The following is a 57,671-nucleotide window of genomic DNA, read 5'->3' as shown; positions in this document are numbered from 1 at the left end:
AATATAGTTAATTGTTCATTATTACTAAATTTTTTACCATTTTTCCTAATAAGAGTTACTAGTAATCCTGAACCATCACTACCTATGTCCATTTCCGCTCTTGAAATTATACCTTTATCTAACTTAGTAATAAATGTTTCTGCTGTTTTTTCTGATTTTAATTTTATAGCATTGCATGGGCAAACTAGTGTACAAGCACCACACCCCTCACAAGCAAACAAATCTATCTTACAATTTTCTATAGCTTCAAATTTACATACTGTCTCACATTTACCACACTTAGTACAAAGCGATTCATCTATTACAGCTTTTTTACCACCTACAAAATCACTTTTTTCAATATCTTGTCCTTTGTAAAACATATAAAGATTAGGTGCATCTACATCACAATCTATTCTTGTTACATCTTTAGCAAGTTCAGCAAGTGCTGTTGCAATTGTAGTTTTACCCGTTCCACCTTTACCACTTAAAATCACTAACTCCAAGAGATCACCTCCTTTACTTCCTTTGAAAGCTTATCAAATAGTGCTTTATGATGTGGATCATCATATAATATTTCTCCCTTAGAATAAAGTATTGCTGTATTTTTATTATAAGGAATAGTTCCTAATAAATTTATTTTTTCTTCCCTACAATATCTTTTAATTATATTATCTTTTTCATCATCTTTATTTATAACTATACCAAAAGGTATATTATACATTTTTACTACTCCTACAGCCATTTTCAAATCATGAAGTCCAAATTCTGAAGGTTCTGTAACAAGTATTGCTGCACTCGCAAATTTCAGTGCATTTACTACACTACAAGAAGTGCCTGGTGGACAATCAATTAAATTAACTCCTCCTGATATGTTTTTAAGCAATTGTCTAATAACAGGGACTGCCATAGGTTCATATACATTTAAAATCCCTCTACTACAATCTATATCTCTTACTTTCCCGATTTCAATTTTACCTGTTTGTCTTTTATCATAAGTTATAGCATTATAATTACATGCAAGTTCACAAGCTCCACATCCATGACATAGTTTAGGAAAAAGTAAAATTTCATCTTTGACTTTTGCAAGAGCGTTAAATTGGCATGCATTTACACAAGCCCCACAAGAAGTACAACTAGCTTTATTTATAATCGGGTACTCTACCATAACCTTTTCTGTTTTATCTACTTCAGGTTTTAAAAATAAGAAGCCATTTGGTTCTTCAACATCGCAATCTATATAATTAGCCTTTAATGCAAGAGCAAGATTAGTTGAAACTGTAGTTTTACCTGTTCCTCCTTTTCCACTAAGAACTGCTATATTTATTTCCATTTTACTTACCTCCACCATGATATGCAGGACCAGACATTTGTATTTCTTCTAGTTCGCCTTTGTTGTATTTCTCAAGTACTGCGCTTATAACAATACTTCCACACTTATATGCTTTAATTTCTGCTTTTTCAATAAGTTCAAAAGCATTAGGACCAAGATTTCCTGTAATAATAACATCTATATTTTCATCAATTATTTGGTTTGATGCAAGAATCCCTGCTCCACCACTGGCATTTTGACCCTTATTTTCTATAACTTTAACTTCACCACTTTGCGTATCATGAATTTGAAAATATTCACATCTTCCAAACCTAGTATTTAATAAATCTTCATTTGTTTTCCCTGTTGATGAAATCACTATTCTCATTATTTTACCTCCAATATTTTTATTACATTAATTAATACAATTTAAAATCATCTTATTCTTAACATATCCATACTTATATCTACTTATAAATGACTTAGCTATAAAATAAGCTTATGTATATTGGCATTTGCCACTTTCACTATTTATTTTACTCTTATTATCAGTTATTGTCAAATGCTAATTACATTTATATTTATGTTTAAGCTTCAATTACTCAAATAAAACAATAGACTGTACAATTATCTATATGAAATAATTGTACAGTCTGTTGAATAATAAAGCATATAGATTATAATTCTTTGTCATCTTGCGTAGTATTCAATTGATTATTTATTGTATTAAGTCTATTTTCAATAATAGCTTTTTCTTGCGCAAGTAAATCACTTTGACTTACAGCACTCATTGTATTATTAAAACTATTACCTCCAAAACCTCCTCTGCAACCAATTCCCATACCTAAACCTCTATTTACTCCTAAACCTCCATTTAATCCTAAACCATTATTAACATTACAAAATCCCATTCCTCTTCCTGTTCTTGATCCCATTCCCATTGGACCTGTACCATTTCTTCCAGCCATTAAAAACATCTCCTCTTTTTTATTTTGGGTATATGCCCTTTACAACTTTTATTATACTCTGTTTTGGGCATATGTCAATACCCCTATTATTGTTTAGATTTTTTGTTCTGAGTCTTATAAGTTCAAATCATTAGCTTATTTTTCTTAACTGTAGGATGACCTTTTTCTTCGCGAAATATAGGATTGTGTAAAATGTTTCTTGGAAATTAGTGTGTAAAAAAACAACAGGTTTAGGCTCTTTGTTTCATGCCTCCGCTTAATTGATTAGGATATAAATTTGTACTATCTGATAATTCAACAGCCTTTAACCAATATTCTAATAACCACTACTCACTACATTAACGTTTGACAATAATAGAAAACGAGTATAATATATAATTAGCAAATGCCAATAATAAAAAAACAAACATAATGTTAACCATATAATATACAATGAATTGGAGGAAATATAAATGAATAAAGAACTTGTAATAGAAGCAAGAAATAAAGCTGGAAATTATTTTAAAGAAGGAAACAATTGTGCAGAGGCAATATTTTTAACATTTAGGGAATATCTTGCACCAGATATGGATCCAGCAATGGTTAAGTTAGTAACAGGGTTTGGAAATGGTGTAGGACAAGCAGGGTGTATTTGTGGCGCGTTGTCTAGTTCAATTGTTGCACTAAATATGTTAAAAGGAAGAACTTCAAAGGAAGGTGACAAAAAAGCTGCATACGACTGTGCACAAGAATTTCATGATTGTTTTGTAGAAAAATTTGGAGCATCTTGTTGTCGCATACTAAATACAGCCCCTTTTGGAAGCAAAGACCATTTAACAACCTGTTTGAAAATTACAGGCAATACAGGAAAATTATTAATGGAATATTTACAAGAAAAAGATCTGTACAAATAATTAAACTACTATGTAAATAACTAAAGCACTGAGGACTACACGAATCTCAGTGCTTCTTTTAATTAACCTAATACAAATATACTATATCGGCACTCAAATATTCTATTTCAGCTTTCACGTGTGTAACAATTTAGAAGCTCTTGATCCACAAACTGGTAAACTAATTGCCATATAAGTAGCCAAATTAATAATACTCCTGCCTTGATTCCAAATTTACTTATTTTGCTTTTTACCCTCATAGTAAAAATCTTCATCAGGTAATTCTCCCCCTACAGATTTTGGATTTGCTTTAAATATCACCTCTAAAAACCCGCTAGTCATTGACTTCATTTCACCGCCATCAATATACGTGATACTAGATTTAGGAATAGCGATCTTTGCTGGTGCTGCTTTCATTATATCAAATTTTGCAATTAATGTAGCACTTTCATCAACATTATTATTAACATATTCCGTTGACGCATCGTACTCTCTTAAAAATGAATCTACAACCTCTTTATTCTTGTCTAAGAATTCTGTTCGAACAATAATGCTTCCCATTACTAGAGCACTTGGATTTTCACCAGATACGTTTTTCCATTCCTTTGTCATATCTAATGCAATCTTAACATTTTTATTTTGCATTAAAACAGATGTTACAAATGGTTGTGGAAGTAATGCGATTTCTATCTCGCCAGCTGCCATTAAAGTCGCAACTTCAGAATGCTCAGCTCTGTATTCCACTTCTACATCCTTTCCAACTATTAGTCCGTTTTGTTCCAACACATAATTTAAAACATACTCTGGAGTTGTTCCTTGACCAGTTGCATATATTTTTTTCCCTCTAAGATCGGAAACCTTTGTAATTTCTACTCCATTAGTTACTATATATAAAACTCCTAAAGTATTGTTAGCTATAATTTTTACCTTTCCTTCAGTCTTTTTGTAAAGTGTTGCTGCTAAATTCGTAGGAACTGCAGCAATATCTACTTGACCTGTAGTAATCATCCCAACTACTTCATCGGGTGCACCTGACAAGTTAAATGTATAATCATTAGTACTTTTACCTAATTCGTCATCTTCCATAAGTTTTACCATTCCCATACCTGTAGGGCCCTTTAAAGCTACTACATTTGCTTTGCCCCCAACTATTTCCTTTTCACATCCTGTAAACCCTATAAATCCAATAAATCCAATAAATAATACAAGTACCAACGCCATAACTTTCTTCATAATAATCCCCCCTTCTATAACTCGTTTATATTATTTAGAGCATTTATATTTGCAGTAAATATATAAACAAAAGCACAGGATGTATTGAATACAACTTGTGCTGTTTAAAATTTAAATATATTTACTTAATGTCTTGCAGGACCAGACATTTTTAATTGTTCTAGTTCACCATTATTATACTTTGAAATTGCTGAACTTATAACTATGTTTCCGCATTTATATGCTTTAATTTCTGCTTTTTCAATAATTTCAAAAGCATTAGGTCCAAGGTTGCCTGTAATTATAACATCTATATTTTCATCAACTAATTGATTAGATGCAACAATTCCTGCTCCACCACTAGCTGTTTTACCTTTATTTTCTATAACCTTAATGTCCCCATTTTCTGTATCATGAATTTGGAAAAACTCACATCTTCCAAACACTATATCTAATAAATCTTCACTAGTTTTTCCTGCTGATGAAATCGCTATTCTCATTATTGCTCCTCCAAATCTTTTACTATACTTGTTACTACTGGCTTAAAAATAAGCTCAAGACTTTCATTTATATCTTCATGTCCACACTCTGATAAATGACTTATACTATTTAACATAGGAAGCTCTGCTAAAAGTTTTAAGTCCATTCCCTCTAAAAATTTATTAGTATTCTCACCATCAAAAAGTTTTATTGCTTTACCACAATCAGGACAAGTTATATAACTCATATTTTCAATAACCCCTAAAACATCAATATTCATCTTTCTTGCCATATTCACAGCTTTCGATACTATCATAGAAACAAGGTCCTGTGGTATAGATACCATTACTATACCATTTATTGGCATAGTTTGCATAACTGTTAACGCAATATCACTTGTTCCTGGAGGCATATCAATTACTAAGTAATCAAGATCTTCCCAAAGGACATCTGTCCAAAACTGCTTAACTACATTCGAAAGCATAGGACCTCTCCAAATTGCAGGATCATCTTCTTTTTCCGTCAAAAAATTTAATGACATAACTTTTATACCATCATAAGTTTCAACAGGTAATATTCCTTGTTCATTGTTAGTAGCTCTTTTACCTTTTAACCCAAGAAGTCTCGGAACACTTGGACCTGTTATATCAGCGTCTAATACTCCTACGCTATATCCAAGTTTCTTTAATTGTTTTGCAATAAGAACAGAAATTGAAGATTTACCAACTCCACCTTTACCACTCATAACTCCAATAATTTTCTTCACATTATTTAGAGGATTATTTTCAATCATACAAGTTTCCTTATCCTTTGAACACCCATCACTTGATGGACATGTATTACATTCTGCCACAAAATCATCTCCTATATATATTACCATTTGCAATTCTCATCTTTTATATTACTCTTTTAAATTCTCTTGATCTTTACATTTTATTTCTTCTTTGCATTTACTACATAATCCTACAAATATAATATTGGAATCATATATTTCTAATTCCTTTTCTTTTTCCATTTTTTTATTTAGCTTTAAATAGTCAAGATTCAAACTTTGACTATCTAAATCAATTATCCTATTACACTTACAACATTTGAAATGAATATGCAAAGGTTTTCCACTAAATATTTCCATTTCATAATAACTTATACCATCAATGTTTATTTCTTTTATTATTCCTAGCTCGTTAAATACCTTTAAAGCTCTATAGACCGTAGCAAGGCCTATATTTTTATATTTTATTTTTTCATATATCTCTTTTGCATTTAAATGAGTTTTATAATTTAAAATAGTTCTAAGTATTAATTGCTTTTGAGACGTAAATTCATGACCATTATTTTTTAAAAGTTTCTTAAAATGATTTAAATCTTCATCCATAAAATCATCCTTTTTCATTTACATTATACTTACTGTATATGCTCATGGCAAACAGTACCAGTTGATTTTAATTGACCACTTACATATTTTTGTACTGCGTCATCACTAAATCCCTCTGCACCAACCACTACTTCAATACCATTTTCATTAAATAAATTTTGTGCTGTTTCTCCCATTCCTCCTGCAATAATAATATTAACATTTAATTCTTTTAAAAATACTGGAAGATATCCTGGTTTATGTCCCGGATTTGCAGTAAAACTCTTATCTATTGTTTTACCTTCCACTACTTCATATATTGTAAAACCCTCACAATACCCAAAATGTCCACTTACTTTCTTTTCTTCACTTGCAACTGCTATTCTCATTAATAATTCCTCCTTATATTTTAATATAATAAATTTACTAAATCATCTTAGATATATATTGGCATTTGCTATTTACAATTATTATATTACTCCTTTTATTAGTTAATGTCAAATGCCAATTATAATGTAAAAATAGTAAAGGTTAAAATGATTTTTAATCTATTTTATCCTTTACTATAAAAATATATTCATACATAATATGAATCACACCACTATATGAAACTATACTATTTTTTTATATCCAATAGCCTTAGCTGGACATTTATTTATTGTTGCTTTTATACTTTCAACTTGTTCTAATTTTGATATATTTTTAATAACCCTTGCTTTTTTATTTTTCATAATAAATGTATCGGGTGATATTTTTGTACATAGCCCACAACCAATACAATATTGCTCATTTACAGTAAGCTCACTTTCTTCTTCATTGGTTAAACCGTCATCCATTGGTATATCCTCTTTTTTTACTAACCTCGAAGTAATATAGGCCATTATAAAAATTGAGATTGTAGTTAAAACCCATCTAGTGGCCATGAATTTTGGCCCTAAAAATTTAGCCTCATTGGCAAGCATTGGTATTTTAATTACTGCCCAGGTACTAAGTATAACTACAATACTTGAAACACTTGCTCCTTTTTTCAAAAGCATTTTACAAACTGGAAATGCAGCATATATAGGACCTGCTGAAAAACTTCCAAGTAAGAAAGAAAATACAGCCCCTTTAAATCCTGAACCTTCACCCAAGGCCTTTTCTATTGATTTCTTAGGAACCCAGGCTTCAATAAGAGAAGTTAGTATTAATATAACTGGCATAATTATAAGCATTTCCTTTATATAATATAAACTATTATTTAAAGACTGAACCGCTTTGCTCGGCATCAGAATTCCTAACATTATATAAGTTGTAACTATTAAAGTTAAGAACAAATTATTTTTAAGCTTTTTTATAATTAAGCTCACATTAACACCCCCATTAATAGAGCAATTATAATTGCAAATATAAAGCTCAAAGAATTCCTTATTATAGTAAACCTTAAACCAAATTCTCTTTTTTCAAGAGGGAAGGTAACTATACCCACCATAGTTAGCGTTGTTAAGAATGCAACCACTGGGACTATGTTAGCTCCAGCACTTACAAGAGAACCCACTAGCGGGAAAGCAACAAAAGCAGGTATTAGCGTTATACTTCCTACAAAAGCTGATACAATTGTAGATATTAAAGCGTTAGATTGACCCATATATTGCTTTATTGTATCTGGGGGAATAAACGTTAATATTAAACCAATAAGAAAAAGTATACCGACTATTTCACCCATCATGTTTCCCATAAGGCCTTTTGACATCTTAATAGAATTTAACGTTCTCATTTTGTCTTTAATTATTGACCAAATAAACCACGATCCAGTAATAACCCAAAGTATAATAGTAAACATATCCATGCTAGTTACCTACATAATTCTTAGAATTAGGTGCTTTTGCAACGTTTTTTTGACTAGATTTATTAAATTTATAATTTTTTTCTATCATTATAATTTCCCCTTTCAAAATATCTCTACCTGTATTATAATTTAATTTATAATATAAATCAGTTACCATGGTTACTAATTTTAAAAAAGGAGTTAATTAGTTTATGCTAACCTATATACCTTTAATTAAAAACATTGATTTATTTAAAGATCTTCCTTTTGAAGATCTAAACCATTTGTTCACCAAAGATTTATATGAAATCAAAAACTATAAAAAAAATTCTGTGATATATTTTCAAAACGAAAAATGCACACGCTTTGACATAATTTTAAAAGGAGCTATCTTAGTTCAAGAAATTGATTTAAAGGGCAATGTATTAACTATTACTGATTTTAATATTGGTGATGTATTTGGTGGAAATTTACTTTTTTCACATAAAAATTTCTATCCAATGACCATTATTTCGAAAACTGAAACCATAGTACTTCATATAAAAAAAGATTTAATCTTAAAACTTTGTCAAATAAATGTAGTTTTTCTAAATAATTTCCTCCAATCAATATCAGACAAAACTTTAATATTAACAACTAAAATCAAATCACTATCTATGAAAACTATAAGACAATGTATTATTGATTTTTTAGTATATGAAAGTTTCTCGCAAAGTAGCAATACAGTTAAATTAGAACACACAAAAAAAGAACTAGCTGAAAAATTTGGAATTCAAAGACCTTCTCTTTCTCGTGAATTAAATAAGATGAGAAAAGATGGATTAATAGAATATGATGCTCATTCTATTACAATAATTAATATAGAGTAAAAAACCTACATTGATTTGTATATTTGAGCTAGTGTTTTGCAGCTTCGCAGCAGATGATTCAACCATTATGCAGCATATACTAAAGGCTTTATCTAACTAGTTAGATAAAGCCTTTAGTATATACTGTATTAGTAAATATTTTTTCACTTTATTAACAAGAGTTTTTCTCTAAACAAACTTTGCTTATAAATCATCCTTTGATATTTTGTCTACATACAAAATAGGAATAACTGCATACATAGCTGCTGCCTTTACTAACTCACTCTTAAAGGTTCGTTCATTTGGGGAATGTACTTCTTCTTCATGCCCTGGCCCAAATCCAATACAAGGTATTTCATATCTACCCATTATCGAGACTCCATTTGTAGAAAATGTCCATTTGTCAACAATAGGTTCCTGGTTAAATAAGGATTTATACGAGTCAACTAATGTTTCACAAACTGGATGATCTGCATCTAAAACCCAAGTTGGAAAATAAGCAGCTGTTGGATAAACAACTCCCTTATAAGAAGGTTTCTCATAATCATACATAGAAACCTTAGCACCCGCAGCTTTAACGCATCTAAGGTTTCTTATTTGCTCTAAGGCGTCAAAGTAAGTTTCTCCATTAGTAAGTCTTCTATCTATAGATATAGTACAGCTATCAGGCACCGTGCATCTTGATGTAGAAGTGAAAAATATCTCGGACACTGCAAGCGTTCCTTTTCCAAGAAAATCATCATAACGTAAAGTTTCATTAAGTTCTTTTAACTCACCGAGTATAGGCGCCATTTTATAAATAGCATTTTCTCCTCGCTCTGGCTCAGATCCATGACAGCTTAGTCCATGGGTAACTACTCTTATCTCCATTCTTCCTCTATGTCCCCTATATATATTGCATGAGGTCGGTTCTGTAATCACAACAAATTCTGGCTCTATTTTGTCTTCATTTATCATATACTGCCAACAAAGCCCATCACAATCTTCCTCTTGCACTGTGCCTGAAATCAGTAAAGTATAATCACCTAACATATCCAGTTCTTTAATAATTTTTCCACCATAAATCATCGAAGCCATACCACCCTTTTGATCACTACCACCACGCCCTATGATAACTTCCATATCTTCATATCCCTTATATGGGTCGTACTGCCACAAATCTTTATCTCCAATACCAACTGTATCTATATGTGCATCCATAGCAATAATATGTTTCCCATTTCCTATGGTACCAATTATGTTCCCCATTTTATCTATGTCTATCTTGTCAAAACCAACCTTTTGCATTTCCTCTCTTATTCTTTCAATAACTCTAGCCTCATTACAACTTTCACTAGGAATAGCAATTATATCGCGAAGAAACCTAGATATATCCCCTTTGTACTCTTCCGCTTTCTGTAGGACCTTTTGAAAATCTACATTCATAGAAAACCCTCCTTCTATTCATCCATATTTTTCATAAATATGCCTTAATCAAGACTAGTATCTTCAATATGTATTCCTAACTTTTAACCCTTTTGGAATTTTTAGAAAAAATGGCTCTTACTTTATCTTGATGTACTAAGTCCACGCATATCCCCGCCCCCCATATTAAATTTATCAATACACAAAAAATCAATGTAGAAAAAAGCATATATCCCTACAAATATATTGTATGAACTATATACTTTAAAAATTACTAATTATTGTTATTAAAAAAATTTAATAGAATACTCCTCCTTAGGATAAAATTAATAAACTCCCCTTAAATTAAGCAGATTGTAAAACAAAAATCTGTTTATTTAAGGGGAGCATTTTATTAATAAATTATTTTAATACTTCTATATTAACGCAACTATCCAGTTCTTCACCACAAAGCACTTTAATAATACTTTGCGCTGCTATTAATCCCATATTTGTTCTTGTCTCCATTATAGCTGACGCAATATGTGGAACAATTACAACGTTGTACATGTTTAAAAGCTCGGGCTCAATATTTGGCTCATGTTCAAATACATCAAGTCCGGCTCCCCATATCTCCCCTTGCTTTAAGGCTTTAACTAATGCTTTTTCGTCAATTACGGGTCCACTACAAGTATTAACAATAACTGAAGTATTTTTCATTATAGAAAATTCTCTATTACTAATATAGTGAGTAGTAGAAGGCAAAAGTGGCACATGTAGTGAAACAAAATCTGCCTCTTTTAACAATGTATCTTTATCAACATAAATTGCGCCTAATTCTTTTTCCATCTCATAATTTCTTATTATATCAGTATACAACACCTTCATATCAAATGCCTTAGCTTTTTTTGCAAAGTTAAACCCAATTGACCCAGCCCCTACAAGTCCCAGTGTTGTACCAGTAATTTTCTTGCCAAGGAACATCATAGGATCACAAGACTCAAAGGCACCATTCCTTGTAAACCTATCTGCCGCAATTATTCTTCTAGATACTACCATAAGAAGTGTCCATGCAAGATCTGCTGTAGCATCATCTAAGACCTCGGGAGTGTTTGTAATTATTACTCCCCTTTGAGTTGCAAAAGTAATATCAATATTATCGCAGGGCACGCCGTAGTTAGCAAATATCTTGCAACGTGCTCCCGCGGCCTCAAATACATCTTTATCAATATTGTCAGATAAAAGGCATAAAACTGCATCTTTTCCTTTTACCTTCTCTAAAAGTTCTTCCTTTAATAAAACTCTATCACGAGGATTTATTTCTACATCAAAATGTTTTTCTAAAAGTTTAATAGCCTCATTTGGGATTCTTCTTGTTACGTAGACTTTTTTCCTGTTCATGTGCCCACCTCCTACAATTCTAAATACGTATAACGTACTCTATTTAGTACATAAAAACTAATTAGTATTCTTTAAACTTGATTTCTCATTATAGATAAAAGCAAAAATAGCTACTCCTATAATCAGTACTGATCCCATAATGCTTAAAATATCTGGCACCTCTCCCCAAATCACAAATCCTATAAGTCCAGAAAATATTATACTAGTATAAATATAAATTGAAACTTCTGATGCCGGTGCATATCTATATGCATTAGTTAAAGCAAATTGCGCAATTCCAGCAAAAATCCCTATTCCTATTAAATATAAAAACTGAATCATATTAGGCTTTTGATAATTAAATATCATAAGTGGAAACATTACCACCACTGAAACTAAAGAAAAATAAAATACAATAGTCGAAGGTTTTTCTCTATCTCTTAAGAATCTAATTATAGTATAGGTGGCACCTGCACACATAGCAGATAAAAGTCCTGCAATTGATGGAACAACTGAAAAACTAAATTGCGGTTTAATAATTAGTAACGCACCAATAAATACAATAATTAATACTGGAATCTGTATTTTAGAAAGTTTCTCCTTTAAAAAGAATACAGCGAACAAAGTTACAAAAAATGGTGATATTTTGTTAAGCATATTTGCATCTGATAATACTAAATAATTTATGGCATAAAAACTTAAAATCACACCTAATAACCCTAATAATGATCTAGAAAGTAAGTACTTCTGATTTTCCCTTTTTCCAAAGAAACTCACGTTTTTGTTTTTTATCATAATAAATGCAATTCCCAAACTTGTTAGATTTCTATAAAACACTTTTTCAAATAATGGAATATCACCTGCAAGTTTTACCATTGCCCCCATAATAGCAAATGCTAAAGCAGATATTAATATAAGTATAATTGCTTTGGGTTTGTTATCCATTCTTCACAACCTCTCAAATATAAGTTCATTTTTAATTTTTCCTACTTGACAAATAAGATTCATTTTTCTAAAACAATAAGTAATTTTCCTTGCTTTATATACGGTAACTTTTAATTCTTTTGCTAGTTGTTTATTAGTAAACTTTAGTGGCAATTCATCTGGTAAAAACACAAGAAAATCCTTTTCTTCTTTAAACGTAACTTTCTGCGTTACCTCTATAAGTTTTCTATCCTTTATACTTATACCTTTCCTTCTCCAGCTTCCTTTACCATCCTTGCATCTTATCTCTTCTTCCTTAGTCATTAAAATCTCTAATATAAAATTTTCCTGCGACATTAAATCTGGAATCCTAATTAGTTCATCAAATAAGTCCATTAGTTTCCCTTTCTTAGGTGATTTTCTTCGACTAATTATTTCATTTGTGATATCTGTTGTCACTATATATTTCTCGATAGCTATAGGATGTACCAGCATTACCTTATTATACTTAACAAGATTTCTTAATTTATTCGCAATGGCACTAAAATTCTTTGTTTGTATTTCAATTAATGAATCTTCTCTTACTAAATCAATTACATATTTATCAACTTTCACTTCAAATCTGTCGCCAGGCTCTATATACCACTGCTTAATAGATGAGTGTAACGACTTCTCATTTTTTATATTTATTCCATTTTGCTCATAAATTAAAACTATATCTTCTGATTCTCCCATTTTCTCTCCTACCTCTTAATTTAAGCTTAAATATTTTTTACAATTCTACTAATATACTACTTATATTATAAAATAATTATAACAGAAATATTATATAATTAAAATTGCATATTGAAAAATCAGGGTAAATGCATAATATTTATGTATCAAAGCATAATATAAAATAATATACTACTAGCAGGTGATGAATTATGAAAATTGCAATATTATCCGATACTCATGCTAAAAAACATAGTGATAAACTCTTTAGATTAATAGATACTTTATTTAAAGAAGTTGATATGATAATCCATGCAGGTGATTATATTTCCCCAAGTGTAGTGTCAAAGTTAAGAGAGTTTAATAATTTTGTGGGTGTATGGGGAAATAATGATAAGGGATCCATCAGAAATATACTAAAGGAGAAAGAAATTTTATCCATAGAAGGCTATAAAATTGGTTTATATCACGGCCATGGCAATAGTAAAAACACTTTACAAACAGCCTATGATAAATTTATTGATGATAAGGTAGATATAATAATCTTTGGACACACTCATCAACCGCTTGTTTTAACTAAAAACAAAATCCTAATGATAAATCCAGGTTCACCATCATATAAAAGACGTGAACCTTGGTATTCTTATGTTATTTTAGAAATACAAGATAAGAAAATAAATGTTTTACTGAATTTTTTTAATTAACCTTTTAATTTCTAAAATAAATCAAAATTAGATTTTTTTCAGTTTATAAAAAAAGCCTACCATTTGTATTGGTAGGCTTTTTTATATTAATATTCTTCTACTTCCGTAACTTCATACCCTACTTCTTCAATAGCTTCTGTGATATCATCATCAGTTGTTTCATCATCAAAGTCAGCTACTGCACATTTTTCCTCTAAATCAACTTTTACTTTAGTAGCACCAAGATCAAGTAATGCTTCCTTCACATGACTAACGCAACTTGAGCAATTCATTCCATCAATGTACATTTTTTTCTTCATTTAAATCTCCCCTTCCAACTGGTAATTTATACTAGTATATACTTAAATATATACTATATAATAAATAAGTCAACTTAATTTTTTTATTTAATAAAATTTTTTTCTATATGTGTATTTAATAATTCCTCCACCTCCTATGGTATCCCCTATACTTACGGAAAAATTTATTCGTTTTCAATCATTTTTTTCTACTTTTGCTAGCTTTATTTAAAAATATCTATAATGATAAAAAATTAACTTAATATGCTAGTAGATTTTTCACTTACATTCTATTATAATGAACTTAGTTCATTTATTTTATTACTTACATTAAAATAAATAATAAAATTAAACGTATATCCATGTATTGTAACCGTTGTCTTCACTTACCCTTCCATTGAATAATTATATTAGTATTCATATGTTTGTAAAAGATTAATTTTTAACAATGTTAAGTTGTAAAATTTAATTTCAGTCCGTCGATAAGTAATTATTTATCCTAAAGGAGGTATATATTAGTGTGTTCTAATTGTTCAAATGACGAGAATTTTAAAATTTTAGAAAAGTATGTTAATGACCTTCCAAGTAAAGAAGGTGCTCTCATCGAAGTGCTTCACAAAGCACAAGGTTTATTTGGCTATTTGCCTCAAGAAGTACAAGCTTTTGTAGCAGAAAAATTAAATATCCCAGTTTCTAAAGTTTATGGTGTTGTTACTTTCTATTCTTACTTCACTATTAAACCAAGAGGCAAATATGTAGTAAATGTTTGCATGGGAACAGCTTGTTTTGTTCGTGGTTCTGGAGATGTACTTGAAAAATTCGAGAAAGTATTAAAGTTGAAAAATGGTGAAACTACTGTTGATGGTAAATTCACATTAGGCTCATTAAGGTGTGTTGGTGCTTGTGGTCTTGCACCAGTAGTAACTGTAAATGATAAAGTTTATGGACATGTTACAGTAGACCAAGTAGATAAAATACTAGCTGAGTACACTGTAAGTGAGTACACCAACGGTGAGTACACTGAAAGTGAGCATTCTGCACCAGAATATGTAGAGTAGGGAGGGGAAAATAAATTGATTAAAATTAATTCTTTTGATGAACTTAAAAGCATTCAAAATAAACACAATAAATTACTAAAACTTAGAAAAATAAACGAAGAACTTGAAAAAGCTTCCGAAGGCACAAGGTGTATAAGACATTTATCAGTTTGTGGTGGTACAGGCTGCATGTCAGCTGAAAGTAATGAAATATTATTAAATCTACAAAAAGAAATTGTAGCTGCAGGACTAGCTGATGAAGTAACTGCTGCTATAACTGGTTGTTTTGGCTTCTGTGAAAAGGGTCCAATAGTTAAGGTTTCTCCTGATAACGTATTTTATGTTACTGTTAAACCAACTGACGCTGCAGAAATAGTTAGCGAGCATTTATTAAAAGGAAAAATTATTGATAGACTTTTATTTGAAGAACCCAGTTCAAAAATAAAAATAAAAAAGCAGGAAAATATGCATTTCTATAAGAAGCAAGTAAGAATTGCACTTAGGAACTGTGGACTTATTAATCCTGAGGCCATAAATGAATATATAGCTGAAGATGGTTACTTAGCATTAGGTAAAGTAATTACCGAAATGTCTCAAGATGATATTATAAAATTAATGATTGATTCAGGTTTAAGAGGAAGGGGCGGCGGAGGCTTCCCAACAGGCAAAAAATGGGCTTTTGCAAAAATGTATGATGCAGACCAAAAATACATAATTTGCAATGCTGATGAAGGAGATCCAGGTGCTTTCATGGATCGTTCTATTCTTGAAGGTGACCCTCACAGTGTTTTAGAAGCTATGGCAATAGCTGGTTATAGTATTGGTGCTTCAATAGGTAATATTTATATTAGAGCAGAGTATCCTCTTGCTATTAGTAGATTAAGAACAGCTATAGGTCAAGCTCGCGAATGTGGCCTTCTTGGAGAAAATATTTTAGGAACTAATTTTAGCTTTGATATAGAAATTAAATACGGCGCCGGTGCTTTCGTATGTGGAGAAGAAACTGCGTTAATTCAGTCTATTGAAGGTTCACGTGGAGAACCAACTAATAAACCACCATTCCCAGCCCAAAGCGGATTATGGAATAAACCAACTTGTGTTAACAATGTTGAAACTCTTGCAAACATTCCAGCCATCATTAACAAAGGCGCTGCTTGGTTTAGCTCCATAGGGACTGCAACATCAAAAGGAACAAAAGTTTTCGCGCTTGCAGGTAAGATCAATAACGTTGGACTTGTAGAAGTTCCAATGGGAACCTCGCTTCGAGAAATCATATATGACATCGGTGGCGGAATTAAAAACGGACGTGAATTTAAATCTGTTCAAACAGGTGGTCCATCTGGTGGATGTATTACAGCAGAATTTTTAGATACACCAATTGATTATGAATCACTTGGTGCTATAGGATCTATGATGGGTTCTGGTGGTATGATTGTTATGGATGAAGATAACTGCATGGTTAATATAGCTAAATTCTACTTAGAGTTCATTGTAGAAGAATCTTGTGGTAAGTGTTCTCCTTGTAGAATTGGAAATAAACGTCTTCTTGAAATACTCGAAAAAATTACAAACGGAAAAGGAACAGAAGAAGACCTAGAGAAACTAAGTTCACTTGCAGAAACAATTAAGGATACTGCGTTATGTGGACTGGGACAAACTTCTTCAAATCCAGTATTAAGCACTCTAAAATACTTTAAAAGCGAATACGAAGCTCACGTATATGAAAAAACCTGCCCTGCAGGAGTATGTAAACATTTATTAAGATACAATATCACGGATAAATGTATCGGTTGTACAAAATGTGCAAAGATATGTCCTGTTAAATGTATCAGCGGTAAAGTTAAAACATTACATGTTATTGATCAAGATAAATGTATTAAGTGTGGTGCTTGTCAAACCGCGTGTCCTGTTAATGCAATTATCAAAAAATAAAATTTAAGAAAGAGGTGCACGCTGTGAGTTTAATTGCTCTTACTATAAATGATAAAAAAGTCTATGTAGACGAAGGCTCAACTATTCTAGATGCCGCTAAAAGATTAAATATAAAAATTCCTACATTATGTCACTTAAATATGCATGATGGAAAAACTACAAATCATCCAGGTTCTTGTCGTGTGTGTGTGGTTGAAGTTGAAGGTAGACGTAACTTAGCACCTTCATGCTGTACTCCTGCTACAAATGGAATGGTTGTAAAAACAAATTCAATCAGGGCTATTAAGGCGCGTAGAACTGTACTTGAATTAATTCTATCTGACCATCCACAAGACTGCCTATTATGCGAAAAAAATACTGCTTGTGAATTACAAAAATTAGCTGCAGAACTAGGTATTCGTGAAATTCACTATAAAGGTGAGATGTCCACTTACCCAATTGACCATTCAAGTAGTTCTATTGTTAGAAATTTAGATAAATGTATATTATGCAGACGTTGTGAAACAGTTTGTAATGAAATTCAAACTGTTGGCGCTATATCTGCTGTAGGCAGAGGCTTTGAAACTGTTGTGTCCACTGCTTTTTCCTTGCCGATAGGAGAAACCACTTGTACTTTCTGTGGAAAGTGTGTTTCAGTATGCCCTACTGGTGCATTAACAGAAGTTAATAATACTTCTAAAGTTTGGAATGCTTTAGGCCAAACAGAAAAAGTTGTTGTTGTTCAAACTGCTCCTGCAGTTAGAGCAGCCCTGGGCGAAGAATTTGGACTTGAACATGGCACTTCTGTTACTGGTAAAATGGTTGCTGCATTAAAAGCTTTAGGCTTTACTAAAGTATTTGATACTGATTTTGCAGCTGACTTAACAATAATGGAAGAAGCTAGCGAATTTGCTCATAGATTACAGCATGGTGGAAAACTTCCAATGCTTACAAGCTGTTGTCCTGCTTGGGTTAATTTCTTTGAACATCAATTTAGTGATTTATTAGATATTCCATCTACTTGTAAATCACCACAACAAATGTGGGGTGCTGTTGCTAAAACATATCTTGCCGGAAAAATGAATATAGAAGCAAAAGACATGATAGTTGTATCTGTAATGCCTTGTCTTGCAAAGAAATATGAAGCTACTAGACCTGAGATGTCTACAAATGGAGTACCTGATGTTGATATCGTAATAAGTACAAGAGAACTAGCTAAAATGATAAAAGAGGCTGGAATTAACTTTAATTCATTACCAGAAGAAGATTTCGATAATCCACTTGGGGAATCTACTGGTGCTGGAGTTTTATTCGGTACATCCGGCGGAGTTATGGAAGCTGCACTACGTACTGCTTATGAGTGGTTAACAAATGAAACACTTGAAAATGTAGATTTTGAAGTAGTAAGAGGTATGGAAGGCATAAAAGAAGCTTCTGTTAAAATTAACGACATCGATGTTAAAGTTGCTATAGCTAGTGGACTTGGAAATGCTCGTAAATTATTAGAAGCTATTCGTGCAGGCGAAGCTGACTATCACTTAATTGAAATCATGGCTTGTCCTGGTGGATGTATTAATGGTGGTGGACAACCATATTCAACTGGTTATGAAGATATATTAGAAAAGAGAATGTCTGTTTTATATAATGAAGATAAAAACAAAACTATAAGAAAATCTCATGATAATCCATACATTAAAAAAATATATGAAGAATTCCTTGGAGAGCCATATGGCGAAAAAGCTCATGAGCTTCTTCATACACATTACGTTTCACGTAATAACATTACGTAAAATGTTAATAAGAGTAAATAAAAAAACAGCAGATATTTCTGCTGTTTTTTTTATATATAATTAATATTAACGTGCTTTCCTAATTTTTTCATATATTCTACTAATTGATCCACAAGCTTTAGCTTAGCACTTAAATCTATTGGAAAATCAGGATTTTGATGCGCTGGATTTACAGCCTCCCCTACCCATAAATTAAAATGAGTGCAATCTTCTATTAGCATTTTTACAATTCTACTAGCTCCATCTTTACCTTCTAAATCACAGAAATTATCCTCATGCCCAAAACTCTCTTCATAATTACTCAACTTTTCTATAACCTTACTTAAAGTTAAGACTCCTTCAGTTATTAATTCTATTCCGTCCATAGTTGCTGTAGGCGGTAGATCTTTATCAAAAAAGTCTAATTCTACTTTAAGCTTGCGGCCTAGTTCTCTGCTTGCTATGTTAGAAGTGGTCCCACCGCATAGTATCTTTTTCCCAGGTCCACTCATGAATTCTTTAATAACACAACTATCATTTCGCTCATCCTTTGGTGGCCCAGTAAATAAATCAATAACTTCTGGTTTTCGAGCTTTTACACATACAACAGTAGTATCATCTCCTGGTTTTCCTCCATATAAATCCCAACATACCTGAATTAGGTCCTTTGTCATGTTTTTTGAACTTCGTCTACACTTTGTATTACGAATCAAGTAATTTTCTACATTATCCCAGCTCCAACCTAAATTTAATATATTCCCAATGCCTGCATGAATGCATCCATCACTCACTACTGTAAGCACATCATTATCTTGCATTTTAAATTCACTTTCAACTACTTTTTTCCCATTAATAATAGTTTCTTTTTTCACAATTTGAATACCCTTATTATTTCTTATTAAAAAGAAAGGTGGATTATCATATTCTGCTATATATGTCCTTCCATCATTATATATTTTAATAAGCGTAAAAGTACAATAGGCAATATTCCTAACCTTACACACTGGCAACGTATTTACAATAGTATCTACGGTCTCATAGATGTCTGCTCCTTCTTTAAGCATAGTACTTGCAATTTTGGATGTTAGAGAAGCTAGTATATTGGCTTTGACTCCACTTCCCAATCCATCTGCCATGACAATTATAGTGCTATCTTCAAGTCTTATTATTTCTACTCTATCACCGCAGAGTTCCTCATCTTTTTTTATCAAACTATTATATGCTACATCAATAAACAAATCCATTTTACTCACCATCTTCTCCTGCCACTATTTTTTTTAACTTAGTTAAAATAATTTTTGTTTCTGCAGTTGTTTCTCCAAGTAGACTTGCTATTTCTTGAGCAACTCTCATTTGCTTATCAATAACCTCTTGAGCAGCATCTAGAGTATTTTCTTTAACCTTCTTTAATTCTTTTTTATTTTTCTCTTCCGCCATAATATTAATCATACTTACAAGTACCATGTCTTGTTTAGAAAGATATACAATATTCGCTATAAACATTACTCCATACTTTAGATAATCAACTTTTTTCCCTATTATACTTATTCCAGTTTCTCTTACCTTTTTAAAATTCTCATCATCAATAATTACAGATATAGGTTTACCTATAATATTTTCAGCTTGTATTTTAAATATAGCCTTAGCCGCTGGATTTATCTCTCTTACATTCATTTCTCCATCAAGTAGAATTAGAATACTAGCAGTATTTTCCACAATTTCATTAGAAAGACTTTCTGCTTTAGTTCTCATATAATGAAGGCACATATTTGTTTCCGCCATACCTTCAAATATAGCTTGAGCCTTTATTCTGCATGTGTCATATCCGCACACACCACAATTTAGTTCATCTTTAAGTTCATGTTTCCCCATTGTTTTCATAATAGTTATGATTTCTTCTTCTGTAGCTATAACTCTTTTAATAGGTTTTTCAGTAAATCCCCTATAGAAACTCATATCCCCAGGGATCTCTATATATCTTGGATTATTATAATTTTTACGACTACTTATGTAATTTTTCACTTTATTTAATTTAGCATAGTAATTTTCACCATTTTTAACCATAACTGGTCCACCAATACAACTCCCCTTGCAGGCACTGACTTCAATAAAAATGTCTTTTAAATCACCATTCTTAACGCTATTAAACACTTCTATACACTCTTCCATACCACTTACAGTAATAACATTAAGCTTACTTTCTTTTAATCTATCCCGCATTGCCTCTATAATACCTCCCCCCATAGGGAATCCTTGACCTTTACTATAAGGAGATGTATTAAAGTCTTCTTCCTCAAGATCCTCCATTTTTATACCACATTCAAGAATCCAAGAATCCACCTCATCGAAAGTTAATACAGCATTAATTATATTTTCTTGTAAACAACTATCAAACTCAGATTTTTTTGAAAGACATGGGCCTATAAATACAACAAAACTGTCTTCACCAAATTTATTTTTTAGTAACTTACCATGAGCTATCATTGGAGATGCGCTAGGAATTAAATATTGTATAATTTCTTTATAATATTTTTCTGCTAAATAATTAGTTGATGGACATGCTGTAGTTATATAAACATCTTGCTTATTATCTCTTATGTAATCATTATATAATTCACATACTACTTCTGCCCCTACTGCAGTTTCTTCTATTATATTAAATCCTAACTTCTTTAAAGCAGCAACAACTCTACTTGCCTGCACATCAAAAAAACCAGCGAAAGAAGGTGCTAAACTTACTATGACTTTTCTTCCTGAATATATTGCCAATTTAACTATATCCACATCACTTTTTATCTCTCTAGCATTTTGCGGACATACCGTTAGACAATGTCCACATTCTATACATCTTTCTTCATCTATTGTAGCTTGCCCATTCTCGAATTTTATTGCCTTTACAGGACATGATCGAAGACACTTGTAACAATTTGTACAATTTGCTTTAGAAAAATTTATATTACTCATATTGCATACCTCTCATAATAGTTTCGTTAAAAAATGTTTGTACATTATTCTCATTTAATGAAAAAAAATCTTTATCATCCACAGTTACTGAAACTCCCTCAGTGCATCTACCAATACAAAATGCCCCTTTAAGTTCTACCATATCTGATACTTTATTTTTTGCAATTAACTTTTGTAATTCCTCTATCACTTTAGAAGATCCTTTTAAATGACAGGCACTGCCAACGCAAACACTAATTGTTATCATACTATCATCCCTTCAATTAAGTTTCACTTATATTCGTTTTATAATCTACTTCATGTTTTCTATTCATACTTAATTTTACACTAACTACTATAAAATTAATACAGAATTTTAATTTTTTTATTTAATAAAATTGTAACCTCACTGCTTTAATTAGTTTTTTCTGGGTACACTAACTACAACAAAAACTAAAGGTGAGTGATACTATGAATTTTAGAAAAACAAATGTTGTATTTATTTTTGCTTGTACTATTATTTGTTTTTTACTGACTATCAGTTCCCATATAAATATTAATCGCTTTTGTGCAGAGACATTTATACCTCTGACTATTTCGCTAAAAGATGCCCGTGAAATTAAGGCTCCTAAATTTGCTTATTTAACCTTTGATGATGGCCCTACACACGTAGTTACTGATTCCTTACTGGATACATTAAAAAAATGGAATATAAAGGCTACTTTTTTCGTTGTAGGAAAAGAAATAGAAGGTAGAGAAACTATTCTTAAGAGAATCTACACCGAAGGTCATAGCATAGGTCTTCATACCTACAGCCATAATTTCAAAAAAATATATAGAAGCCCGGAAAAATTTATTGACGAAATGAAAAAAACATCCGCTAAAGTTGAAGAAGTTACTGGTTTTGCACCTAAAGTTATCAGATTCCCAGGTGGTAGTTCCAAACGCTTAACCACCTTTACTTTAAATAATATTCATAAAAATAACTATAAGGTGTATGATTGGAATGTTGATATATGTGATGGTATTGACCCTAATTTAAGTGTCTCAGAACTTATTAAAAATTCACAAACCATTAAAGGAAACAAAAATGAGGCAATAATACTTATGCACTGTAATTCTAATAACAAAAATACTGTAAAGGCACTGCCAGGTATCATAAAATATTATCTTAATTTAGGTTATGAATTTAAACCTATTACTGAGAATACCCCTGAATATTATTATAAATTCAAAAATCAAAAAAACCTCACTACAAAGTGAGGTTTTACTTATAATTGCGTTTTAATTATTTTTATTATAATTATTGTTTTTTAAATCTTAATTTACTTATCATTAAATAAGATAATACAACCATTAGAAATATTGTAGGCCCTAAATTTGAAGCCTTATTAAACATGAATAAAGCATACACTGCTAAAAATGTTCCTGTAATGGTAATAGGAATTCCTGAAAAAACTCCATCAAAATCTGTAATATTATATTTTGCTAGTCTATATGCTCCTGCTACCGGGAAAACCAAAACCATTAAATAACCAATATATCCAAGTCCCGCAAAGTTATAAATATTAAATATCAATATGGAAGGTGCAACGCCGAAAGATACTAAATCACATAATAAATCTAGTTCTTTTCCTAAATCATTTTCTACATTCAAAAATCTAGCTATCTTGCCATCATATCTATCAAATATTCCTGCCAAAAGAATAAATATTGCTGCTAATTTATAATTTTCATCAAAACTCATAAGTATAGACATAATTCCACAAGACATATTGCTTAATGTAAAAATGTTTGGTACAGCATTTTTTATTTTAACCATCTATATCACTCCTATCCTAATAATTATACCATAACACTAGAGGTTATTCTTTGGTAATGTGCAACATTATTATTAAATCCACCTTAAATTTTTCTCATCCTAGTTTATATCTAACCTTTAAAGTTTATTCTTATTTAATTAATATTACAATAGTTAATAAATAATTACATAATTCTGTAGAAAATAAAAAAAACCAGCATTTGCTGGTTTTTTAAAATTATGTTCAACAATTATCTTTGAACGATAATTGCAGTTCCTTGACCGCCACCTATACATAATGTAGCAAGTCCTGTTTTAGAATCTCTTTTAATCATTTCATATATTAATGTGATAAGTATTCTACCACCTGAACATCCTACTGGATGGCCAAGAGCTAAAGCTCCACCATTAACATTTACTATTTCTGGATTAAGTCCTAAATCTCTAGCTACTGCTAATGATTGAGAAGCAAATGCTTCATTAGCTTCTATTAAGTCTAAATCAGCTACAGTAAGTCCTGCTTTTTCTAATGCTTTCTTAGATGATGGAACTGGTCCATATCCCATTATTTTTGGATCTACTCCTGCTGATGCATAAGATTTAATTGTAACTAGTGGTTTAAGTCCTAGTTGGTCTGCTTTAGCTCTTGACATTACTACGAACATAACTGCGCCATCATTTATTCCTGATGCATTAGCTGCAGTTACTGTACCACCTTTTTTAAATGCTGGTTTTAATTTACCTATTTTTTCTATAGTTGAACCAAATTTTGGGAATTCATCTGTATCAAATATTATTGGATCACCTTTTCTTTGTGGGATTTCCACTGGAACGATCTCATCTTTAAATTTGCCGCCTTTTATAGCTGCTTCAGCTTTTAGTTGACTTTTCAAAGCAAATTGATCTTGATCTTCTCTTGTTATGTTCCACTGTGCTGCAATATTTTCTGCTGTTACTCCCATATGATAGTCATTAAATGCATCCCATAAAGAATCTTTGATCATAGTATCAACTACTTTACCGTCTCCCATTCTTGCACCCCATCTATTGTTTGGAAGTGCATATGGAGCATTGCTCATGCTTTCAGTTCCACCTGCTAAAACTACTTCTGCATCTCCACACATTATAATCTGTGCAGCCATGCTTACAGCTCTAAGTCCTGAACCACAAACCTTATTTATTGTAAGTGCTGAAGATGAAATATCTAATCCTGCATTTAAAGCTATTTGCCTAGCAACATTTTGTCCAAGTCCAGCTTGAATTACGTTACCTATAATAGCTTCTTCTACTAATTCTGGTTTAACTCCTGATCTTTTTATAGCTTCCTTAGCTGCAACCGTTCCCATTTCTACTGCTGAAAGTTTTGATAATCCTCCACCAAAAGATCCTATTGCTGTTCTTGCTGCTCCTACTATTACTACTTCTCTCATGTTATAACCCTCCATTAATTTTATTTATAATGATATTTTACCACATAATAAGGATTTATCCTCTACATTAAAAAACTTTCCTATGTATATATATTATAAGCATATTTCGTGCCAACTATTCAAAATATTATAAAGCTAACTATACCAACCCCTTTAGATAGAGCGAAACTGTTTATGATTATATATGTAAACTTAGTTAACACTAATAGTTCTATACACTTTTTTAACGTAAGCTTGTTAATATTATATCTTATTTGTTAAAAAAATAACTAAAAGTGCTTTCAACACCTTCCAATACATTGGTATGACCAGTTGTTTAATTTTACCTATAATTTTCAATTAAAATACCAGAACTACTATTTATATTAAAAACCCTTGCGTAAACAAAGTTTACATGTTTACTATTGTGTACCGGTTGATTTCATTAGATTATACCGATTTAATTTCTTATATAATCCTGCTCTGCTAAGTCCCAATATTTTTGCAGTTTCTTTTTTATTTCCACCTGTTTTTTCAATGCATTCCATAATAAGGTCTTTTTCAACATTTTCAACAACATCTTTTAAATAATTATTTTCTAATGAATATTTTTTTATTACATTTTTTGTAATCTTTTCTGGTAAATGTTTTGGCATTATAAAAAGTTCTTCATCAAGCAAATTTATAGCTCTTTCTAATACATTTTCTAGTTGTCTTATGTTTCCCGGCCAACTATAAGACTTTAAATAATCAATAGCATCTCTCGAGATACCTTCTGAGTAAATACCATTTTTTTTACATATTTTTATCCGCAGACCATTAGAAAGTTCCTCAATATCTTCTATTCTCTCTCTTAATGCTGGCACTTTTAAATGCATAACATCCAACCTATAATACAGATCTTCTCTAAATTTTCCATCGTTTATTAACTTCTCAAGCGACTTATTTGTGGAAGCTATAACTCTTATATCAACTTTTATAGCGTCATTCCCACCAACCCTCACTAACTCTTTTTCTTGAATAATCCTTAAGAGTTTAACTTGCATATTCATAGGCATATCCCCAATTTCATCAAGCAAAATGGTGCCTCCATTTGCATGTTCAAATTTACCTATCTTGCCTGATCTTTTAGCTCCAGTAAATGCACCTTCTTCATAGCCAAACATTTCCGATTCAAAAAGCTCTGCAGGTATAGCTCCACAATTAATTTTTACAAATGGTTTTAAACATCGTCTACTTGCATTGTGAATTGAATGAGCAAAAAGTTCTTTACCAGTCCCACTTTCTCCAGTAATTAATACGTTTGATTCTATCTTAGCTACTCTTTTTGCAAAATCCATTACCTTACGGCTTTTATCGCTGGCGCCTAAAATATTTTTAAAAGTATATATTACTTTTTTATCTTTACCTGAATTATTTTCAAAAACATCATTTTGTGAATTTGTTATAAAATTACTTCCCATTTTCTCACTAAATATTTGTATGCCACCTATTACTTCACCATTTTGAATTATTGGTTTACGAGTTACAACAAATTTGCCTTCTTTTTTATTAAATTGTGTTTGGCAATTATTCATAACACTTAATAATTCACCATATGGGAATATATTTAAAATATACTTTCCTAAGCTACTTTCTGCATTTACCTTTAACATTTTTTCTGCAGCATTATTAATTATTTTTATGGTGCCTTCTTTATCTATAACAATAACACCTTCATTTATAGAGTTTATAACTTGATTATAATAATAAGAATTAATTGTACCCATAAGTCACCTTCCTTTGAGCTCTAATTCAATTATAAAGTTCATAGTTATTTTTATCAAGATATTTAATTAATGAGTTAATTCATTTTTGCTGTAAAATTGATGTTATTCATCATAATTTAATTACATATAAGATACTTAGCTTAAAAAGTCTACTTGTTTTCAATTTGGTTTTGATAAAAACAAACCATTTGGGCAACATAAATATTAGAGGAGTTGATAATATGAATAGTGAAGACATTAAAAATTTAAATTCCATTCTTGAAGGTGAATATATTGCTATTAAAAGTTTCGCTGCATTAATAATGCATGCCGATGATGTTAATGCTAAAAATGAACTCAAGAAAATACAAGAAACTCATAAGCAACATGCATCACAACTTTCTACTAAGATACAAGAACTTGGAGGCAATCCACACCGTGGCATAGGTATTGATGGAATGGTGTCTGAGACTATATCAAATATAAAACACATTGGCACCACAGATAACGTCAGCTACCTTAGAGAGGCACTAAAAGAAGAGCATATAGGAACTAAAGCAGTTAATGAAATGTTAACTAGTAATACAGATTTTAGTAGTGACCAACTCCTTAATGAAATAATAAGTCATCACCAAACTAATATTAATTCACTAAACAATCTTATAAATACCTATGGTAATGCCCAATAATATTCTAATTACAATTAAATCATCTCCTGCGGAGCTGAAATATTAATTTGTTGCTTTTGCATTTTCAGTAATTTAGGTTTGGTCTTTGGAATTTATCCTGTAGATAAAGCATCAAAATTGAATCCAATAGATGCATTAAGATACGAATAATATTCAACAAAAAAGCTCTGAATAATCAGAGCTTTTTAACAAATTCATGATTATATTTTATATTTGATAAAATGTAGGTATAAACAGTATGGCAGTTAAAATGATACATATTCCTGTAACACTGGTAGCTCCTAGAATATATTTAATACCTTTTTTATTGTATTCATCCTTTTTGATATACTTTATTCCGTTAACCCAAAAACATAATGCTATTATTGTTACTATAATCACCATTACAAACAATATTTTAATCATCTTAACCTCCAAAATTATGTATTAACTATTTATAACTATATTAATTTCTTATATTTCTATTTTAAATTATATCTCTCTACTTTCTCTAAACAAAGTATAAACAAAGTATAAACTTATTTTTATACTACACTTTAATATAAAATAAGAAGCTGTTATATTACTTAACCTAAGCAATATAACAACTTCTTCTACACTCTAAATAAGTATTTATTATTTAAATTTTAGATTTATTTCAACAATTTCCGAGCGGCTACCTATTCTAATTGGTGGCCCCCAAGTTCCATAACCTGAAGATACAATAAATTGAGAATTATTCTTTTTTAGATAACCATAGTCGATTTCAAAAATTCTATTAGTTATAATGTTTGCAGGAAATATCTGGCCTCTATGAGTGTGACCCGATAGTTGTAAATCAATACCTTGCTTTTCAGGTTCACTTAAATTACCTGGCTGATGATCCATAAGCAAAAATGGTTTAGATTTATCTAAGTCTTCTATTAAAGATGACAAATCCTTTCTTTTAATTTTTGCTGCCCGCTCTAGAGATGAATCTTCCCTCCCTATAACATAAAAGCTATTATCAATTAAAACTGAATTATCCCTTACCACAGTTATGCCTGCATTTTCAAAACTCCTAACCACATCATCTACTTTACTTCCCATACCATCATGATTACCAAGGCTTGCAAATACTCCATACTTGCTTTTAATTCTTTTAAAGTTATCGGCCATATTTTCTTTTACAAAAGGATCAATACTGCTATCAATTATATCTCCTGGTACTAAAACAATATCAGGTTTTAAATCATTGATTTCATCTACCATACCTGTAAGTCTATCATTATCCACCATAATCCCAAGATGAATGTCTGAGACCATAATAACCTTAAGGGCCTTTAGACTCCCAGAAGTTTTATTAACATTTAAATCATATTTTGTTACCTTGACCGTGCGAGCACTCCAAGTACCATATATCATTACCCCAATTATAAAAGTAGTTACTACTCCCATTACTATTAATGAAATATTAGCACTACCAAATAGACCTCTTGGAATAATTACAATTTTCCTGTTTAGAACTCTTATTAAATCTACGATTGGCAATATTATAATAAGATAAAACATTATTGCCATCCAATATGATCCTATAATATTTAATTTAGTTGATATTAAAGTTGGCATGAAAGAAGGTATCAGTGTAGTTACAATATATGAGGCTGCTATTATTGAAAAGATTACCCAATATACCTTAGAATTTAAAAAAGTAATATGGCTCAATAAGTTCTGCCAAATCCTTAGGCCAATATAATAATTTATGCTTCCATACAAGCAAATAAATAAAATAATAACCAGTATCATTAACCCATTCATCTTACTCATTATTTTTCTCCTTCTAACTCAAATTATAATCTTATCATTAAAATCTCAATATAAATTTTCTCACTAAATAATTCTATCCTAATTTTAACATATATTCAACAAAATTTATTATTTTGATTCTAAAAATTAAAAAAACAATATGCAAAAGTGGTATGTATATTCTACATACCACTTTTGCATATTGTCCACATTTACTCTTCTATGCATCTTCTCATTACAAATTCAAAGTGAATATCTTTTGAGGAATCTATAAGATACTCTGGATGTACTGGTGCTCCCCAGCTATCATCCCCGCCTACTCCCATTTGCTTTGCTGCAATGGTTACTACCGTATAATTTACTTTTGGTAGTTCATTGTGATGCAATGCATTTTGAAGTTCAAATGCTGTATATGGAGATACTCCCAGTTCAAAAGGCATGCTACTGGCATCAAACTCAATACCAAGTCCACTCTTGTCTTTTATCTTTGCCCAGCGAGTTCCAGTATGGTTTCCACTTTCCTGAGGCACAATGTATCCTGAAACATTTTGAGTTACAGATTTCTCAAAAATCCCCAGGGATGCTCCATGAAGTCTATCTATATAATTTTCTTCTGGTCCTAGGCCATACCACTTAAAAGTATCATAATCTGATGGTAACTTAAATGCCATCCCGAACATAGGAAGCTCTGGCAGGCCGTTAACTCCTTTATAATCACAACTTACTTTAATTTCACCATTCGAATATACAGTATATGCTACCTTTACTTCACCCTGATTTGTCGCACTCAACGCATATGTATATGCAACTGTAATGCTGCACTCATCTTCAATTACCTGGACATCGATGAAGCGTTGGAACATACTTGCGGTAAGCCATTGTCCACACCTAAACCCATGACTCGTCCCCTTGTCATTATCAGTCATAGCCCTCCAATAAATAGGCATAGGGGTACGGGTTATCATTTCTTTACCATCGTATCTAAGAGATACCATCCCGCCTTCTTGTTTTGAAAATAAGACACTGAAATTATCGTTTTTAACTCCAATGTTTATATCTCCATGAATAACTTGAGGTTTAAATAATTTTTCAAGGACCTTTTCTCCCTCTATCTCAAAGGCACACTGGTCATATGCTACCACATGCCCTGCATCTGCCCAAGTAGTGTTATTTTTAAGTTTAAATGACGTATTTAATGAATATTCTCCTAAGATACTTTCGCTCGGAAGTTTAAGGCTTACATATTTTTCTTCACCAGCTTTAACGTTAACTATTAGAGAATCTTTATAAATTTCTTTTCCATTAAAATCTAAGGAATACTCTAACACATAATCAGAAGTATCAACAAACACGTTTTCATTTTTAACATTAACTCCATTTTTATCTGTAATTAATTTTAAATTTTGATAAAGTTTCTTTACTTCTTGTGCTTTGGGAGATGGTTTTCTATCTGCATAAACTATTCCATTTCCACAGAAGTTGTAATCTGTTGGTCTATCATCAAAATCCCCTCCATAGGCCAAAACTTCCTCATTAAATCTATCTTTTTTAATTAAAAACTGGTCTATGTAGTCCCAAATAAATCCACCTTGATAAAGCTCATACTTACTTTCTAGCTCCACGTATTTGTGCATTGCTCCACATGAGTTTCCCATGGCATGCATGTATTCACAGCTTATATATGGTTTTTCTGGAGCATTGTTTAAATACTCTTCAATTTCAAAAACCTTAGCATACATTCTGCTTTCCATATCACTAGTTTCATTAAAGCTCCTATCTTGGAATACACCTTCATAATGAACTAATCTTGAAGGATCTTTTTGCCTAAAATACTCAGACATCTTGTATATATTTTCTCCACCAAAGGATTCATTTCCACAAGACCATATTAAAATGGATGGGTGATTCTTATCCCTTTCCACCATGGAAATTGCCCTATCAATTACTATGTCTAACCACTCTTTCTTACTACCAGGAATAACCCAATCCGGTTTAATTTTACCCAGCTTTTGCCAAGATCCATGGGTTTCTAAATTAGTTTCATCTATTAAATATATACCATATTCATCGCAAAGATCATACCAATAACTTTGATTTGGATAGTGAGATGTTCTCACCGCATTTATATTGTTTTGTTTTAAGAATTTTATATCCCACAACATATCCTCTCTAGTTATAGCTCTACCTGACCTAGCGTTAAATTCATGACGATTTATACCCTTAAAAACTATACGTTTACCATTTATATGCATAACCTTATTTATCATTTCAAAGCTTCTAAAACCAACCTTTTGTAAAATAACTTCTACCACTTTCCCATCAATACTTCGAATGGAAACTAGTAGTGTATAAAGATTAGGATCTTCAGCACTCCAAAGCTCTACATTATTAACATTTAACTCTAAAGACATGTTACTTTCTAAAGACGTTCCTATACTTTTATAAATGCCTATACCATTTTTATCAATGAGTTCTAAATCTATAGTAGAATTTATTTCTCCATTTACTTTTAAATCCAACCTTAAAACTGCATTTTTATAAGCCTTATCTAGATCTGTTTTCACAAATAAATCTTGGATATGAGTTTTTGGAATAGAATATAAATATACATCCCTGAATATTCCCGAAAAACGCCAAAAATCCTGATCTTCTAGCCAGCTTCCTGTGGACCTTTTATATACCTCCACTGCCAGCTTATTTTCCCCTTCTTTAATATAACTAGTTAAATCAAACTCTGCTGGAGTAAAACTATCCTCACTATATCCTATAAATTCTCCATTTAACCAAAGATAAAAAGCATTTTCCACACCTTGAAAGGAAATATATACAGGTCCTTCTTTAATATTCTCATTATTATTAAAATACTTTACATAACTTCCAACAGGATTATATTCCTCTGATATCTCTGGTGGTTTTATTTCACTATGCCCATCAAAGGGGTACATTGTATTTATATATTGAGGTTTATCATAACCTTGAAGCTGTATATGTGCAGGAACTTTTATATCCTTAAAACAATGGCAATCAAATTCAGATTTATAAAATTCTTTAACTCTAGAACTTGGATTTATTGCAAAACTAAACTTCCAATTTCCATTTAAACTTTGTCTAAAGCTCATTTTTCCCGTGGATGCCTCTTCTTTTGACCTATAATACATATGATCTGAGTGAGCTTTAATTCTGTTAACGGCAAAAATTGAAGTATCCGAAAGCCAATCTAAACTTGGAGTTTTATGATTCATATATTTATCCTCCTACATATTTGTTTATATTATTGTTCTTAACATTATACAATCATTCTAACCTTTAACAGAACCAAGCATTCCTGCAACAAAATGTTTTTGCATCAAAAAGAAAACTAGTGCAGTTGGAAGTGTCGCTATTACAATTCCAGCCATAATCATTCCATAATCCGGAGAATAAGATGATCCCATGGTAGAAATAATAAGTGGTACCGTTCTCTTTTCTGGACTTTGTAATGCAATAAGAGGCCACATGTAATTATTCCAACTAGCCATGAATGTAATAATTGCAGCTGCCGCATACGTAGATTTCATTGTAGGAACATATATCCTTGTAAATATTTGAATTTCATTTAACCCATCAATACGTCCCGCTTCCAATATGTCTTTTGGAAAAGATTTTGTATTTTGCCTAAAGAAGAATATTAAAAATGCAGTAGATAAAGTAGGAATTATTACCGCAGCTATGGTGTTAAGTCCAAAAAAACTAAAATTACTGAACATCTTAAATAATGGTATCATGAGAGCTGCAAATGGAATCATCATAGATAGTAACAATATATTAAATATTCTATCCCTCACTTTATTCCTATATATCTCAAACCCATATCCTGCAAAAGAGGCTATAATTAGCGATAAAATTGTTCCTATTATTGCAATTTTACCTGAGTTCCATAGAGACATTGAAAAGTTCAAATCAGAAGCAAAAAGATTTTTTATGTTTTGCACTAGATATGTACCTGGTATTAACGAACCCTTAGATACATCTACTGATTTATTTGTCATACTTATAAGCATCCAGATAAATGGAAAAATAGAAATTATAGATACTATACTTAAAAATATATATTTAAATGAGCTTCTTGCCTTATTCATTTATCATCACCTGCCACTTTAAATTGTATTAAGGATAAAACGATTATCATAATTACAATAGTATAAGATACCGCTGCCGCGTATCCAAAATTCGGAGTATATTTAAAACTTAAATTATATATATATTGTGATATTGTAGTTGATGCATTTCCTGGACCACCCTTAGTTATATTCATTACTTCATCGAATAGTTGTAGTGTTCCTGTGGTTGACATAACAGTAGTAAATAGAATTATTGGTTTTAGAAGTGGCACGGTAATACTAAAAAACTGTTTTACCTTTGTGGCTCCATCTATTTTTGCTGCTTCATAAATGCCTGGGTCGATGTTTTGTAACCCAGCTAGATAAAAAATCATGTTATAACCAGTCCACCGCCAAGTTATAGCTATTATAATAGTGATTTTAGCCCAGAATGGACTAGTAATCCATTGTATTGGAGAATCTAATAAATGTAAATTTAATAGTATTTTATTCATTAAACCGTCATTTGCAAATAAACTTTTAAATATTACTGAATAAGCTACCAATGAGGTTACACATGGCAGAAATATTGCAGTTCTAAAAAAAGCCTTAGCTTTTAGATTTTTATCATTTAAAAGTACAGATATAAACAATGCTAGTAAAATCATTATGGGAACCTGTACTACTAAATATATTAGAGTATTATAAACTGATTTTTGAAATATGTTATCAGTAAATAATCTAGAATAATTAGCAATACCAACAAATCTAAGATTACTTCCCATACCTGATTTTAATGAGGTAAAAAAAGCTTGTATCATAGGATAAAAAATAAAAGCGATTATTAAAACTATACTAGGTAATGTAAATAACCAACCTACCTTATCATAATTTTTGTTTAGCTTGCTTTTTTTTACTAGTTTCATAAGTTTAACCTCCTTTTTACAAGTTAATCCTTTGCTAATCTTTGATTAACAAAGGATTATTGAATTTAAATTCAGCTAGTTAATTGCAGCCGCTTCTGCTTGCTTTTGAGCATCTTTAAGTGCTGAATCTATATTTGCTCCATCTTTGACTATAGATTGAACTGTTCCAGTTAGTATATCTTCTATAGTATAAGTGTATAACCCATAATTTACTGAAGGTATTTCTGATGTCCATTTAGACAAATCCTGTAATATCTTTTGTCCACCATAAAATTCAACAGATTTTTGATAATTTTCTGTAGTTGAAGAAGCTTTTAAAGTACTTGTAAGGTTAATTTTATCTGCTAAAGTATTCATAAGGTCTTTATTTGTACCAAAAGTTTTAGCAAGGAAATCTGAAGCTAGTTCTGAATCTCCAACCTTATCTAAAACATACCAACTTGCTCCTCCAATGTTTGAAGCATTTACTGATTCTTTCACTGCACCGAGTTTTGGTATTGCTGCCACTGCCCATTTTCCACTTTGATCTGATGCTTTAATTATTGAGCTTGAAATCCAGCATCCTGTTGGAACAGAAGCAACGTCACCCTTTTGGAAGGCACCTACAAATTGATCCCAATCAGAAATTTGTTTTACTATTCCAGATTCCATAAGCTGTTTATATACTTTAATACTTTCTTTTAATGCCTCATTATTTTCTAAATTCACAGTAGTTCCGTCCTCTTTTACATACCACTGGCCAGCTGATTGCATCATTATTCTTAATATTCCTAAGTCATTAGGATCCATGGTAAGCATTGCTTTGCCTGTTTTTGCTTTTACTGCTTTACCAATTTCTATGAATTTTTCCCAAGTTATATTTTCCATGTCTGATTTTTCATATCCAGCTTGCTTTAATAAATCTGTTCTATAAAATAAAGCAGCTACACCACTATCAAAAGGAACTCCATAAAGCTTTCCATTTGAACTGTCTGATTTAAGCTTATATTCCATAAAATCTGAGCCCTTAATTTTGCTAGTCATATCTTTAAAAGAATCAGGATATGCAGTCAAAAAGTTCTGTACTCTATAATCCTCAATAAGAACTATATTAGGTAAACCCTCTGTTGTATTAGAACTTAAATTTGTATTTAACTTTTGAACTATATCATCTTGAGCCATTTCTACTACTTGAACATCTACTCCAGCATTATCTTTTTCGTAAATTGCTTTTGCTTCTTTAGCAGCAACTACATTAAAAGTTCCATCCCATGCCCATATTACAAGTTTTTTGCTGGTGGTATCAGTTGTAGTCTTTTCTTTACTATCTTTTGCACACCCTGATATACTAAGTGTCATAATAACAGATAAAGCAATTGCTACTAGTCTTTTGGTTTTCATAAATAAAATCCCCCTTAAATTTGGTTTTGATTTAATTAAACATTAAACGGTTTCATAAACTTCTATCTTAATTTTATATCAAATTACGAAAATCAAATAGTAATATATTTATATGAATTCGTCTTATTTTAGTAGAAGTTGTTTAAATAAGCTTATATAATTAGTACTTTTTTAAGATTCTACAACTATTTATATATATGCCTGCGTTTACATCCCTTTGATTTTAGTCATAATTGAAATAACATACACATTACTATATACTGTAATTGTATAGTAATGTGTAAAAAATAAATAATTACAAAGGATTTGATCTATTGAATGACCTATGTAAAATTTTAATAGTAGATGATGAATATTTATTAAGACAAGGTATTAAACACCTAGTAGATTGGAACAAGGAAGGCTTCGAAATCATAGGAGAAGTTTCTAATGGAAAAGAAGCAATAGACTTTATTGAAAAGCTTAACCCTCACATAATAATTTCAGATATAGTTATGCCTATTATGGATGGTGTAGATCTTACAAGAATAGTGAAAACAAAATATCCTGAAATACAAATAGTTATTTTAAGCGGTTATAGTGATTTTAATTATGTAAAAGACACCTTCAAATTAGGTGTAAAGGATTATGTTTTGAAACCAAAATTAGACCCTGAGGAAATGATTTTACTTTTAAAAAACGTAGCTAATAATATTCCTAATTTTATTATGTCTACTTCTAAAAATAGTAATACTTTAAACATTAACAATATCTTATCCAAATTAATTTCCGGTTTTTATTCGGATTTCAATGAAATAGCGGTGAAGGACACCTTCCCGCTTGACTCCTTTTTTCTTATAGGCGACAATATCAAAAAAATTAACAATATAAATTCTATGAGCCTTTTATCTATAAAATCCATTTTATCTAAAGCTGTAAAAAAACATTTAACAGACTTAATATGTTATGAAGTAGAAGCAGATAGTAATTTCTTCTTACTTTTAATAAATTTAAAAGCTGAAAACTACTCTAAGGTTTTAAATCAAATAAATCTTATGCTTTTAGAAGTTTCAAATGATATTCCTGAAATATTTTTTGTATTGAGTAACCTTTTTAATTCCTTATATGAATTAGAGGATATTTATATAAATAGTCTAAAACCTCTACTTGGATATAAATTTTACTTTAAAAATAGAAATATTATTACCTATGAAGATTTGCCTAAAAATAGTTTAATAGATAAATTTGATTTGAAATATTACTCAGGTCAAATATATTTACTTAACATAGACAACGCTTTAAATTACTTAAGGGATTACCTCTGCCAATCTATAAAGAATATAAACATTAATGAATTCGAATTAAAAACACTTTTTGAAAATGCCTTATATAATATTATAAATATTTTAGATGAACTTAACTTTAATATGGAAGAGATGAATGCTTCGAAATTAGAATATTTTCAAAATATAGATGAAACTAAATCTCCAGATGATTTATTATTTTTATTAGATATTATAACAAAAACAATAAAATCATTACTAAATAATCAACAGAGTAAACTAAATGATCATATGATAAATAAAATTATTGAATATATATCGAACCATTATTATGAACAATTATCACTTAAACAGGTAGCTGATAAATTTCATTTTAACTATTACTATTTATCCTCATATTTTAGTTCTCATATTGCAGAAGGTTTTAGCGAATATCTTAATAAAATTCGTATGCAAAAAGCTGTTGAGCTTTTGGCAAATGAACAGATTCCAGTATCAGAAATAAGTTTTATGGTGGGGTACTCAGATCATAGTTATTTTTGTAAGGTGTTTAAAAAATTCAAAAAGCTTACCCCCAGTAAATTCAGAAGGAATATTCTAGATGGTAAAAGAGGTTGACCTATGAATAAAATTATTAACAAATTTAAAAATAACAGTTTATTTTTCAAATTAACACTTATTATGTTAATTAGTACTATCAGCATTTCTATTATAACTGCATTTACAATAATGAATATTTCTAAAAAAGTATTCATTAATAATTTCAGTATCACAAATACTAAAATTTTAAATCAAATAGAATCTAATTCTGCTGACTTAAATGATAAGATTATAAGTCTTATGAATACTGTGAATAATAGTTGGGCCTTTCGTCGGTACCTTAGTGAATACGATACCAGCATAGTGCAGCAATCAAATATTATATATAACCTTAGGCAACATTTAAAAGTTATTGATGCTAATTTAGATTCTAAAAACATTGATTTTTTATTAATAGGCTCTAATAATTCCACATTTATAAGAAGTTCTGCTTTATTAACAACTTCTGCACAAGAAATCAAAAAAACGCAAATAACAAAAAATGCTCTTAAGAATCCAGATAAATTGTTATACCAATATAGTAACTCAGGATTTAATAGTTTGACTGAGCATAAAAATGTTATTATCGCTACAAAGGTATTACGAGATCAAAGAACAAAAAAACAATTCGGCATGTTGTACATAAATATAAATGAAAATACATTCTTCAAACTATATTCTAACTTTACAACAAACAGCAATGATGTTGCGATAATATCATCTGATGGTACTATTGTTTCTTCTAATAAAGAAAGTATAATTGGTACTAAAGACAATAACTTACTTAACATAGCAAAAAAAATAGACACAAACAATCTTAAATTTGAAAACACAAAATTAGATAATAAAGATTATACTGTTTTAGCAGAATATATGCCCATTTACGATTTCTATTTAGTAAACATTATAGACACCAAACTAGCTTTAGAAGACATGTATAATACAAATGAGATAGTTCTAAACTGCGTTATAATAATAGTTATTTCAGTTGTAATACTATTTATAATTACAAGAAAAACTATAAAACCTTTAAGAGTTTTAGTAAAAGAAATGTCCAAAGTAACACAAGGAGGCTTTAATAATCATATAAATTTAGCAGGATGCTCTGAAATAAAAAACTTAAGCAGTTCATTTAACTATATGTTAGATGACTTAAACAGTTATGTAGAAAAGTTACTGATGGCCCAAAAGGAGCAAAGGAAATCAGAATTATCCGCACTACAAATGCAAATTAATCCTCATTTTATCTATAACACCCTAGCATCCATTAAATTACTAGTTTTAAAAGGGGATAAAGAAAAAACGAATCAAACCATAAATTCTTTTATTTCACTATTACAGAATACCATTAGCGAAACTAGTGAAACCATTACCGTAAAACAAGAACTAGAGAATTTACAAAACTATGTCTTTATAAATGAGGCTAGATGTGGTGATAATATAAAGGTTAATTTTCAAGTACTTGAGCAGTGCGTACGTTACAGACTTCCAAAGCTAGTACTTCAACCATTTGTTGAAAATGCTCTTTTTCATGCATTTTCTGGAAACATAGAAGGTCGTATACACGTCTTTATATCAGTTAAAAACGATACCCTTCTCTGCGAGATAATAGATAACGGAACTGGAATGGAAGAATTCAAGCTTCAAACTTTATATGCCTCCACCACTTCTAAGCATAAACATTTTACAGGCATAGGAATTAAAAATGTGGACGATAGAATTAAACTACTTTATGGAAATAACTATGGGGTAACTATAACTAGTAAAATAAATGTGGGAACTACAGTTATTGTTTGTTTGCCTTTAATTGAAGAATTAGCTTAGAGTCATTGACATTATTAATATAATGTACGCTACTTATATAAAACCCTCAACTAAAATAATAATTAATTGAGGTTTTTTCATATCACAATATATTTGAATTAAACCCTTTACCGTCTACTTCGGCTGCATCAATTACTGAAATAAAAACATCCTTATCTATTTTTTGAACCGAATATTTAAACTCTGGTAATTTTGATACATGCACTATGCAGTATATCACTTTTCTTTTTTTACCTGTAAGTGCCCTTCCCTCTAGCATAGTAGCTCCATGGTGCATAGAACATATTATATACTCACAAATCTCTTCTTCTTTTTCTGTAATTATAAGTAACACCTTTTTTCTAGATAACCCATGAATTATCTTATCTGTAACGAAAGCTGCTATATACATGCTCATTAACGTATATAATGCCGTAATTATTCCATTAAGTATCATTCCAAAAAATATTATTACACAATTTACAACAAATCCTAATTGCCCTACATCAATAAAATCATATTTCTTTTTAATGAGCATTACAACAATGTTCATACCACCCTCTGATCCATGGTTTGAGTATGCAAGTCCAGCTCCCGACCCAATTAATGCCCCACCATATATGCTAAATAAAATTTCATCATTTACTGTGAGAATACCGCTTAAACTTTTAGTCAGAACTAAAAACACCGCTAGTGAGATAGTTCCGATCATACTAAAGATAGTAAACCTTTTATTTAATTTCCTATAGCTCAGTACCAATAAAGGTATATTAACTAGTAGTACAGTGTATCCTGCCGGAACCTTCAAAGCATACTGTATTAAGATTGCTATACCTGACACTCCTCCACTAAATAGTTTCGCATTTACTAAAAACATATTTACACCAATAGCAGATAGTAAACACCCACCTATCACAAAAATTGTATTCTTAAGATTTTGCTTATTAAGTATTGTATTAATTTTCATACTAACCTCCAGTCGTGCTCAAAGGTAAATAATCCCTCTTTATATCAATATATAGTTTGATTATCTTTTCGTACCTTTTCACGTTAAAGATTTATTTAATATTATTAATAAGCAAATAGAATCCATTTAATTTAACAATATGTTTCATTGTTTTTTAGGATTTACATAACATACAAGGGGGTAATGTTTAATGAGAATTGGTTTTGTAATTTTTATTTCTGCAATTATAGGGGCTATAGTAGTGACTTTATTTGGACTCCAAAAATAATTTACACTAACGCGTGATAATAAGCGACTGACTATGAAATATAGTCTGTCCCACCCTGATAAAACGGATTTTTTCGAATGGCAGTTGCATATAGAAATGGATACTCATCTTTCAAATAAATAATATAACTGATCCATTCCATAACCATTGCCGTGTATGCACGTAACATATCCTCGGATATATGCATAATTTCATCACTAGAAAGTCTTTTTAAATCTCCTCTGCTTTTCAGCTCATCAATAACGTGAAAAACTGCCCATAACATGTCAGTGAAAGACTCATGCTCAAGTAAATTTTGATTCTCCAATAGATTCAATAGAAATCCCTTATTTTTATCCATTATAGCGGCCAGCTCATCCAACTTGCTCGGATCGGCATAAAAATTATATTTAAATTTACTAAGATCTTTCTTTATAATTAGCCCTTTGATGTCTATTAATTTTTCGATTTTTATAATTTTACAAACTTCATTATTATTTTGATTGAATTTAGACATCGCCATCATTATATTGACCCCAGCATCCACAAAAAAGGTGCTAATAACTACATTGATTTTTTTGATTTTCCTGCGTTTTTCCTGGATTTTTAAAAACCCATCTATTACCAAGGTTGCAATAAGGGCTTGGAACGGCATAAATGCCATATCCTGCAAAATGTAAAATGCCGTTTGCGAAGGTTCATGAAATATCGCATTTTGAATAAAATAAATTATAGCCGATGACCCCATAAGTATTATAGCAAGAACTACATTATCTCTTAATTTACCCATACATTCACTCCTAACTATATTTATTAATTCTTTGTAATTTCTGAATTTTTTATTATAGTTTCATTGAAGCTCCCTACTCTATATCCTTGCAAATCTAAAGTTACATATTTAAACCCACATTCTTTTATATTTTTAGCAATGGTATCTAAAAGCTTTTCATTAAATAATTTACTTCTGTCATTTTTAGCTACTTCAACTCTTGCTAAATCTCCATGACATCTTACTCTAACAGCTCTAAACCCTATGCTCATCATATATTTTTCTGCATTCTCAATCATTTCAAAATCTTCTACTTTTAATTCATTTCCATAAGGTATTCTTGTCAAAAGACAGGCATAAGCCGGTTTATCCCAAGTATTAAGTCCTAGTTCTTTAGAGAAAGCTCTTATTTCTGCTTTAGTTACTTTGCATTCTAAAAGTGGACTTTTTATTTCTAATTCCTTTAATGCTTTAAGACCTGGTCTATAATCACTTATATCATCAAAGTTAGTTCCATCTATTACACAGTTATAACCTTCATCCTTAGCAACAGATAATATCATATTAAACACTGCTGTTTTACAAAGATAACATCTATTCTCCGGATTAAATTTAATTGAATCAATAATTGGTGCTTTTATAATTTCATGATTCACTCCTAATTCTTTAGCTAATCCCTTTGCTTCTTCTATTTCCCACTTTGGAATATACGGTGACATAATTGTAACTGCTTTTACATCATCTCCAATAGCTTCTTTAGCTGCTTTAAGTAAAAAAGTACTGTCTACTCCACCTGAAAATGCTAAAACCACTTTTCCTAAATCTTTAAGATATTTTATTAATTCGTTATACTTTTCATTGTTTATCATTTATCTTTCCACCTCTCAACCATAATTAATAATTTTAATTTCATATTGCCTTTTCTATTCTACCACATGTAGTTAACTCCAAGTCATATAGAGATTTGGATATGCTGACAAAATTGCATTTTTACATTTTAGACACCATGACATAATAACGCTTCCTTAAAATTCTACAATTGTAATTTATTTAAATTTTACCGTAATATTTAGAATAAATCAATTAAAAAATTAATATTATACAGTACTTACTATTGATTTTATCATTGTAACTTTATAAAGTGTAGGATATAATTAATTTATTAAAAAACTATTAATTACGAAAGGAATGGTTTACTTATGGAAATAAAATTAAAAGAAAAGTATGGACTTATTACTGCAATAGCCATGGTTGTTGGCATCGTAATAGGCAGTGGCGTTTTTTTCAAGGCAGAAAAAGTACTAACTGCAACTGGGGGCGATCTTAAACTAGGAATTTTAGCTTGGGTTATTGGCGGCATTATTATGATTTCTTGTGCCTATACTTTTGCTGTAATGGCAACTAAATACGAGAAAGTAAATGGTATAGTAGATTATGCAGAAGCTGCTATGGGTGAAAAATATGGATATTATGTTGGCTGGTTTATGGCAATAATTTACTATCCAACATTGACAGGAGTATTAGCTTGGGTTTCAGCTCGATATGCCTGCGTGTTATTAGGATTTTCAATTACAGGTGGAGAATGTATGACCATTGCATCCCTATTCTTGATAGGTAGCTATGCACTAAACGCCTTGTCACCAGTTTTAGCCGGTAAATTTCAAGTTAGTACAACTATTATAAAACTTATTCCACTGATTTTAATGGCTATAATTGGGACAATCGTAGGTATCCATAGTGGCATGACTATGGTTAATTTCACAACCGTAGTAGAAAAAGTAAATACTGCCAATGCATTATTTACAGCAGTTGTTGCAACTGCCTTTGCATATGAGGGTTGGATTATTGCTACAAGTATCAATGCTGAATTAAGAGATGCAAAGAAAACTCTTCCACTTGCTCTTGTTGCAGGAACTTTTATAATCATGGCTGTTTATATTCTTTACTATATAGGACTAGCTGGAGCTGTATCAAACGAAGTTATGATGAAAGGCGGAGAATCTGGAGCTAAATTAGCATTTCAAAAAATATTCTCCTCTGCTGGTGGTACTCTAGTATTTGTATTTGTTATTATTTCTTGCCTCGGAACTTTAAATGGATTAATGCTGGGATGTACTCGTGGTATTTATTCATTAGCTGCAAGGGGTCTTGGACCAAACCCAAAAATATTTAAACAAGTAGATAGTGAGACCAATATGCCAACAAATTCATCCATACTAGGACTACTTCTTTGCGGTATATGGTTATTATACTTCTATGGCGCTAACTTAACAAACTGGTTTGGATTCTTTCGTTTTGATTCATCAGAATTACCTATCGTTACTATTTATGCATTATATATTCCTATTTTTATTATGATGATGAAAAAAGAGAAGGATTTAAACACATTTAAAAGATTTGTAATGCCTATTGTATCACTTGCAGGATGCGTGTTCATGATAATTGCTGCTTGTTTTTCTCATGGAATGGCAGTTGTTGCATATCTAATTATCTTTACAATTGTAATGGCTATTGGTACTTTGTTTTTAAATAATAAATCAAAGATAAAAGCTTAATTAGAATATGTAACTTATACTAAAATAGTATCTTAATTAATTAAGATACTATTTTTTTTGATACAATTTTAATTTTCTTAATCATACTTATTTAATAAAAGACACCCATATTTAATATTGATTATTAAATAATCCAGCCCCTTGTATTATTTCCTGTTCCATAAATAAACTTAAGACAGCTTCATTATAATCAGCTAACTTTTGTGACTTCTTTATTTTTTTAGCATATTTCTTATTATCTGAAAATATGTAAATCATATATCCCCATAGTTCTTTCATTCTAAATATTGCATTTCTTTCTTCATCAAATATTTCTATATATTTCTTTAAAATTTCATCATGAAAATCTTTTAATAATTTTTTATCTATATTAGTATTATTTTTGATCTCATTCATTAAACTTGGATTGGCTATTATACCTCTTCCTAGCATAACTGTTCTTACCTCTGGAAAAGCGCTCATTAATTTATTATGATCATGAGCAGTGAAAATATCGCCATTATAACACACTGGGCTTATGCTTAAAGATAATGCATCTTTAAATACCTGTAAATTAGGTTTATTGCCATAAAAATCTTTTTGTATTCTGGGATGAATAATTAATTCTTCTAGAGGATATTTATTGTAAATTTTTATTAGCTCATAAAATTCTTCTGGACTATCTTTCCCTATTCTAGTTTTAATAGAAATTTTCATATCATCCATTTTAAATATTTCATCTAAAAACATATCAAGTTCTTCTGTTTTGGCTAGAAATCCTGAGCCTTTATTCTTTGAAACAACAGTCCCAGCAGGGCATCCTAAATTTAAATTAACCTCGTTATAACCTAATTGTTGTAATTTTCTAGAAGTAGTAATAAAGCCTTCTGCATCGCTCGTAAGTATCTGTGGAACTATATTCATACCTTTATTATTTTCAGGCAAAACATCTCTTAATTCTTTGGACTTAAGACTTCTACTTTGATTTGTAACAATAAAAGGTGTAAAATATTTATCAATATTATTAAAAAACTTTTTATAAGAATTTCTATATACGTATCCCGTAATTCCTTCCATTGGTGCTAAATAATATTTCATTTCCATCATTTGAATTCCTTTTCAATAACGTCTATTAATTTCTTACAAGGAATAACCTTTATATTCTTAAATCTAACCCCTGTTTTCAAACAATTCATAGGTATATATGCCTTTTTAAAACCCATTCTATCTACTTCCTTTAATCTTTGCTCCAGGGATGGTACTTTTTTTAATTCACCAGTAAGCCCAAGTTCTCCTATAAAGACTGTACCTGTAGATATTCCATGGTTTAGTGAGGAGGATGCAATACTCATTACTACAGCAAGATTTACTGATGTTTCAGTTAACTTGAGACCACCTGTTGCTTTTATAATAACATTTTTATCATAAAGTCCTACTCCTCCCCTTTCCTCAAGAATTGAGATAAGAGTCCCTAGTTGTTCCTTCCTTGCAAAACACTCACTTAGTCTACTTGGATAAGGGGTAAAAGATTTAGATACAAGACTCTCTACCTCTACAACAATTGGTCTTGTCCCATCCTTTATAACAGCCAAAGCACTCCCGGGTACTAACTCCTCTCTTTTGGTCATAAAAAACTCCGACGGGTCAGTTATTTCTTCCATCCCTATTTCTGTCATGCGAAATAATCCACTTTCAGAAGTATCACCATATCTATTTTTTTTACTTATTAAATGTTTAAGTTCTTCTCCATCTTCTCCCTCTATGTACAATACGGTGTCTACTAAATGCTCTAGTATTCGAGGCCCGGCCATCTCATCAGCCTTTGTCATTTGACCAACGAGAAATACAGCTCTTGGTCTATCTGGATTTTTTGCTTTATCCTTTAAAGCTGTAGCACATTCGATTACTTGAGTAGGAGATCCAGCTCTCGAACTTGAATACTCTTCTAAAGTAAATGTTTGAATACTGTCAAGTATTATTAAGTCTGCATCAACTGTTTCTATATGCTGTAACACTTCATCTAACTTAGTATCAGAAACTATCCAGAAATTATCAGCTATTTCTTTTACTGTACGGTCAGCTCTATTTTTAATTTGACTATTGCTTTCCTCACCAGATGCATATAAAATCTTATATCCCTTTAGAGACAGAGAATTTGCAAGTTGCAGTAAAAGAGTTGACTTGCCCATTCCAGGAGGTGCTGAAATTATGCTTATACTATCTCTAACTATTCCGCCACCCATAACTCTATCAAATTCTGAAACTCCTGTAACTATCCTGTCGCTGTTCAATTGTGTAACCGCTCTTAGTTTTGTTGGGTTAGTTGTTATTACCATTCTACTTGAGTTAGATTTAATGGAACTTGCCTTAACTATTCTCTCTTCATATGTATTCCAAGCACCACAATCATTACATTTTCCCATCCATTTTGGAGATTGTGACCCACAGTCTTTACAAATATAAACCACTTTATCTTTAGCCAATTAAATCCATCTCCTTATTCTAATCCAGAAAGTTCTATATTGAATATCATGCATTAAACTTTCTAATGTTATTCTTCATCCCATAACATTTTAGCAAGCGGAAAGGGTTCTAGAGCTCTATCTAATATGCCTTGAACATAGGCAATTAATATCCCATAATTAACCATTGGAACATTGAATTCTTTTGCTGACTCAATTCTATTTAACATTGCAGCTCTATTTAACATGCAAGCACCACAATGTATTATTAGTGCATATCTTTTAACATCCTCAGTGAACGTAACACCTGAGGTGTACTCGAAATCTATCTGTTTACCCGTAATTTGCCTAAGCCATCTAGGGATTTTAACTCTTCCTATATCATCAGATTGCCTATGATGCGTACATCCTTCTGAAACTAGTACTTTATCTCCATCTTTGAGCTTTTCAACTGCCTTAACTCCCCGTATGAGTTCAACTAGATCCCCCTTATATCTTGCGAATAAAATTGAAAATGAGGTCATAGGAATGTCCTTAGGTGTATCCGCTGCAACTTTTAAAAACACTTGTGAATCTGTAATAACAATTCTAGGTTTCTTACCTAGATTTTCTAAAGTTTCCCGTAATTCATGTTCTTTAGTAACAATTGCAATTGCATCGCTTTCAAGAATATCTCTAATCGTCTGTTGCTGAGGAAGTATTAACCGACCCTTTGGGGCTGCCTTATCTATAGGTGTAACTAATACTACAAAATCACCAGGACCTATAAGATCACCTATGATTTTAAATTTTTCTTCTTCCTCTGGGATCATACTTATAATTGTATCTTTAAGTTTCTTTACTCCTTGTTTTGTAACTGCTGAAACACAAACATAAGGAATATCTAGTTGCCTCTTTATTTTGAAAAGAAGCTCTTCATTTACTAAATCTATATCAGTCTTATTCAAAACCGCTATTACTGAAACCTTTTTACTTTTAACTTGATCAATAATTAATTTATCATATTCAGTTAGCCCAATAGATGTATCAATAACCACTAACGCAATATTTGTTTTATTTAAAACCTCATATGTCTTCTTTTTTCTTAATTCCCCCAGCTCTCCAACATCATCTAACCCTGCTGTATCAATTATTACGCAAGGTCCTATGGGTAATATTTCCATAGCCTTATATACTGGGTCAGTAGTTGTTCCTTTCATCTGTGAAACAATTGCTATTTCTTGATTTGTTAAAGCATTAATTATGCTAGATTTTCCTGCGTTCCTCATGCCAAATAACGCTATATGAACTCTTTCTGAGCGAGGTGTGTCATTTAAACTCAATTTTTATTCCCCCTTATTTTAATCCAGGTATTCCTGGTTTCGTTAATTCGTACGGCTTTAATATTTCCTCTATTTTTCCCTTGCTAAGTATTCCATCGCAAAGTAATATATCCATAATAGTTTTATCCTCTTTTAAAGCTTTCTTTGCTACACTACTAGCCTTATCATACCCTATATGGTGAACTAATGCAGTAACTAAAGCTGTTGAATTTTCAAGATTTTCTTTGCATTTACTCTCATTCACTGTAATACCCTCAATACATTTTTCTCTAAATATTATAACGCATTTATCTAAAAGTTCAAGGGATTCAAGTAAACTCTCTGCAATAAGTGGGGTAAAAGAATTTAACTCTAATTGTCCCATTGAACTCGCCATAGTTATAGCTCCATCATTTGCAATAACTCTCATGGAAACCTGAGCAACCATCTCCGGAATCACAGGATTAACTTTTCCAGGCATTATTGTAGAACCTGCTTGCATTTCAGGTAAATTTATCTCTCCAAACCCGCCCTTAGGTCCAGAGTTTAATAACCTCAAATCATTTGATATTTTTAATAAATTAACACTACAAGACTTTAGTAAGCCCGACACCTCCACATACACGTCACAGTTTTGAGTTATATCCATTGGATAATCAGACCTAGCAAGTCCTAGCTTTGTTAAATCTTGAAGGGAATCCGTTATCATATATATAAATTTATTCGTAGCATTGAGTCCCGTCCCAATGGCAGTCCCACCCATATTTATTTGTCTGAGCCTCTCTTCTACCTTGTAAATTCTCCAACGATCTCTCTCAATGGCTTTAGCATAGGCTCCAAATCCTTGACCTACCATCATAGGAAGTGCATCCATAAGCTGGGTTCTCCCTAGCTTTATCACATCTGCAAATTCATTTTCCTTCTCTTGAAAAGACTGCTGCAAATCTGACAAAGACTTGCTAAGCTTGCGTATAAGATGGATTGCTGCGATTCTAAGTGCAGTTGGATAAACATCATTAGTTGATTGAGACATGTTAACATCATTTAAAGGATGAATCAAATCATACTCTCCCTTATTTCCTCCAAGTATTCCAATTGCTCTATTAGCAATTACTTCATTTACATTCATATTAGTTGAAGTTCCCGCTCCACCTTGAAAAGCACTAACCACAAAGTTACAATCAAATTTTCCACAAATTACATCTTCACTTGCCTTTATAATCGCTTTTGCTTTTTCCTCTGAAAGCCTTTTGAGCTTCTTATTTACCACCGCTGCTGCTTTTTTAATAATTGCAATTTCATATATTAATTTTAAATTAACGCTCTTATTTCCTAATGGAAAATTTTCAATTGCCCTTTGAGTATTAATTCCATAATAAAATTTTTCATCTATCTTCATCTCACCAAGTAAATCCTTTTCAATTCTATATCCCATTATAACCTTCCTCTTCCACTGAATTCTACTAGCTATATAAAATAGAATACCATTTATAATAATAAAAATCAAAAATAAAAACTCTGTTATTACTGATTAACTATTATATAATATTAATTATAAAATCAATAAAATATAGTGAGGTATTAAATATGGCAAAAAAAAGCAGTAGAAATAATGATCTTTTATATAATTCGAAAGCAAATACTTCCCCGCAAATATATTCTTTGTTCGTATATTTATTTTCCATAATATCATTATATCCTACTATGTGTTGTTTAAACAATACAACAAAAAGGTCACACAAAGACTTACACCACCATTGGTATAAGTTTTTGTGTGACCTTAGTCATAACTCTATAACACATTGTACCAATATAATTAGATTTATTTTTGAATCTTTGAAACTGCATAGTCATAAAAGGCTTTTTTTTGTTTTCCTAACACTTTATTCGTTAGTACAAAACCATGTTTAGTGGTTGAAAATATAACAATCATGCTGGGTTTTTTTGATAATCCTTTTATTGTATTCCATTTTAAATTTGAACTTTGATTTTCAGTTTTTACATGAATTCCATTATCATCAAAATTCATCTCCATATCACGCGCAACCGTACCTACCTGTCTTTTTGCCCTTCTATAAATTACTGCGGGTTGAATAACTGTAAATAAACAAATTGCGATTATCAAAATTATTTTAATAAAACTGTTTACATCTCCCCAAAACCTTGCAGTCAAAAGGAACATGGCAACAGTAAATATAATATTACATACACCTACTATTGAACCATAGATAGAGTACATCGATAACTGCCAAAGATCAAAAGCTGTTGTTTGATAATTAAATTTATATTTCATATCTCTCCTTATCCAAATAATGATGGAAGCCATAAACTAACTCCCGGAATAAATGTAAGTAGTAATAACGTAACTACCATGCATACATAAAACGGGAATGTAGCTTTTACAATGCGTTCCATTGGCACTTTACTAACTGCAGCACCAATAAATAGCACGGAACCAACAGGTGGTGTTAAAAGTCCTATACCACAGTTTAAGATAACCATAATACCAAACTGAATTGGATCAATTCCAATTGAAACTGCAATTGGAAGCAATATTGGGGTAGCAATCAATATAATTGGTGCCATATCCATAATACATCCAAGAATCAAAAGTATAAGGTTTAGAAGTAATGCTAAAACAATTGGATTATCTGAAATTTTTATAATTGCACTTGCTGCTAAATCTGGAACGTGCAAGAAAGTAAGGCAATATCCAAAAATACTAGAAGTTGCAATCAGAATAAGTACGATAGAAAGTATATCCATAGTACCATTAAGTGTATTCCAAACACCCTTCCAATCAAGACCTTTATAAATAAATACACTAACAAACAAACTATAAATAACTGCAATAGCTGCCGATTCTGTAGCTGTAAAAATACCAAATACTACACCTACTACAACTATCATAACAGCGGCAAGAGCCCAAAAGGAAACACTAAATTGTTTTAACAGAACCATAATGTCGAATTTGTCACCCTTTGGATAGTTTTTTTTAACAGAAATGATATATGAACCTATCATAAGGGTAATTGCTAGTATTGCGGCAGGTAAATATCCTGCAAGGAAAAGGCTTCCCACAGAAATACCACCTGCAGTAGTCGCATAAATCACCATATTATGACTTGGTGGAACCAAAAGTCCTTCAACGGATGAAGTAATGGTAACTGCCGTTGAAAAATCAGCATCGTAGCCTTGATCTACCATCATAGGGATTAAAAGACTACCAAGCGATGCCGTATCTGCAGCTGCAGAACCAGAAATACCTCCAAAGAAGTATGATGAAACGATGTTAACCATCGCCATACCTCCTCGCATCCAGCCAACGCAGGCAGTTGCTAGTGCAATCAGTTTTTCAGAGATACCACCTGATCCCATAAGACATCCCATTGTAATAAAGAAAGGTACAGCCATAAGACTGAAAGAGCTAATTCCCTTTACCATCTGCTGACAAATGGTTGTAAGTGGAAGTCCTAGGTAGATAAGGCAAAATAAAGATGCAAGCGCTACTGCATACGCAATAGGAAATCTTAAAAATACCATTATGAAAAAAGTACCAAGCAAAATCAATATTGCAATACTAGATGCGTCCATGAATTTTTTCCTCCTTTACAAATAATAGTTTAACATGATTATATATAGCATCTATTTCGAAAATTAACATAGCTACACCTGCCACTGGAATCGGAAAATACATCCAAAATCTAGAAAGATTTGGCATACTTACATAAGATCCTACTTTCCCAATTTGCACTGCATAATTCCAACCTACTACTATCATAACTAAAGCAAGTACTAAAATAGCAACATCTGCAATAATATCTAAGCCTATTATCAAATGTTTTGGTAAATATCTGTCAAATGCTGTCATACGAATATGCGAATTTTTTCTGATGGCTAAAGCCGCAGAAAGAACCGTCATATATGCCATACAACTTAAAACTACTTCTTCAGTCCATGCTGGATCTGGAATGAAAGGAATATATCTACCAGCCACCGCCATGGTAGTAATGAGAATATCCACTACCAAAAGTAACTTACATACGAAGAGAACAACATTATAAGTCGCATCATATGCCGGTTTAATCTTATCAATTGTATTAAAAATTTTAGGCATACCTTACCTCCTCAAAAAATTTAGCACAGAGGCTTTAATCCTCCTCTGTGCTTATAAAAACAATATTAACACTATTTGTATTATGTTTAGAATAGCATTTTATGGATCTTATTTCATGTCAAGAATCTTTTGATAAAGTGCAGCATCATCTTTTGTAGAAGAAGCAATGACCTCTTTACATGCTTCCTGCCAAGGTTTGATATCTTTAACTTCTGTAATATTAACACCTTTTGCTTTTAAATCTACTAGCACTTTATCTTCAGCGTCTTTAGAAATTTTTCTATTAAATGCTGATGCAGCTTTACCTGCTTCTGTAATAATGTCCTGTTGTTCTTTTGTAAGTTTATCCCAAGCTTTATCTGTCATAATTACTTGTACTGCACCTAGTGTATGGCCATCAAGAATCATGTTTGGAGCAACTTCTTGGAATGCATTTGATTTATAGTTGGCAATAGGTTGTTCTGCACCATCTACTACACCAGTTTGGAGTGCTGAATAAAGTTCACCAAAAGATACTACTGTAGGCGAAGCACCAAGACCTTTTACCATACCATTCATAACAGGGTCATTTGATACTCTTATTTTCATACCTTTCAAATCTGCTATAGTTTTAACGGGTTTAACTGTAAAGAAATGACGGAAACCTTCTTCTCCATAGAATAAACCTCTAATACCCTTACCATTTTCGTGAGGCTCCATAAGGAATTCAGGAGCTAATTCAGATGTGGCAAAATTCCAGAAATGTTCACGGCTTACAAATGTATAAGGAATAGAAAGCAGTTTTGACTTTGCTCCACCGTAACTTGTAAGAGCAAAAGCTGAGATACGGGCCATATCAATTGTTCCACCGCCACCAAGCATTGAATCAAGTACATCGTTTTCGGCTCCTAAAACTCCACTTGCCTGAATATCAATCTTAATTTTTCCATTTGAAAGTTTTTCAACTTGTTCTTTAAAATTAGTATCTGTTTGACCAACAATAGTATCTAGTGGATTAACCTCTGCATATACAAGAGTAACCTCTGCTGCTGCTGTTGTTTCTGTTTTTTCTTTTACCGGTGTTTTATCTGGTGTTTTCATACCACAACCACCAAGTGAAAGTACCATTAAAGTGCTTAAAAGTATTGCAACTATTTTCTTATTCATATTGAGTCCCCCTATAAAATTTATTTGATAGATTTTTTACATTATACAACTTCTTTTACCACTCCTACACATTTTTATTTTGTGTTTTTGTCTATGTTTTTATTATACTATCCTATGAAATCCTTTTCTATAGGAATAACTTGCGTTTGTATGGAATTTCTTGTCCCATCTAAAACACAGATGTATTTTTCCTTAGATAATAGTAATATCTTTATTTGTACCTCCTTTTTGTAATATCATCCTTCACTGTAAAATCACATATAGTATCTTAAACAATATTTTGACCATTTTATAACGTAATTATGCACTCCTTAGATATTACAGTGATAACATTAACCAAATTTCTAACGTAAACAAATTAGAAGAAGAACCCTTATTAGAGGATTCTCCTTCTTTATTATTTATAAAATGTCGTTGGATTTTTTAATTTGTTTTTGTATTTCTTGTAACTCGTTATATATTTTTATTATTATAATCTGATATTCATCTAATTTTAATACATTTTTTAGCATATCATCAATAGACAAATTAGAGTATTTACCATGTGTAGATAATTTATTATTTCTTTCATTACTTAAAGTATTATTTACTTGATTATTTAAAGTATTAGTAATAATGTTACTTACAACATTTGTTTTTTTCGATTTTAAATTTATATCTTTTACAATATCAATATTGTTTAATTCCTTTATAGTTTGAGAATGATTAGCACCATTTATTTCTAATATACTTTTATTATCAATAAATATATTCTCTTGTGAGAATTTTTCTATTACAGTGACTTCACCACTGCTTAATTCTTTATAAGAATGTTGTTTATCGAAAGCATTATAATATCCATTTTCATCTGCATAAATAAACCTGATTATATTTAAATATTGTTCCTTGGATAAATTGACAAACCTACATCCAAAATAATTATCTTGATACCTTACTACTCTACAATATACATCAATTTTATCTATTTTTACTTTTATAATATCTCCAATGTCAAAATTATTAATTCTATTAATACCAATAGTTATTTTAATACCAGTATCACTAATTTCATTAACTACGCAATTGATATTTTGTGAGTTTTCTAACATAATACTACTTCTATAGTCTATTTTTTTTCTTTCTGATTTTTTGTATCTCGGCTTCTCGAGTGACAACATCATAATTAATATAATTCCTATAATATTATAAATTGCCCACGATATATTAATAATTAACGATTGTCTTAACCCTGTTGAATTCGTACTTATAAATTTATTTAAACTTATTCCAAATCCTAAAATAGTTAATATAAACAATATAAACTGTGGTATTAACAAATTCCAACTTACAAATATATTTTTTTTAGTATTCCCTTTCAAAGTAACATTAAATTTTAATTCTTTAGAAAATAAAAGTTCTGATAAAGAATCAAATGCTAAGAATACAGCAGTTGCAGATTCGTATATGTGCGTAAAAAATAACGTTCTATATTTTGAGGAATAAGATTTAAACATTAATATATAAGCTACGAATGACGGAACAAAGAACTGGAATAACTGTAGTGTGTTAGTTTTTATTATAAGTACCCCAGTTAATAAAAATATTATAGGACACAATATATAAATTAATTTAGATATACTAGAATACCAATATAGAATTCCACTAAAATACAACAATCGCTGCATAGTAGTTAATCCTTTCATTGTAAGCGGATTCCATTTTTTTGACACCTGTATATTACCTCTACACCATCTTTTCCTTTGTTTTGCAAAGTCTTTATAATATTCAGCGGAAAGCCCTACAGCAAGCACCTCATTTACAAATATTGATTTATATTTTTTTGCCTGTAATAGCATTCCTGTTGCCATATCCTCTGTGACACTACCTGTGGGGATTCCTCCAATATCATCTACAGCTTTTCGACTAAACAAAGCATTTGTTCCTACATGAAATAAAGCATTATATCTAGCTCTACCGGCCTGAATTTCTCTCATGAAAAAATCTTGTTCGTTAGGTATTTTATTATCCAAATTCAAATTGTATTGAAACGGATCCGGATTATAAAAAACCTGTGGTGATTGAACAAATCCTACATCATTACTTTTAAAATATCCCACCATTTTTTGTAAATAATTAGGTTTTGGAATCATATCAGCATCTAATACAGAAAATAATTCCCCTTTGCAATGATTTGATAAAGCATTATTAATATTGCCAGCTTTAGCAAAATCATTATTATCTCTAGATATATAATTTACATTAAAGAAATTAGCTAACTTGTTTATCTCATCCCTATTCCCATCATCACATACATAAATGTTATATAAATTAGAAGGATATTCGATATTTAATGCACCAGCTATAGTTTTCTGCAATATAAATGCAGGTTCATTAAAAGTCATAATTAAAATATCTATAGTAGGTAACTCCTTAAGATCACTCATCTTTCGTTCTTCTAATTTATAAGGCTTATAAAACATTAAAATATATATTGCAGATTGAAAAAACCCTATTAATTCAGATATTATAAGTATTATACCCAATGTCATACCAACTGTTGTATTGGTAGGAATAGTATATTTAATTCTCCAAATAATATAAATTAAATTAAAAGTAACAATGGTAATAATGAATGGTAATTTCAATCCTTCATATTTTTTTCTTAATATGTATAATGAAAATAACCATGCCATTTCAATGACAAATATAACTATTTTATAGTTAAAAAACATATTATTAACTGTAAGTTGTATTTGAGGTAAGATTGTGTAAGCAGTTTTTAGATACTTTACACATAAATATATAGTTACTGTAGACAATATAAACATAATTAATAATATAATTTTATTAGTTGATTTTAGCATTGCTATGCACACCCCTCTTTTCTAATATATTCTTCTAATTTAAAATTATTATTAACCTTAAAATATAACAATTACTTTAATCTATTAAAGTTGTTGTTAATTTGTTACTAAATAATTTAAATATTTATACAAAAGAGTGTAACTGTAGATTACATATTCAACTTACTCTGTGTTATTGTATTGCATAAGCGTTCATGTTGGCATAAATATAAAAGATATCAACTGTTATTTAATTTTAGAACAATAAAAAGCCATGTACTAGTTACTACAACTAGTACATGGCGTTATTTTAACTAAATAATATTTTCTATTCTTCCTCTATATTTTTTTCATCTAACAAGTAATATTTATCAGCATATTTAGACTCATCTGAAATCTTCAGCTGTGAATTTTTAGCCGCTTGTTTAACCTGATTGCCAGCTATGTTAGGTTTGACAATACACCCAGCTCCAGCAACGCATCCACCCGGGCATGCCATTCCTTCAAGAAGATATCCATCATACTTTCCTTTTATGGCATCATTACACATCTCCCTACATTCTCTCAGTCCATTCGCAGCTTTAATTTTCACTTCTCGCTCTGGATGTTCTTTTTTTATCAAATCAGCTACAGCCTTAGCGACTCCACCTGCAACCGCAAAGCCTCTTCCTGAACCAGTTGCTTCATTACTCAAGCTCGTATCTGTACCAATTATTTCTACTTCTTTGGCTGTAAGCATTCCAAGTAACTCCTCATATGTAATTACAAAATCAACTTCACTTTTTACGCTTTTTCTGGAAGCTTCTAATTTTTTAGCGCTACATGGCCCAACAAAAACAATCTTTGCATCTTTATGTTTTTCTCTCACAAGCCTTGCTGCAAAAACCATTGGAGTCAAAGTCATTGAAATATTTTGGGCATACTGCGGATATAATTTTTTAGCCATAGCAGACCATGAAGGACAGCATGAAGTACCCATAAATGAAAGTTTTTTAGGTACATTTTCTATAAAATCTTTTGCCTCATCAATTGTACAAATATCTGCACCAATCGCAACTTCAACAACATCTTTAAATCCAATTGTAATCATTGCTCTTTTAAAATCATTAAATCCAACATTTTTACCAAACTGCCCCATATATGATGGCGCTACAATTGCTATTACTTCTTTCTTTTGATTAATTGACTGAATTAGTTGAAATATTTGACTTTTATCAGATATTGCTCCAAAAGGACAATTTACCAAACACATTCCACAGCTAACACATTTATCATAATCTATTGATGCTCTACCATATTCATCCGAATATATTGCATCCACTCCGCATGCCATGGCACATGGTCGCCCATGTTTTATTATTGCTGAATACGGACACACTTTAGCACATAAACCACATTTTATACATTTTTCCTGATCAATAACACTTTCCCCATTAACTATACTAACTGCGCCCTTAGGACAAACTTCCACACAAGGGTGTGCTAGACAGCCACGGCACATATTTGTAACTTCATAGCTATTTGTTGGACAAGAATTACAAGCAAATTTTATAATATTTATAAGTGGCGGTTCATAATATTTTGAAGGTATTGTTGCCCCTTCTAATCCCTCCGTAATTGATCTTGATTTATCACTTGGTCTTAAATTTAGTCCCATTGCCAAACGGATTCGCTCACTAACTATTGCTCTTTCAATAAATGTACTTTCTCTATACTTACCCACATCTCCAGGAATGATTTCATATGGAATATTCTCTATTTGTTTTAAATTGTCTTCAAAGGCCATCTTACTTACGGCAGTAAAAACTTTGTGTCTAATATCAGTTAGTGTTTTATATTCGTATTTCATTATAACTCCTCTTATACTTTGATATTTATAAAAACTATCTATTTACTTATATGCTGGGTTTTATAAAGCTCAGCATATACACCGTTTTTTTTCATTAAACATTCGTGATTTCCATCTTCAACAATATTTCCATTATCAAATA

The 57,671-nt window shown here is 30.9% G+C and carries 52 protein-coding genes and 1 pseudogene (2 of these 53 cut by a window edge); 11 read left to right on the top strand and 42 right to left on the bottom strand.

Annotation, left to right across the window (positions count from 1 at the left end):
- From ACREVX_RS12040 to ACREVX_RS12025, 4 genes and pseudogenes are all read right to left on the bottom strand, one after another.
- Positions 1 to 485 (bottom strand): annotated as a pseudogene (locus ACREVX_RS12040) (ATP-binding protein); it reaches 348 nt to the left of the window's first position.
- On the bottom strand, positions 476 to 1,306 hold the full coding sequence (locus ACREVX_RS12035) for a P-loop NTPase (RefSeq protein WP_431544440.1): 831 nt from the start codon (positions 1,304 to 1,306) through the stop codon (positions 476 to 478). Before ACREVX_RS12035 ends, ACREVX_RS12040 begins: the two are co-directional and overlap by 10 nt.
- 7 nt (positions 1,307 to 1,313) lie before the next feature.
- Positions 1,314 to 1,679: a NifB/NifX family molybdenum-iron cluster-binding protein gene (locus ACREVX_RS12030; protein ID WP_431544425.1), complete on the bottom strand. Its 366-nt coding sequence runs from the start codon at positions 1,677 to 1,679 to the stop codon at positions 1,314 to 1,316.
- 289 nt (positions 1,680 to 1,968) lie between these two features.
- Positions 1,969 to 2,259, bottom strand: a complete 291-nt coding sequence (locus ACREVX_RS12025; RefSeq protein ID WP_431544424.1) for a DUF5320 domain-containing protein — start codon at positions 2,257 to 2,259, stop codon at positions 1,969 to 1,971.
- Positions 2,260 to 2,711: 452 nt separating this feature from the next.
- On the opposite strand from ACREVX_RS12025, the gene ACREVX_RS12020 reads away from it, so the two are divergent.
- Positions 2,712 to 3,152, top strand: coding sequence for a C-GCAxxG-C-C family (seleno)protein (locus tag ACREVX_RS12020; RefSeq protein ID WP_431544423.1), 441 nt, complete (start codon positions 2,712 to 2,714; stop codon positions 3,150 to 3,152).
- A 213-nt stretch (positions 3,153 to 3,365) separates the two neighbouring features.
- Here ACREVX_RS12020 and ACREVX_RS12015 read toward each other — a convergent pair whose 3' ends face one another.
- The 7 genes from ACREVX_RS12015 to ACREVX_RS11985 all read right to left on the bottom strand — a co-directional run bounded on the left by ACREVX_RS12015 (position 3,366) and on the right by ACREVX_RS11985 (position 8,005).
- On the bottom strand, positions 3,366 to 4,364 hold the full coding sequence (locus tag ACREVX_RS12015; RefSeq protein WP_431544422.1) for an ABC transporter substrate-binding protein: 999 nt from the start codon (positions 4,362 to 4,364) through the stop codon (positions 3,366 to 3,368).
- A gap of 125 nt (positions 4,365 to 4,489) precedes the next feature.
- Positions 4,490 to 4,843: a NifB/NifX family molybdenum-iron cluster-binding protein gene (locus tag ACREVX_RS12010; RefSeq protein ID WP_431544421.1), complete on the bottom strand. Its 354-nt coding sequence runs from the start codon at positions 4,841 to 4,843 to the stop codon at positions 4,490 to 4,492.
- On the bottom strand, positions 4,843 to 5,676 hold the full coding sequence (locus ACREVX_RS12005) for an Mrp/NBP35 family ATP-binding protein (RefSeq protein WP_431544420.1): 834 nt from the start codon (positions 5,674 to 5,676) through the stop codon (positions 4,843 to 4,845). Before ACREVX_RS12005 ends, ACREVX_RS12010 begins: the two co-directional genes overlap by 1 nt.
- A gap of 48 nt (positions 5,677 to 5,724) precedes the next feature.
- On the bottom strand, positions 5,725 to 6,198 hold the full coding sequence (locus ACREVX_RS12000; RefSeq protein ID WP_431544439.1) for a Fur family transcriptional regulator: 474 nt from the start codon (positions 6,196 to 6,198) through the stop codon (positions 5,725 to 5,727).
- Between the two features lie 29 nt (positions 6,199 to 6,227).
- Positions 6,228 to 6,566, bottom strand: a complete 339-nt coding sequence (locus ACREVX_RS11995) for a NifB/NifX family molybdenum-iron cluster-binding protein (protein ID WP_431544419.1) — start codon at positions 6,564 to 6,566, stop codon at positions 6,228 to 6,230.
- Between the two features lie 222 nt (positions 6,567 to 6,788).
- A complete protein-coding gene (locus tag ACREVX_RS11990) occupies positions 6,789 to 7,526 on the bottom strand; it encodes a permease (RefSeq protein WP_431544418.1) in 738 nt (245 codons plus the stop codon).
- Entirely contained in the window at positions 7,523 to 8,005 is a 483-nt protein-coding gene (locus ACREVX_RS11985; protein WP_431544417.1) for a permease, read from the bottom strand. The genes ACREVX_RS11990 and ACREVX_RS11985 overlap by 4 nt, the downstream gene beginning before the upstream one ends.
- Positions 8,006 to 8,196: 191 nt before the next feature.
- Between ACREVX_RS11985 and ACREVX_RS11980 the strand changes: the two genes are divergently transcribed.
- Positions 8,197 to 8,853: a Crp/Fnr family transcriptional regulator gene (locus ACREVX_RS11980; protein ID WP_431544416.1), complete on the top strand. Its 657-nt coding sequence runs from the start codon at positions 8,197 to 8,199 to the stop codon at positions 8,851 to 8,853.
- A gap of 183 nt (positions 8,854 to 9,036) precedes the next feature.
- Here the strand turns inward: ACREVX_RS11980 and ACREVX_RS11975 are convergent, their stop codons facing one another.
- The 4 genes from ACREVX_RS11975 to ACREVX_RS11960 form a co-directional block, all read right to left on the bottom strand.
- A complete protein-coding gene (locus ACREVX_RS11975; RefSeq protein WP_431544415.1) occupies positions 9,037 to 10,257 on the bottom strand; it encodes a YgeY family selenium metabolism-linked hydrolase in 1,221 nt (406 codons plus the stop codon).
- Positions 10,258 to 10,638: 381 nt separating this feature from the next.
- Positions 10,639 to 11,616: a 2-hydroxyacid dehydrogenase gene (locus ACREVX_RS11970; protein WP_431544414.1), complete on the bottom strand. Its 978-nt coding sequence runs from the start codon at positions 11,614 to 11,616 to the stop codon at positions 10,639 to 10,641.
- Between the two features lie 57 nt (positions 11,617 to 11,673).
- Entirely contained in the window at positions 11,674 to 12,540 is an 867-nt protein-coding gene (locus ACREVX_RS11965; protein ID WP_431544413.1) for a DMT family transporter, read from the bottom strand.
- A 3-nt stretch (positions 12,541 to 12,543) separates the two neighbouring features.
- Positions 12,544 to 13,254, bottom strand: coding sequence for a DUF8091 domain-containing protein (locus tag ACREVX_RS11960; protein ID WP_431544412.1), 711 nt, complete (start codon positions 13,252 to 13,254; stop codon positions 12,544 to 12,546).
- A gap of 191 nt (positions 13,255 to 13,445) precedes the next feature.
- On the opposite strand from ACREVX_RS11960, the gene ACREVX_RS11955 reads away from it, so the two are divergent.
- Positions 13,446 to 13,937, top strand: a complete 492-nt coding sequence (locus ACREVX_RS11955) for a metallophosphoesterase family protein (RefSeq protein ID WP_431544411.1) — start codon at positions 13,446 to 13,448, stop codon at positions 13,935 to 13,937.
- A gap of 86 nt (positions 13,938 to 14,023) precedes the next feature.
- Here the strand turns inward: ACREVX_RS11955 and ACREVX_RS11950 are convergent, their stop codons facing one another.
- Positions 14,024 to 14,236, bottom strand: a complete 213-nt coding sequence (locus ACREVX_RS11950; protein ID WP_431544410.1) for a heavy-metal-associated domain-containing protein — start codon at positions 14,234 to 14,236, stop codon at positions 14,024 to 14,026.
- A gap of 497 nt (positions 14,237 to 14,733) precedes the next feature.
- Here ACREVX_RS11950 and ACREVX_RS11945 point away from each other — a divergent pair, with 497 nt between their 5' ends.
- The 3 genes from ACREVX_RS11945 to ACREVX_RS11935 are packed head-to-tail and all read left to right on the top strand — an operon-like array spanning position 14,734 to position 18,953.
- Positions 14,734 to 15,273, top strand: coding sequence for an NADH-quinone oxidoreductase subunit NuoE family protein (locus tag ACREVX_RS11945; RefSeq protein WP_431544409.1), 540 nt, complete (start codon positions 14,734 to 14,736; stop codon positions 15,271 to 15,273).
- 15 nt (positions 15,274 to 15,288) lie between these two features.
- On the top strand, positions 15,289 to 17,184 hold the full coding sequence (locus ACREVX_RS11940) for an NADH-ubiquinone oxidoreductase-F iron-sulfur binding region domain-containing protein (RefSeq protein WP_431544408.1): 1,896 nt from the start codon (positions 15,289 to 15,291) through the stop codon (positions 17,182 to 17,184).
- Positions 17,185 to 17,207: 23 nt separating this feature from the next.
- Positions 17,208 to 18,953: an NADH-dependent [FeFe] hydrogenase, group A6 gene (locus ACREVX_RS11935; RefSeq protein ID WP_431544407.1), complete on the top strand. Its 1,746-nt coding sequence runs from the start codon at positions 17,208 to 17,210 to the stop codon at positions 18,951 to 18,953.
- Positions 18,954 to 19,003: 50 nt separating this feature from the next.
- Here the strand turns inward: ACREVX_RS11935 and ACREVX_RS11930 are convergent, their stop codons facing one another.
- The 3 genes from ACREVX_RS11930 to ACREVX_RS11920 are packed head-to-tail and all read right to left on the bottom strand — an operon-like array spanning position 19,004 to position 22,143.
- On the bottom strand, positions 19,004 to 20,176 hold the full coding sequence (locus ACREVX_RS11930) for a SpoIIE family protein phosphatase (protein WP_431544406.1): 1,173 nt from the start codon (positions 20,174 to 20,176) through the stop codon (positions 19,004 to 19,006).
- Between the two features lies 1 nt (position 20,177).
- Positions 20,178 to 21,896, bottom strand: coding sequence for a [Fe-Fe] hydrogenase large subunit C-terminal domain-containing protein (locus ACREVX_RS11925; RefSeq protein ID WP_431544405.1), 1,719 nt, complete (start codon positions 21,894 to 21,896; stop codon positions 20,178 to 20,180).
- The gene (locus ACREVX_RS11920) at positions 21,889 to 22,143 is read right to left on the bottom strand and encodes a (2Fe-2S) ferredoxin domain-containing protein (RefSeq protein ID WP_431544404.1); all 255 of its coding nucleotides are present in this window, start codon (positions 22,141 to 22,143) and stop codon (positions 21,889 to 21,891) included. The genes ACREVX_RS11925 and ACREVX_RS11920 overlap by 8 nt, the downstream gene beginning before the upstream one ends.
- A 203-nt stretch (positions 22,144 to 22,346) precedes the next feature.
- Here ACREVX_RS11920 and ACREVX_RS11915 point away from each other — a divergent pair, with 203 nt between their 5' ends.
- On the top strand, positions 22,347 to 23,138 hold the full coding sequence (locus tag ACREVX_RS11915; RefSeq protein WP_431544403.1) for a polysaccharide deacetylase family protein: 792 nt from the start codon (positions 22,347 to 22,349) through the stop codon (positions 23,136 to 23,138).
- Between the two features lie 40 nt (positions 23,139 to 23,178).
- Here ACREVX_RS11915 and pssA read toward each other — a convergent pair whose 3' ends face one another.
- The 3 genes from pssA to ACREVX_RS11900 all read right to left on the bottom strand — a co-directional run bounded on the left by pssA (position 23,179) and on the right by ACREVX_RS11900 (position 26,854).
- Complete coding sequence (pssA, locus tag ACREVX_RS11910; RefSeq protein ID WP_431544402.1) at positions 23,179 to 23,697, bottom strand: CDP-diacylglycerol--serine O-phosphatidyltransferase; 519 nt, start codon at positions 23,695 to 23,697, stop codon at positions 23,179 to 23,181.
- 230 nt (positions 23,698 to 23,927) lie between these two features.
- Positions 23,928 to 25,106 (bottom strand): acetyl-CoA C-acetyltransferase, encoded by a 1,179-nt coding sequence (locus ACREVX_RS11905; protein WP_431544401.1) that lies wholly within the window; start codon positions 25,104 to 25,106, stop codon positions 23,928 to 23,930.
- A 401-nt stretch (positions 25,107 to 25,507) separates the two neighbouring features.
- Complete coding sequence (locus tag ACREVX_RS11900) at positions 25,508 to 26,854, bottom strand: sigma-54 interaction domain-containing protein (RefSeq protein WP_431544400.1); 1,347 nt, start codon at positions 26,852 to 26,854, stop codon at positions 25,508 to 25,510.
- A 221-nt stretch (positions 26,855 to 27,075) separates the two neighbouring features.
- Between ACREVX_RS11900 and ACREVX_RS11895 the strand changes: the two genes are divergently transcribed.
- Positions 27,076 to 27,522 carry a DUF2383 domain-containing protein gene (locus ACREVX_RS11895; RefSeq protein ID WP_431544399.1) on the top strand — a complete coding sequence of 149 codons (447 nt, stop codon included), beginning with the start codon at positions 27,076 to 27,078 and terminating at the stop codon, positions 27,520 to 27,522.
- Positions 27,523 to 27,729: 207 nt separating this feature from the next.
- On the opposite strand, the gene ACREVX_RS11890 is transcribed toward ACREVX_RS11895, so the two are convergent.
- The 6 genes from ACREVX_RS11890 to ACREVX_RS11865 form a co-directional block, all read right to left on the bottom strand.
- A complete protein-coding gene (locus tag ACREVX_RS11890) occupies positions 27,730 to 27,927 on the bottom strand; it encodes a hypothetical protein (protein WP_431544398.1) in 198 nt (65 codons plus the stop codon).
- A 210-nt stretch (positions 27,928 to 28,137) separates the two neighbouring features.
- Positions 28,138 to 29,307: a metallophosphoesterase gene (locus ACREVX_RS11885; protein ID WP_431544397.1), complete on the bottom strand. Its 1,170-nt coding sequence runs from the start codon at positions 29,305 to 29,307 to the stop codon at positions 28,138 to 28,140.
- A gap of 191 nt (positions 29,308 to 29,498) precedes the next feature.
- Positions 29,499 to 32,528, bottom strand: coding sequence for a beta-galactosidase, LacZ type (gene lacZ, locus ACREVX_RS11880; RefSeq protein ID WP_431544396.1), 3,030 nt, complete (start codon positions 32,526 to 32,528; stop codon positions 29,499 to 29,501).
- A gap of 57 nt (positions 32,529 to 32,585) precedes the next feature.
- Entirely contained in the window at positions 32,586 to 33,404 is an 819-nt protein-coding gene (locus ACREVX_RS11875; RefSeq protein WP_431544395.1) for a carbohydrate ABC transporter permease, read from the bottom strand.
- Positions 33,401 to 34,291 carry a carbohydrate ABC transporter permease gene (locus ACREVX_RS11870; RefSeq protein ID WP_431544394.1) on the bottom strand — a complete coding sequence of 297 codons (891 nt, stop codon included), beginning with the start codon at positions 34,289 to 34,291 and terminating at the stop codon, positions 33,401 to 33,403. Before ACREVX_RS11870 ends, ACREVX_RS11875 begins: the two co-directional genes overlap by 4 nt.
- Positions 34,292 to 34,366: 75 nt before the next feature.
- The gene (locus tag ACREVX_RS11865; RefSeq protein WP_431544393.1) at positions 34,367 to 35,671 is read right to left on the bottom strand and encodes an ABC transporter substrate-binding protein; all 1,305 of its coding nucleotides are present in this window, start codon (positions 35,669 to 35,671) and stop codon (positions 34,367 to 34,369) included.
- A gap of 314 nt (positions 35,672 to 35,985) precedes the next feature.
- Between ACREVX_RS11865 and ACREVX_RS11860 the strand changes: the two genes are divergently transcribed.
- Complete coding sequence (locus ACREVX_RS11860; protein ID WP_431544392.1) at positions 35,986 to 37,551, top strand: response regulator transcription factor; 1,566 nt, start codon at positions 35,986 to 35,988, stop codon at positions 37,549 to 37,551.
- A 3-nt stretch (positions 37,552 to 37,554) separates the two neighbouring features.
- Positions 37,555 to 39,336, top strand: a complete 1,782-nt coding sequence (locus ACREVX_RS11855) for a cache domain-containing sensor histidine kinase (RefSeq protein WP_431544391.1) — start codon at positions 37,555 to 37,557, stop codon at positions 39,334 to 39,336.
- Between the two features lie 82 nt (positions 39,337 to 39,418).
- Here the strand turns inward: ACREVX_RS11855 and ACREVX_RS11850 are convergent, their stop codons facing one another.
- The 3 genes from ACREVX_RS11850 to larE form a co-directional block, all read right to left on the bottom strand.
- On the bottom strand, positions 39,419 to 40,282 hold the full coding sequence (locus ACREVX_RS11850) for a YitT family protein (protein WP_431544390.1): 864 nt from the start codon (positions 40,280 to 40,282) through the stop codon (positions 39,419 to 39,421).
- Between the two features lie 299 nt (positions 40,283 to 40,581).
- The gene (locus ACREVX_RS11845) at positions 40,582 to 41,319 is read right to left on the bottom strand and encodes an MJ1433 family protein (RefSeq protein ID WP_431544389.1); all 738 of its coding nucleotides are present in this window, start codon (positions 41,317 to 41,319) and stop codon (positions 40,582 to 40,584) included.
- 23 nt (positions 41,320 to 41,342) lie between these two features.
- The gene (gene larE, locus ACREVX_RS11840) at positions 41,343 to 42,167 is read right to left on the bottom strand and encodes an ATP-dependent sacrificial sulfur transferase LarE (protein ID WP_431544388.1); all 825 of its coding nucleotides are present in this window, start codon (positions 42,165 to 42,167) and stop codon (positions 41,343 to 41,345) included.
- 330 nt (positions 42,168 to 42,497) lie between these two features.
- On the opposite strand from larE, the gene ACREVX_RS11835 reads away from it, so the two are divergent.
- Positions 42,498 to 43,853 carry an APC family permease gene (locus tag ACREVX_RS11835; protein WP_431544387.1) on the top strand — a complete coding sequence of 452 codons (1,356 nt, stop codon included), beginning with the start codon at positions 42,498 to 42,500 and terminating at the stop codon, positions 43,851 to 43,853.
- Positions 43,854 to 43,964: 111 nt separating this feature from the next.
- On the opposite strand, the gene ACREVX_RS11830 is transcribed toward ACREVX_RS11835, so the two are convergent.
- From ACREVX_RS11830 to ACREVX_RS11780, 11 genes are all read right to left on the bottom strand, one after another.
- Entirely contained in the window at positions 43,965 to 44,930 is a 966-nt protein-coding gene (locus ACREVX_RS11830) for a tRNA dihydrouridine synthase (protein WP_431544438.1), read from the bottom strand.
- Positions 44,931 to 44,935: 5 nt separating this feature from the next.
- Positions 44,936 to 46,315 carry a DNA repair protein RadA gene (gene radA / locus ACREVX_RS11825; RefSeq protein ID WP_431544386.1) on the bottom strand — a complete coding sequence of 460 codons (1,380 nt, stop codon included), beginning with the start codon at positions 46,313 to 46,315 and terminating at the stop codon, positions 44,936 to 44,938.
- 68 nt (positions 46,316 to 46,383) lie between these two features.
- Positions 46,384 to 47,616, bottom strand: a complete 1,233-nt coding sequence (gene hydF, locus ACREVX_RS11820) for a [FeFe] hydrogenase H-cluster maturation GTPase HydF (RefSeq protein ID WP_431544385.1) — start codon at positions 47,614 to 47,616, stop codon at positions 46,384 to 46,386.
- Positions 47,617 to 47,629: 13 nt separating this feature from the next.
- Positions 47,630 to 49,030 (bottom strand): aspartate ammonia-lyase, encoded by a 1,401-nt coding sequence (locus ACREVX_RS11815; protein ID WP_431544384.1) that lies wholly within the window; start codon positions 49,028 to 49,030, stop codon positions 47,630 to 47,632.
- Positions 49,031 to 49,417: 387 nt separating this feature from the next.
- Positions 49,418 to 49,921: a YcxB family protein gene (locus ACREVX_RS11810; protein WP_431544383.1), complete on the bottom strand. Its 504-nt coding sequence runs from the start codon at positions 49,919 to 49,921 to the stop codon at positions 49,418 to 49,420.
- Positions 49,897 to 51,189 (bottom strand): TRAP transporter large permease, encoded by a 1,293-nt coding sequence (locus tag ACREVX_RS11805; RefSeq protein ID WP_431544382.1) that lies wholly within the window; start codon positions 51,187 to 51,189, stop codon positions 49,897 to 49,899. The genes ACREVX_RS11810 and ACREVX_RS11805 overlap by 25 nt, the downstream gene beginning before the upstream one ends.
- Positions 51,176 to 51,712, bottom strand: coding sequence for a TRAP transporter small permease (locus tag ACREVX_RS11800; RefSeq protein ID WP_431544381.1), 537 nt, complete (start codon positions 51,710 to 51,712; stop codon positions 51,176 to 51,178). The genes ACREVX_RS11805 and ACREVX_RS11800 overlap by 14 nt, the downstream gene beginning before the upstream one ends.
- Positions 51,713 to 51,820: 108 nt before the next feature.
- The gene (locus ACREVX_RS11795) at positions 51,821 to 52,858 is read right to left on the bottom strand and encodes a TRAP transporter substrate-binding protein (protein WP_431544380.1); all 1,038 of its coding nucleotides are present in this window, start codon (positions 52,856 to 52,858) and stop codon (positions 51,821 to 51,823) included.
- A gap of 401 nt (positions 52,859 to 53,259) precedes the next feature.
- Complete coding sequence (locus ACREVX_RS11790) at positions 53,260 to 55,701, bottom strand: glycosyltransferase family 2 protein (RefSeq protein ID WP_431544379.1); 2,442 nt, start codon at positions 55,699 to 55,701, stop codon at positions 53,260 to 53,262.
- 307 nt (positions 55,702 to 56,008) lie between these two features.
- Positions 56,009 to 57,529: a 4Fe-4S dicluster domain-containing protein gene (locus ACREVX_RS11785; RefSeq protein WP_431544378.1), complete on the bottom strand. Its 1,521-nt coding sequence runs from the start codon at positions 57,527 to 57,529 to the stop codon at positions 56,009 to 56,011.
- 38 nt (positions 57,530 to 57,567) lie between these two features.
- Positions 57,568 to 57,671, bottom strand: the end of a protein-coding gene (locus ACREVX_RS11780; protein WP_431544377.1) for an ABC transporter ATP-binding protein. It continues 1,645 nt past the right edge of the window; only the last 104 of its 1,749 coding nucleotides appear in the window; the start codon falls outside the window, past its right edge; it ends in the stop codon at positions 57,568 to 57,570.

It is taken from the genome of Clostridium sp., from assembly GCF_050717545.1.
Classification (GTDB): domain Bacteria; phylum Bacillota; class Clostridia; order Clostridiales; family Clostridiaceae; genus Clostridium_AD.
This window is presented reverse-complemented; position numbering and strand designations above follow the sequence as displayed.

Excerpts from the sequence above, each read along its gene's own strand:
- ACREVX_RS12030 (WP_431544425.1), bottom strand. The coding sequence starts at position 1,679 with ATGAGAATAGTGATTTCATCAACAGGGAAAACAAATGAAGATTTATTA.
- ACREVX_RS12025 (WP_431544424.1), bottom strand. The coding sequence starts at position 2,259 with ATGGCTGGAAGAAATGGTACAGGTCCAATGGGAATGGGATCAAGAACA.
- ACREVX_RS12020 (WP_431544423.1), top strand. The coding sequence starts at position 2,712 with ATGAATAAAGAACTTGTAATAGAAGCAAGAAATAAAGCTGGAAATTAT.
- ACREVX_RS12015 (WP_431544422.1), bottom strand. The coding sequence starts at position 4,364 with ATGAAGAAAGTTATGGCGTTGGTACTTGTATTATTTATTGGATTTATT.
- ACREVX_RS12010 (WP_431544421.1), bottom strand. The coding sequence starts at position 4,843 with ATGAGAATAGCGATTTCATCAGCAGGAAAAACTAGTGAAGATTTATTA.
- ACREVX_RS12000 (WP_431544439.1), bottom strand. The coding sequence starts at position 6,198 with ATGGATGAAGATTTAAATCATTTTAAGAAACTTTTAAAAAATAATGGT.
- ACREVX_RS11995 (WP_431544419.1), bottom strand. The coding sequence starts at position 6,566 with ATGAGAATAGCAGTTGCAAGTGAAGAAAAGAAAGTAAGTGGACATTTT.
- ACREVX_RS11985 (WP_431544417.1), bottom strand. The coding sequence starts at position 8,005 with ATGGATATGTTTACTATTATACTTTGGGTTATTACTGGATCGTGGTTT.
- ACREVX_RS11980 (WP_431544416.1), top strand. The coding sequence starts at position 8,197 with ATGCTAACCTATATACCTTTAATTAAAAACATTGATTTATTTAAAGAT.
- ACREVX_RS11975 (WP_431544415.1), bottom strand. The coding sequence starts at position 10,257 with ATGAATGTAGATTTTCAAAAGGTCCTACAGAAAGCGGAAGAGTACAAA.
- ACREVX_RS11970 (WP_431544414.1), bottom strand. The coding sequence starts at position 11,616 with ATGAACAGGAAAAAAGTCTACGTAACAAGAAGAATCCCAAATGAGGCT.
- ACREVX_RS11965 (WP_431544413.1), bottom strand. The coding sequence starts at position 12,540 with ATGGATAACAAACCCAAAGCAATTATACTTATATTAATATCTGCTTTA.
- ACREVX_RS11960 (WP_431544412.1), bottom strand. The coding sequence starts at position 13,254 with ATGGGAGAATCAGAAGATATAGTTTTAATTTATGAGCAAAATGGAATA.
- ACREVX_RS11955 (WP_431544411.1), top strand. The coding sequence starts at position 13,446 with ATGAAAATTGCAATATTATCCGATACTCATGCTAAAAAACATAGTGAT.
- ACREVX_RS11950 (WP_431544410.1), bottom strand. The coding sequence starts at position 14,236 with ATGAAGAAAAAAATGTACATTGATGGAATGAATTGCTCAAGTTGCGTT.
- ACREVX_RS11930 (WP_431544406.1), bottom strand. The coding sequence starts at position 20,176 with ATGGATTTGTTTATTGATGTAGCATATAATAGTTTGATAAAAAAAGAT.
- ACREVX_RS11925 (WP_431544405.1), bottom strand. The coding sequence starts at position 21,896 with ATGAGTAATATAAATTTTTCTAAAGCAAATTGTACAAATTGTTACAAG.
- ACREVX_RS11920 (WP_431544404.1), bottom strand. The coding sequence starts at position 22,143 with ATGATAACAATTAGTGTTTGCGTTGGCAGTGCCTGTCATTTAAAAGGA.
- ACREVX_RS11915 (WP_431544403.1), top strand. The coding sequence starts at position 22,347 with ATGAATTTTAGAAAAACAAATGTTGTATTTATTTTTGCTTGTACTATT.
- pssA (WP_431544402.1), bottom strand. The coding sequence starts at position 23,697 with ATGGTTAAAATAAAAAATGCTGTACCAAACATTTTTACATTAAGCAAT.
- ACREVX_RS11905 (WP_431544401.1), bottom strand. The coding sequence starts at position 25,106 with ATGAGAGAAGTAGTAATAGTAGGAGCAGCAAGAACAGCAATAGGATCT.
- ACREVX_RS11900 (WP_431544400.1), bottom strand. The coding sequence starts at position 26,854 with ATGGGTACAATTAATTCTTATTATTATAATCAAGTTATAAACTCTATA.
- ACREVX_RS11895 (WP_431544399.1), top strand. The coding sequence starts at position 27,076 with ATGAATAGTGAAGACATTAAAAATTTAAATTCCATTCTTGAAGGTGAA.
- ACREVX_RS11890 (WP_431544398.1), bottom strand. The coding sequence starts at position 27,927 with ATGATTAAAATATTGTTTGTAATGGTGATTATAGTAACAATAATAGCA.
- ACREVX_RS11885 (WP_431544397.1), bottom strand. The coding sequence starts at position 29,307 with ATGAGTAAGATGAATGGGTTAATGATACTGGTTATTATTTTATTTATT.
- lacZ (WP_431544396.1), bottom strand. The coding sequence starts at position 32,528 with ATGAATCATAAAACTCCAAGTTTAGATTGGCTTTCGGATACTTCAATT.
- ACREVX_RS11875 (WP_431544395.1), bottom strand. The coding sequence starts at position 33,404 with ATGAATAAGGCAAGAAGCTCATTTAAATATATATTTTTAAGTATAGTA.
- ACREVX_RS11870 (WP_431544394.1), bottom strand. The coding sequence starts at position 34,291 with ATGAAACTAGTAAAAAAAAGCAAGCTAAACAAAAATTATGATAAGGTA.
- ACREVX_RS11865 (WP_431544393.1), bottom strand. The coding sequence starts at position 35,671 with ATGAAAACCAAAAGACTAGTAGCAATTGCTTTATCTGTTATTATGACA.
- ACREVX_RS11855 (WP_431544391.1), top strand. The coding sequence starts at position 37,555 with ATGAATAAAATTATTAACAAATTTAAAAATAACAGTTTATTTTTCAAA.
- ACREVX_RS11850 (WP_431544390.1), bottom strand. The coding sequence starts at position 40,282 with ATGAAAATTAATACAATACTTAATAAGCAAAATCTTAAGAATACAATT.
- ACREVX_RS11845 (WP_431544389.1), bottom strand. The coding sequence starts at position 41,319 with ATGGGTAAATTAAGAGATAATGTAGTTCTTGCTATAATACTTATGGGG.
- larE (WP_431544388.1), bottom strand. The coding sequence starts at position 42,167 with ATGATAAACAATGAAAAGTATAACGAATTAATAAAATATCTTAAAGAT.
- ACREVX_RS11835 (WP_431544387.1), top strand. The coding sequence starts at position 42,498 with ATGGAAATAAAATTAAAAGAAAAGTATGGACTTATTACTGCAATAGCC.
- ACREVX_RS11830 (WP_431544438.1), bottom strand. The coding sequence starts at position 44,930 with ATGAAATATTATTTAGCACCAATGGAAGGAATTACGGGATACGTATAT.
- ACREVX_RS11815 (WP_431544384.1), bottom strand. The coding sequence starts at position 49,030 with ATGGGATATAGAATTGAAAAGGATTTACTTGGTGAGATGAAGATAGAT.
- ACREVX_RS11810 (WP_431544383.1), bottom strand. The coding sequence starts at position 49,921 with ATGGCTTCCATCATTATTTGGATAAGGAGAGATATGAAATATAAATTT.
- ACREVX_RS11805 (WP_431544382.1), bottom strand. The coding sequence starts at position 51,189 with ATGGACGCATCTAGTATTGCAATATTGATTTTGCTTGGTACTTTTTTC.
- ACREVX_RS11800 (WP_431544381.1), bottom strand. The coding sequence starts at position 51,712 with ATGCCTAAAATTTTTAATACAATTGATAAGATTAAACCGGCATATGAT.
- ACREVX_RS11795 (WP_431544380.1), bottom strand. The coding sequence starts at position 52,858 with ATGAATAAGAAAATAGTTGCAATACTTTTAAGCACTTTAATGGTACTT.
- ACREVX_RS11790 (WP_431544379.1), bottom strand. The coding sequence starts at position 55,701 with ATGCTAAAATCAACTAATAAAATTATATTATTAATTATGTTTATATTG.
- ACREVX_RS11785 (WP_431544378.1), bottom strand. The coding sequence starts at position 57,529 with ATGAAATACGAATATAAAACACTAACTGATATTAGACACAAAGTTTTT.